The sequence below is a fragment of the uncultured Tateyamaria sp. genome, assembly GCF_947503385.1.
GTDB lineage: Bacteria > Pseudomonadota > Alphaproteobacteria > Rhodobacterales > Rhodobacteraceae > Tateyamaria.
The window spans coordinates 391955-447034 of sequence record NZ_CANNDO010000003.1 but is presented as its reverse complement, the minus strand read 5'-3'; the positions used below and the strand labels follow the sequence as shown (position 1 = coordinate 447034).

The following is a 55080-nucleotide window of genomic DNA, read 5'->3' as shown; positions in this document are numbered from 1 at the left end:
TGTGATCGGCGCATTTGGCCACGCCGAAGACACGCAGGCCGGGCCCGCTCAGGCTGTCAAACAAATTCCTGTTCAGACGGACGGGTGAGATAAACGCGTCTTGCGTCCCGGTCAGGATCAAAACCGGGGCCGTGATCGAGGTGGCGTCATAACTCAGGTCCAGCCGGAAGAAGTCCAAGGCTTGTTGCGTCGGCGTTCCGTGCACGGCAAGGGCTGTCGCGCGGCGACCTTCGGCGGATCGGGTGTGAGCGTTGATGCTCCCCACGGCCCCTTGTGACGATCCGAGAAAGGCAAATGTTTGAGGCAAGATACGCCCGAACAAGGGGTGATCCGGCGTTCTGGACCAGAGCTTTGAGTCCTCCAGCAGGGCGATGGCGCGGTCACCGGACCCCATTTGCCGGTCGTCGCTGCCGATGACTGCCAGACCCCAAGACGCAAGATGCCGCGCGATGGCGTCATACGTGGTGATGGTCTCGCCCGTACCGTTCTGCCAGATGACGAGGGGCACCGGCCCGTCTGGGTTGACCGGAATATATGCGACGCCTCCCGGTCGCCCGAATGTTGCGGGTGTCCGAAGGCGCGACACCGGATAGGGTCCGGCGACGCTATAGCGATGTTCGATCCGCCGTGCGACATCAAACCCGTGGCGCACTGGCATCGCACAGGCGGCTATCAGCGCGCATGTGACAAACACGATCAAGCGAAAGCCGGACGCGCGATCCGGGATATCAGAAGATGTCATAAAAAACCTGCGTTGCGTGGATGGCGTCCGCGTGACTTCGCGCAATGCTGCGCGCGTGTCGTCCGATCCTATGGGCACGGAACGGATGGGACTTGGCCCCCGCGGTGGTGATGGCGGCAGTTGTCCGTGCCGGTACGCTGGTACGACGGGCCAGCGCAATGTCCGTACCCAGTGCTGGTCCGGCAGGACCGGACCCGGCGTGGCAATGGATCGGAAATGGGTATGGCACACACACGGATTGAACCACGTCGCAGGTGGGTCCCTTCGGCGCATCTTTTGATGGCGGCCTTTATCTGGTTCACGCCGGTATCTGCAACGCCCGCAGCCGCGCAAAGCGCGTGGCGGTCAGACCTGCCCGGCTTTGTCGATGGGTTGGTAACAACCGGCCTTGATCAGGACGCTGTCGCCGGTGCCGCTGTTGTGGTGGTGTCCAGTGACGCGGTAATCTTGTCACGCGGGTATCGCCTTGGTGATGTGCGGACGGGGCGGTTGATGGATCCGGAACGTGACAGTGTTCCGCTCGCGTCGGTGACCAAGATCTTTACAGCGCTGGCCATCCTCCAATTGGTGGAAGATGGGCGTATCGCGTTGGATGCGCCGATACATCAGTACATGCCCGGTCTGAGGTTGCATCAGCGTTTCGGGGACATTTCTGTCGCACATCTGCTGGGACACAGTGCCGGTCTGGAGGAACGGCACGCGGGCTATTTCCGACCCTTGCCGGCGTTGCCCAAAATCGCGCAGTTGTCCGCCATCCTGCCGCGCCAGATACGCCCGCCCCAAGAGGTCATCGCCTACTCTAACGCCAGCTACGTTCTGCTGGGCCAGATTGTGGCGCAGGTTACGGGCCGCCCGTTCGCGGCGCATTTGACCGAGGCAATCCTCGCCCCGCTGGGTGTGGATGATCCGCGTTTCATGCACGCCCCGCCGGAACATCGGGGCACCAGCCCGTTTCATGTCTGGCAAGCGGGGCGTTACATGGCCATTGATCCGGCACCCACTCCAGAGGTCCACACGGCGTCGGGCGGGCTGGCCCTGACGGCGCGGGATGTGGGCCACGTCATGCAGGCCCTGTTGCGGCAAAAAACAGCGGGCCGGTCAGAGGGCCTGTCGGCCTCGGCGATTGCGGCGATGCGGGAGCCTGCCGTGCCGGAGCGGGCGGAATTTGCCGCCCGAACGCTTGGCTATTGGACCGACACATGGGCCGGGCATACGGTTTTCCATCATGGTGGTACGCATTTCGGATTTCACACCAATATGGTGCTGGTTCCGTCTCTGGACCTTGGGTTTTTTGTTGTGGCCAATGGGCCATCCGGTGCGGCACTGATGGGACTGCCACGCAGAGCCCTGCGCGAAATCATCGCGCCGGACAACATCCAGCGCCGCCCGCGCGCAGCATGTGATGCCACCTGTCAGGAGGCATATGCAGGGCATTTCATCGCGACCCGGCGCAACGATACGGGACTGGACCGGTTGCGCGTGTCCGCAACGCCGATAGTCAGGGTCCACCCCTCGGGCGACGAAGGACTTTTGGTTGATAGGCTTGGCTACTCGCGGCTGTTCGCGGCCACCGGAGAAGACCAGTTTGAGACGCCAGAAGGGGACATGCGCCTTGGGTTTCGGCGCAACGCCAAAGGGGCTGTCGTGGGCGGCGACCTTGGCGATGGTTTTCACAGCTTTGACCGGCTGACATTCTGGCGATCAGAACACTCCCTGCACACAGGTCTCGTGGCGGTGTTGTTCGGCGTTTTGGTAAGTGCGGGGGCTGCCGGTGTCGCTTGGCGCAGGTCTGGCCGACCGATCAGTGTGCCGCTTGTTCTGTCGCTGGGCTGGATGTCCTTGGCTGCGGGTAGCGTCGTCCTGATTCAACGGGCACTGGACAGTCGTGATGTGTCTTCATGGGCTGGGGCAAACGCTGGTCTTTGGACCGTGACAGCGTTCTACGCCGGCGCGTGTGCTTTGTTGGTTTGGGCCGTGGTTTGGCTGGTCAGACAGAGCAGAGCCGCAAAGACGCGCCGCGGCGAACGGGTGCTGGTTTGGGCGGCGGTCCCGTGCATTGCATGGGCGTTGCTGACCGCATGGGTGTGGAATGTTCCGACCGCCGCGCTCACGTGGTGACGTGACGGGTTAATGCAGACCGACGCGGTTCAGGAAACGCTCAATGCTGTGGCGGAGTTGAACCGGGTTGTCCGTGTGCAGCATATGCCCTCCGGGCAACCGTTCCAGTTCTGCACCGGCGATACGGTCCGCCATTAGGGTGGCACCGTGGTGGGTGGCGGTGTTCTTCTGTCCGACGATCACCAGTGTCGGCACGCTGATCTGCGGCAGTCTTGGCCGTCCGTCATACTGGGCGGCGGCCTCCAACACAGCGGTGAGGCGCGCGCGGTCTGTCGCTGCCATCTGCCGTCGGAGTTCTGTCCGGGTTTCAGCGCTGTGTCCAAGGCCCGACAGCCACGCCAGAGCGCGTTGCGGGACGATACGGACCAATCCGGTCGCGATGCGTGCGGACAATCGTCCCGACAGACGGTCCCGCACGGTCGGGACCGCTTCGATCAGGATCAGCGCGCTGATGCGGTTCTGCAACCGCGCTGCCAATTCCAATGCGACCATGCCCCCAAGCGAATGTCCGATCAGCACCGTACCCGGTTGCACACGGCCTTGCACAGCGTCAGCATAGGTTTCGACGCGCGGCGGATACGCCATGTCAGCCAGACCATGGCCGGGCAGGTCCGGTGTCTGCGCACGCGGATACGACGCGGTGATCGGCCCCCACGTATCGCCTGCCAATCCCGCGCCGTGCAGCCACATCGTGTCACGCGCCCTCAGCGCAGATGCCGAATGGTCGCGCCTGTCGTTGGGAAAATCTGAATGTGACATTGCAACGTGGTCCTTTCCGCGTATTTGACGCTTTGCCGGGTCAGGTTTCCAGATTTCCGCCAGCCCGTCGTCCGCATGGGCCCTGCATGTGTCTGACCCCAACCGCGCGGACAGGCGGTATGGATCGGCACGACGCGCGAACTGACGATCAGAATGCACTGTTTTCCGCGAGACCATCGCTGCCGGTCATTTGTGACGGCACGCGGCTGCGGGTGTCAGGACATCCGGTAGCCGACATTGCGCAGGGTTACGATGCGCGCACCCTCGCTTCCGATCTTGCGACGCAACCGACCAACATAGACATCGACCACATTGGTCAGCGGATCTGCATTCAAACCCCAAACCGCATTCAGGATGCGTTCGCGCGACAAAACGCGACCCGAGTTGGTCAGAAACAGCAACAGCAGATCACGCTCTTTCTTTGACAGTTCAACTTCGGACCCGTGCACATTGACCTGCAAAGATGCACGATCAAATGTCAGCGCGCCACTGGAGATAACCGTATCATTCGTATGCGAAAGGTAGTTGGTGGCCCGGCGATGCAGCGCCTCGATCCGGGCCACCAATTCGTCGAAATCAAACGGTTTGGGCAGGTAGTCATCCGCACCAACCTTGAGGCCCTCGACCCGTTCTTCTGGCGTGTCGAGCGCGGTGAGCATCAGGATTGGCGTCTTTGTATTGCGGGCGCGCAGTTTGCGGCACACGTCCTTGCCCTGAATGCCGGGCAGCATCAGGTCCAGCAGGATCACGTCATAGCCATTACACGCCGCCTGTTCGAGCGCATCCTCTCCGTTGGAGACGTGATCGACGGACCAACCGTCAGCGGCAAGGCCCCGGCGGATGAAGTCGGCGACACGTGTTTCGTCCTCGACAAGCAGGATGTTCATGGCAGGCCTCGTGTTTTGTGTTGGGCCTCGGGTGCGGGCAATTGGGTTTGATACATCAGCGCGCCCCGTCGGCAGCAGGTGGTGGTGCCTTGGGCAATGTGATCACAACCCCAAGGCCACCGGCATCACGGTCGTGCAGGTCGACCGCACCGTTGTGCGCCTCGACAATGGACTTGACGACCGGAAGGCCAAGGCCGCTGCCCTCGCTGCCCTGACCGGAGGTGTTCGAACCACGAAAGAACCTGTCGAATGCCTGCGCTTTCTCCGCCGCGCTTAACCCCGGGCCGTCATCCTCAACCGCGATGATCTGTGCGTGGGCCGTGTCGCGGAGCGTCACCGAGATGGTTGGCCCACCGTACCGTCGTGCATTTTGCAGCAAGGCGAGGACCGATTGGCGCAATCGCACCTCATCGACGTGGGCGGGCACAGGAATGTCAGGGGTATCAATGTGGACCTCGCGCGGGAACATGGCGTTGGCATCGTGAATGACCTTGCGCAAGTCCGTTTCCTTGCGGTCGAGCCGCAATTGCCCGGCCTCGACCCGCGCGACAGTCAGCATATCGTCCACGATCTGATTGGTGTGTTTCGCGGATTCGCGGATGCGCGCCATGGAATCCGATACCTCGTTGCTGAGCGTGGTGGATGTGCGCAGGGTGACATCGGCCTCACCCAGAATAATGGCCAATGGGGTGCGGAGTTCGTGGCTGATGTCGGCCATAAGCTGCTTGCGGTTCTCCTCGCCGTTTTCAAGCTTGCGGATGAGCTGTTGCAACTCAGCGGTGCGCGTGGCCACGGTTTCTTCCAGCTGTTTGCGTTGCTCTGCGCGGCTGGCTTCGCGGGCGGCCAAACCGTCTGCCATCTGATTCAGAATGCCGCCAAGATCGCGGAATTCGCGACTGCCACCCAGATAAACGGGTTCTGTGTACTGCGCCTGCCGCAACTGATCGATGCCGCGTTTGAGGCGGATGATCGGATTGCGGATTTGGGCGTTGAACGACAATAGCCCAATGATCAGCGTCACGACGGTGATCACCAGAATGATGTAGACCAGCCGTTCGTTCCAATCGCGGAATGCGGCGGCGGCGGACACCACCTCTTCGACTTCCTCAAGCTCGCCAGCGAGTGCGGCAGCGATTTTGCGATCAAGTTTGTCGTCAATATCGCCGTCCAGCAAAGCGGCCAGTCGCTCGATCTGGATGAACGTGTCAATCGGGTCCCCGGACGCGGACAATGTCGCAATGGCATCGTTGACCGCGCGGATGTCCTGTTCGATTGCGTCCAGCAGCTCGAATTCCTCGATCTCTTCTGCGCCGACCATCGCGACCTCACGGTCAATCACGTCGCGGATGTTCAGCAGGTTCTGTTCAATGGCTTCGCGCAGCGCCCGTTCCCTTTCGCCGCGGTCGCGGTCTCCGATCAGCAAGGCGTCGCCATGTTGTTTGAACAGCCGGTACAAATCCGCCTCAAGGCGCAGATGCAGCCCATAGGATTCCTGTGCAAGCATTATGCGTTCGTCCCACCAGCGTGTCTTGTCCAGACTGTAGAGCATCAGACCGGCCAATCCTCCGACCAGCGCGATGAGGATGCCGGCATAGACACCAAACAGGGTGGTAGAGCGCATGTCAGTCGACCCTATGCTTGTCCGGCGGCGTGGGTGCGGTGCCGGTCTCTGCTATGATAACCGTTGCCGCGGCTTGCGACATCAGCGTTTGCATCAACAGGTCTTGATCCGGTTCAACCGCCCACCGCAAGGATGCTATGACAATGACGTTCGCCTGCCCAAGAACAGCGCGTGCAAGGTCCAGCCGCAAGGTTTGCGCATGACTGAGGCCCCTGCCGTTTTCCGCGATGCGCTGGTCAAGGCCGCGCGGCGCGCAGAGCAGGTCATGCAATCCGAACGCTGTCAGCGTGGCGATGATGGCATCGTCGCTGGGCCTTTTTGCGCAGGTCAGGGTGGCGGAGCGGCGCAGGCTGCCTTGCAAGGCGACATGCGCGTCGCCGATATGGGCCACCTTTGGCCGGGACGTCCGCGTGTCGAACTGCACCTCCAACCCGTGCTCAGGATCAAGGCCAGAGATGCAGCGCGCCACATGTGCAGCGCGCGGGTGACGCAATGTAGCAATGGTGCCGCCACTGGCCGTGAAATGCGCCGAGGCGCCGCCGCACGTTCCGCGCAACGTGACAGTGGGCGCGCGGCCTGCGCGCCGTGCGCGTCTTTTCACTGTGGGTTCGCCGAACAGGCGCAACAGCTTCACGCGGGCAATCCGCCACGCACAGAAGCTGTCCCAAGAGGCGCCCAAATCCTGCAAGGGCAGGGCGACCAGAGCGAGGACTGACAGGCAGGCAGCGACGGTCGCGGGTGCTGCACCACCCCCGAGGCTCGCCTGCCACAGCACGGTCAGCCCCGACAAGGCCATCCCCACCTGCAAAATCGCCTGCAATCCCGCCGTGCGCCCCCTCCGGGCGACAGCCGCGCGGCGCAGGGACGCGCCGTGAGTGTCAAGCGCGCGCAGCTCTTTGGATGTGCGTCCCATAAGGTCGAGATCGGGGGCAATCGCGATCCGTTCAATCATGCCGATTGCGATGCTGGCGCGCCGCGCCCTCAGGCGGCGGTGGCGCTGTTCCAGATGCCAAGCCATGCCAGTCATCGCGATGATGGTCAGACCAAGTGGGATCAGCGCAGCCGTGGCGAGACGGGTATCAAGTGCGACAAGGATTGCCACGGCAGCGGGCAGAATGACGAGCGCTGTTAGAACATCCGGCAAACCACGACCAAACCACAGGCGCGCGGCCGACAAATCGCCCACAAACCGCAGCGACAACGCGCCGAGGCGGCGCTGCGCGTGGCGCCCGGTGGGAAGGCGCGCGATGTGACCATAAAGCGCGCGGCGCAAGGTGATGGCATAGCTCTGACCCAGGGCTTCGGCCCGGCGGCGTGCCAGAAACAGGCACAGCGCAACGATGACACCGGCCCCGGCCAGCGCGCAGACTGTCCGAAGGGTCAGAGCGGCGCCATTGTGCAGCGCCGCAAAGGCATCGCGGGTGGCAAAGGCGGCGACGGCCAGCGCTGTCGCCTGCAAGATGCCAAGGGATATGATCAGGACCGCGTCTATGACGCGGTCCTGCGTGGCCACATGGGGGAGTGTGGTCATGCGGCCACGTCCTTTGGTGCCTGACGCATCAACGGTGCGACATAATGTTGAATGACATCAGGCGACCAAAGCTCTTCGCGCGACAGGATCGGCAGGTGCGATACCGAGGCCGCCTCTGCCGTGGCGAGGGGCGAACAGCTGACCATGCCGGAGATGGCAAACGGGCTCAGCATCATTTGTTGCAGCACCATCACCCCACCCAGCGCGCTGAGCGCATCAGGTGCAGCGAACAGGATTCCGTCCAGTCTGTCGCGAATGCGCGAGGATTTGAGAATGGCTTGGGTTTCTTGTTGAAAGACACCGTCGGCGATTTCGACCACCACGACCTCCGCGCCGCGCGCCGCTGCGGTGGCCACCAGCGTGTCAAAGCCCGCCTCGATCCGGTCCAGCGGCATCCGGAATGTCGTGGCCATGCCTGCATCCGTAAAATCCAGAGCAGGCGCGCCGCCGTCCTCAAAGCTGTTGAAGTCCCCAAAGGCACCCGTGCCCGTCGCCTTGACCCCCGCCACGGCATAACCCGCACGCATAAGACCATGCCCCAGACTGGAGGCAGCAGTCGTTTTGCCCGAATTCATGGATGCGCCAAAGACGCCGATGACCGTAACATCTTCGTTCGGTGTGAGGCTGGGCAAGGCATAGTCGGCAATGTTTATGGGTGTACCGCCCGTTCCTGTCAGCAGGCCCAGTGGTCTGAGGCGGGTGGGCGCGTCCATCGCCACATGCGCGGCATCGACGCGCCCCGCAACGCCGCCACCTGCGACAAGGTCAATCAGGTCATCATCGATGATCGCAGTGGCAAGGAATTGATCCGGCGCATAACGATCCCCAAGGCAAAGAACGACCAGATCGCCGGGATAACTCAGCGCGGCACGGCGTTCGGCCAGCTGAATTTTCTTGTGATGTCCGATCTCGGCGATTTCACACAGGACCAGATTGCCCGCCTTGGCCCGCGCCAGATGCGTACACACGCCGCGGACGTCGTTCCGATTGACCCGACGGGTGGTAAACGCCCATTTGGCGATATCGCAATGGGCGGGTGTGATTTGAGAATACAGTGTCATGTTGCGCTCCGTGTTTGGCGTTTCATGGCACTTGATCTATCGGCGCCGCATGAGCGGGATCGCAAAATCGGATGAAGGCGAACGCTGTATTTGGATGAACGCCATATGAACGTGTGAGAGGGCTTCGCGGGCGCGAGACGGATGTCAGTCATCGTCACCCCCATCATCATCGCCGCTATCGTCGCCGCCGCCTTCGTCACCGCCATTATCGTCATCACGGTCGTCGTCGTCGCGGTTGTCTCGCGCATTCCGATCGCTGCGGTCATCCTCGGGATCGCGGCGCAGTTCGCCAACGGTCAGGACCCCGTCGCCATTGTGGTCAGACCGGTTCAGCAGACGAGCGGCCCCCGCCGCGCCAAAGGCGGTTGTCAATTCTGCACGGTTCAATCTGCGATCGGAATCGGTATCGACAGAGCGAAAGCTGGCGCTTTGTGCCAACGCCTGTAACGGGCTCACGGTCAGGACCGGCACAACACACAAAACGGCCCGCAAAATGCGCGCGTGGTCTGTCGCTCCGTGTCGCCTGTTTCCTGTCATCCCCACGCCTGCTCGTCTCATGTGACACCGGCACCAACGCGATGTTGTAGATGCGGGACATGACACGGGTCTGTTGGAAAGATGAACGGCAGATGAACGTGACCGGTCGATGAGGTCTCACGCGCCTGTTCAGTTTGGCAAAAACCGTCAAGGCAAGGTGTCGCAGTTGCCGTGCGCTGGAAGAGACATTCAAGAACAGCCCTGACGACAGCCAGTTTATCTACGACAAACACCGGGCGCGAGACGTGGCTGGCAGGGTACGACAAACGGCAAGCGGTTCAGCGGTATCGAGCGTCCGCAGCGACAGGGCGGGGCAAAACGGTGCTGTTAAACGAGCGCGGCGAGTTTCAGGCGCTGGATCTTGCCGGACGGGCCCTTGGGCAATTCGTTCAGAAAATGGATACAGTCCGGGGATTTAAATTTGCCAAGCCGTTGCTCGCACAGTGCGATCAACGCCGCTTCGGACAGCTGTGATCCGGGCTTGACGCTCACTGCGGCCTCGACCGTTTCACCGTAGCTCTTGCATGGGCGGGCAAAGGCCGCCGCTTCGATAATGTCGGGTTCGGAGTACAGCACTTCGTCGATCTCGCGCGGGGCGATGTTTTCGCCGCCTTTGATGATCAGCTCTTTTAGGCGACCGGTGACAAAAACGTATCCGTCTTTGTCGATATGGCCGAGGTCGCCGGTGCGCAGCCAATCCCCGGCAAATGTCTTGGCCGTCGCCTCAGGATTGTGCAGGTATTCCAGCATCACATTTGGGCCGCGAATGGCAATTTCGCCTTCTTGCATCGGGGCGGCGGGCGCTAACTCCGGTGTCAGGATACACACGGCGTTGCCGTAGCCGATACCGGGCGATCCGATCTTGCGCACGCCCGGGGGCAGGGGGTTGGACAGGATTTGCGCAGCCGTCTCCGTCAGGCCCATGGTTTCGATAATCGGAACCTTGAACCGCTCTTCGAACGCTGATTGCGTTTCAACGGCAAGGGCCGATGACGCGGAGCGGCCAAAGCGCAGGCGGGCACAGACCTCGGCGCTGGGGTTCGTCGGATTGTGCAGCAAATGGCTGATGATTGTGGGCACAACAGAGAACCAAGTGACTTCTGCCACGGCGGCCTGATCCCAAAAGCTGCTGGCCGAAAACCGTGCCGTCATCGCCAGAGACCCGCCAGACACAAGAGCGCCCATCAGCGTCACGCAGAGACCGTTGATGTGGTAGATCGGCAGGACACAAAACCCACGGTCGGACGGCGACAATTCATGCGCGATGGCTGTCGTCCAGCCCCCAGCCAACAGGCTTGCGTGACTGTGCACGACGCCCTTGGGCTGCCCTGTGGTTCCTGATGTGTACATCAGCAGCGCATGTTGGGTGGCATCGAATGCGGGAATGTCGCGCCGCGCCTCCAGCATGGCGGGCGCGATGATCCGCAACCCGACCGGGGCGATGCGCGTGATCGTTTCACGCTGGCTGTCATGCACAAAGGCAAAGCGTGCACCGCTGTGATCCAGCGCATAGGCGATGGCGTCCGGCCCGGCGGCAAGGTTGATCATTGTGGCGCGGAACCCGCCATAAAGCGCCGCATATAGCGCCAGCACCCCGGCGCGCCCGTTTGGATGGACGATGGCGACGCTGTCGCCGGGGGCGACACCAAGGCCGACAAGGCCCTCGGCCATGCGGCGCGCATCATCGCGCAGGTCGCGCCAAGTGAGGCGGTCGCCGGTTTCGGGGAACACGATGGCCGTTTCGTCGGTTGCCGCACGGGCGTCCAGCCAGTCCTTGACCGTGCCTTGGGGTGGCGCCGCCGTGTCAAAGATCATTTGCCGGCCTCGCCCCAATAGTCGCCAAAAATGTCTTCGACCGCAGGTTCATTGGCAGGGATTTCACGCACGATTTTGGTGGTCTGCATGAAGTGGCGCCAATGCACATTCGTGTCGATGGAATTGCCCCCCCAAGACCCGCAGCCCATCGACAGCGAAAATGGCATACCGTTGGTGAACGATCCGCCGGTGGCGAATGTGTGGGCCTGATTCACGATCACGCGGCTGGTGGGGATGGCTTGGGCCAGCGTCAGCGCCCGGTCATCCGTCTGGGTGTGAAGACCCACGGAGTGTCCTGCACCCTGATGCAACTGGATGTCGCGTGTCAGGCGGATGGCGTCGTCAAAATCGCGGGCGCGGTAGACGGTCAGCACCCGGCTCAGCTTTTCCCCGGACAAAGGATGATCGGGGCCGATGCCGGTTGTCTCGACCGCAAGATATTCAGTGTCCGCAGGCACGTCGTCCGTCAGGCCGAGCGCGGCAATCATCTTGTCCGCGTCCTGCGCGATGGCTTGCGGGTTCAGGTGGCCTTTGACCCACAGTTTCGACGTTACCTTGGTCTCGTCCGTGATCAGAGCGCCGCCGGTCTTGGCCATTTCGGCGGCAAAGGCGTCATAGATTGCATCCACGACGACCACCGCATTCTCGGACGAACATGACGTCGCATTGTCGAAGGTTTTGGAGGCTTTGATTTTTTCTGCGGCTGCGGTCAGGTCGGCGGTCTCGTCCACGATCACGGCGACATTGCCCGCGCCCACGGCCACGGCAGGGGTGCCAGAGGTATAAGCCCGTTTGACGTTGTTCTGGCTGCCTGTCACGACGATTAAGTTTGCGATTTCAAGCAACCGCTGCGTCTTTTCCTTGGATCCGCGCCCGGGGATCATCTGGACCAGATCGCGGTCAATCCCCAGCTTGTCGAATTCGGCATGGATGTAGCCCAGCAGCGCCTCGCAGGTGGGCACGCCCTTGGGCGATGGCGACACGACGATGGCGTTGCCGCATTTGAGCGCGTTGATAATGTTGTTGGCGGGTGTCGCGCCGGGATTGGTCGATGGTACAACCGCGCCGATCACGCCGATGGGGCGGGCGATTTCGGTGATGCCGGTGACGGGGTCATCGCTGATAATGCCGAACGTCGCCGCGTGCTGGATGTCGCGCATCAGACCCAGCGTCTTGCGATGGTTCTTGGTGATCTTGTCGGGCACGTTGCCAAGGCCTGTCGTTTCCACCGCCAATTCGGCCAGATGGCGGTTTCGGCCCGGTTCCATGATGGCCCACGCCGCTGCCTGTGCTGCATGATCGTAGGCCTGCTGTGATCCGCCGCTCTCAAAGGCGCGCTGCGCGGTACGGGCACGTGCAACGATGGCTTCGACATCTGCGATGGGATCGGCGGTGTTCATGGGGTGTGTCCTGTTTGAGGTGCGCAGCGCCCGTGTTGCAGGCGCTGCGCGATGGGGTCAGAGGCCAGCGAGCAGCTCTTTGAGCGTTTCTTCGCGTGCGGCCCACATTGCGAGCACTTCGTCACGTGTCATAATGTGCATGGGCGAGCCACCGGCTTCCATGCGGCTCTTGACGCGCTTGTTCTCGAACATGGCCGGCACGGTGGCGGCCAGCTTGTCGATGATGGGCTGCGGTGTGCCCTTGGGCACCATCACACCGCGGAAGTTCACCGAGGCATTGTCGATGTCATAGCCCTGTTCCTTGAGCGTGGGGACATCCGGCAGGAACGCGTTGCGCTCCAGATCAAACACGCCGAGGATTTTGACGTTGCCTGCGGCCTGCGCGCGGAACGCGTCGGACAGATTGTTGACTCCGCCCAGCACTTCGCCAGCAATCACGGCGCGCATTGCGCCCGCGCCACCAGCATTGTTGGGGATGTAGGCCATTTTCACGCCCGCCGCCTTTTCCAGCTGCAGCGCTGCGATGTGGTGCCCCACAAACAGGCCCGCGCCGGAGAAGGTGAGGCCGCCTGGGTTTTCCTTGGCATAGCTGACCACGTCGTCCATCGAATTGAAATCGCTGTCTGCACCCACCACGAACACGGCCGGATCTGCACCCCAGTTCGCGATTGGTTCAAAACTTTCGGCGGAGTAGGACACGCCGCCTTCAATCGACTGGGCGATGAAATGCGGGATGTTATAGGCACCCAGCGTGTAGCCATCGGATTCGGCTTCGGATGCAAACCAGTTCCAGCCGACGCGTCCACCGGCACCGGGACGGTTGACGATGGCAATGGGCATCCCCAGCGCGTCTTCGTTTCCGGCGGTCATCGTCACGATGCGCGCCTGAAAGTCAGTGGCGCCACCCGCGCCATAGCTGACCATCAGCATGATGGGCCGTTCCGGATATTCGCCATGGCCGTCCGCATATGCGGTGCCCGTCAATGTGGCCAAGGCCAGTGCGGCCCCTGCAATCCAAGTTTTCATAGTATCCTCCCTAGGGTTTGTTCTGCCGCTGTAGCGGTTCAGAAAAAGATCTCTCGCGGTGTGAAGACATTCAGCAATTGCGCAAAGAGACCGTACATGACCGCCATGAAACCGGCGGTGATTGCGATGCGTTTGAGCCAGCTTTTCAGCTGTGTGTGCGGTGCCGGATCGTATAGCGACAGCAGGACGAAAAAGGCGACTGTGGTCGCGGTGTAAAAGCCCACGCCCTTGGCCGCCCAGTAAATATAGATGATGGCGACGATTAGGCCGGGCAGCATGTTGCGCATGGCTTGCGCGCTGATGCCGTTGCCGACCTTGGTCCGGCCCAGCATGGCCTTGATGAACGTCCACACCGCCAGCACGGCAAAGACGGACGAGATCAGGCGCGGAAACACAAAGGCGGCGGCCGGTTCTTGGGTAAAGCTGATATAGGCGATGCTCAGGCCAACGCCTGCGATCAGGCCCGAGGCGATGATATGCTGGTTGCGGGGCAGGTCGGTCATGACAGCGCCTCCTCTTTGGCCACGGCGTCATCCTTGGTGGTGTAGCGGCGCGACATGATCTCCATCCAGACCGAATAGCTGATCGACGCGACCACAATCGCGATCAGCAGCCAGTTGAGCCAGCCGGTAAAGAAATACGTGCCTGTGCCAACGGTCGCGTTGGCGATCATCGACCCTTGGATAAAGTTCGCTTCGGCAATGGGGCCAAGGATGAGGCCCAAAACGAGCGGTGCCGCCGAAAAGCCGAACCGTTCGAGGAAATACATCGCCACGCCCAACGTTGCCATGACGTAGACGTCGCCCATCGAATTCTGGACCGAGTAGCTGCCGAACACCGCCAGCCCCAGCACAATGGCGGCCATCACGGCGTGCGGGACGCGCGCGACGCTGGCGGCCAGACCGGCAATATAGAGGCCAAAGACGCACATCAGCAGTTGCCCGATCAGCATCGAGTCGATGAAGGTCCACGCCACCTGCGGATAGTTCAGGAAGAGGTCCGGACCCGGAAAAATCCCGTGGATCAGCAGCCCCCCAAGCAGCACCGCCGCCGTGGGAGAGCCGGGAATGGAAAGTGTCAGCAGCGGCACGAGCGACGGGCCGACCATGGCGTTGTTGGCGCTTTCGGCGGCGATGACGCCTTCGCTGTGGCCGGTGCCGAATTTCTCGCTTTCTTTGCTGAATTTCTTGGACTGATCATAGGCGACCAGCCCGGCGATCTGCCCGCCCACACCCGGGATCAGGCCAATGATCGACCCGGTGATGGTGCCAATGGCCAGCGCGGTTTTGCGGCGGAACACCTCAAGGACGGCAAGCCGGATCGGGTGGCGCTGCACGGTGATGATCTCGGCATCGTCGCTCGACCGGCCCTTGGTGAACATCGTGATCACCTGCGGGATGGCGAACAGACCGATCAGGGCCGGAATAACGTTGATCCCGCCGCTGACTGCCGGATGAAAGATGAACCGCTGCGCGCCCATAATGTCGTCAAAGCCAATCGTGGCGAGCCAGAGACCGATACAGCCCGACAACAGGCCTTTGACCACTGAGCTGGAATCGAGTGTGCCAATCACTGTCACACCCAGAATGGCCAGCCAGAACAGGTGCGAGGGGCCAAACGCCAGCGCCCACTGCGCCAGAACCGGTGTCAAAAAGATCAGCAGGAACACACCAAACAACCCACCCACCGCAGAGGCGAGGAACGACAGCTGCAACGCCTTTGCGCCTTCGCCCTTGGTTGCCATCGTATGCCCGTCAAGCGTGGTGGCGATGTTGGCTGGCGCGCCGGGGATCTTGAGCAGAATGGCACTGACCGCGCCGCCTGCCACTGTCGAAGTGTAGGCCGCACCCAGCAGGATCAGCCCCTGCTGCGGCTCTAGCTGGAAGGTGAACGGGATCAAGAGGGCCACAGCCATGGTCGGCGACAGGCCCGGCGTCGCACCAAGGATGAGGCCGCCAATCGTTCCAAGCAACAGCAACCCGAAATTGATCGGGGTGAACACGTCGCCCATGTAGAACAGGAACTCCATTTGCCCAAACGCCTCCCAAGCTCAGGGTTGACCAACAACGCTAAGCGATGAAAATAGTTTTGCAAATGTTTTCATAATTCGATAGGTGGTGGCGTTGAAGTGTCTGTAAACAAGACTAAAAAAGCGGATATCGTCACCGTGGCAAAGGCTGCTCGTGTGTCGGCATCGACGGTTTCGCGTTACTTCAATCACCCCGAATTGCTGAAACCCGCGACCCGCAAGAAGATCGATTCCGCTGTGCGCCGCACCGGCTATATCCGCAACCGCGCGGCGCAGACGATCCACGGCATCCGCTCGGGCACGATCGGTGTGCTGATCCCGACACTGGACCACGCGATCTTTGCCGAAGTGGTGCAGGCCTTTTCTGAAACGGTGGAGGCGCAGGGGTTTACGATCCTTCTGGCCTCGCATGGCTACGATTTGCAGCGCGAATACGCCATTTTGCGCAAGTTTCTCGAACATCGGGTGGATGGGGTGGTTTTGACCGGGCTCGATCACGATGAGGCGGTGTTCCAGCTGTTGGACAGTCAGGACATCCCTTGCGTGCTGATGTGGAATTATGCGGCGCAATCGCGGTTCCCGGCCATTGGGGCGGACAATGAACTGGCGGGCCAAATGATTGCCGCGCACGTGCTGGCGCTGGGCCACAGGCGCATTGCGTGCATGTTCCCGCCGACGTTCGGGAATGACCGCGCGCTGGCACGGCGTGACGTTGTGTTGGACACGTTGCAAGGGGCCGGTGTTGAAGTCCCGGACCACTGGATGTTGCAAACGGTCTACAGCATTTCGGAATCGAAGCGCGACGCGCAGCAGTTGCTATCGCAGGCAAATCCGCCCACAGCGCTGATATGCGGGAACGATATCCTTGCCACCGGCGCCTTGTATGGGGCCAAAGCGTCCGGTTTGTCCGTGCCGGAGGACGTTTCTATTGTCGGGATCGGAGATTTCAAAGGCTCGTCGGACATCGAACCTGCGCTGACCACGGTCCGCCTGCCGGCCAAGCGGATCGGGCAGGAGGCGGGCAAGGAACTGGCCATGGCGATTGTCGATCCATCTGCGCGCGGTGGCGCCAGCCTGCATTGCGCACCGGAATTGATCACGCGGCAGTCAAGCGCGGCTCCGGCGCGGTGATGCGGTCGCGTGGCGCGCCAGGCAGGCGGCTTGGGCTTGCGCCCGCCCGGCACTTGTGCTGGCTTACTTGGGCAGCAGCACCTTGTTCACAACGTGGATCACACCGTTGGATTGGTTCACATCGGCAATCGTGATTTTCGCGGCGTTGCCGTTTTCGTCAAAGACAAACACCTGATTGCCGCGCACCTGCGCAGACAGCGCGTCACCGGACAGGGTTTCGAGGTGGACGAAACCATCGCTGCTTTTGGCGGCCTGCGACTTCAGCGCCTGTGCGGACAGATCACCGGCCACAACATGCGCTGTAAGGATCTTGGTCAGCATATCCTTGTTGGCGGGCTCCAGCAGCGTTTCGACCGTGCCTGCGGGCAGCGCGGCAAAGGCGTCGTTGACAGGCGCGAACACGGTAAAGGGGCCATCGCCCATCAATGCGTCGACCAAACCAGCAGCTTTGACAGCGGCGACCAGCGTTGTGTGATCAGCGGAATTCACAGCGTTTTCAATGATGTTTTTGTCGCTGAACATCGGTGCGCCGCCCACGTCTGGGTTGGCGGCAAAGGTTGCGGTGGTGCCGAGCACGAGGGCGAGAAGCGTGGCGGCAGTCTTGCGGGGGGTGAACATGAAAATTCCTTTCGCTTGGTTGGGATGTCCCGACGGGGACAGCGAACAAGACGGAACCCGACTGCAAAAAGTTTCGCGTCCGATCGCGACCCTGCCCGTGTGACGTTGGGCTGAAACTCTTGCCGGGTTGCGGTCGTAATGCCTCACACGCAACAGGAGAGGTGCGCTTATGTCACGCAACACACCACCCGGCCCGCTGGTGCGTCGCCACACGCGGGTGACGCGGGTCACACATTGGATCTGGGCGCTGAGCCTGTTTTTTCTGCTGCTCACGGGGCTGCAAATCTTTAACGCGCATCCCGTGCTGTATTGGGGCGACCAGTCCGGTTTCGGGTTTGACAATACAGTGCTGCGGATCGGTGCGGTGGATGACCGGGGCGTCGTTGAACTGTTCGGCTGGCGCGCGGGCGGCATGGGCGTGCTGGGCTATTCAGGAGGCGCGGTGCGTGCGTTTCCGCCGTGGGCCACCATTCCCAGCGGCACCGATCTGGCCACGGGTCGGGTGATCCATTTTTTCTTTGCATGGGTGTTTGTGGTGACCCTCTTGGTATGGGCAGTGGGCGCGCTCTTGTCCGGGCATCTTGTGCGCGATCTGGTTATGGATCGGCATCATTGGCGTGGTCTGGCGCGCGACGTGCGAGACCATGTGCGGGGGCGATTTCGTCATGCCGCGCGCTATGGGCCGTTGCAGCGGCTTAGCTATGGTCTGGTTCTGTTCGTGCTCTTTCCCATGATGATCCTGACGGGATTGGCCATGTCGCCGGGTGTCAACGCGGCGTTGCCATGGCTGTCCGAGGGTCTGGGCGGCAGGCAGTCTGCGCGCACGTTGCACTTTGTCCTTGCGGCAGGCCTGTTGGGCTTTTTCGTGGTGCATATGGTGATGGTCGTTCTTGCCGGTCCACTGAACGAAATGCGGGCCATTGTTACCGGCTGGTACCGTGCCGATGCACAGGAGGCAGGCGATGTCTGATCATGTGGTGTCGCGCAGGCGGCTTTTGCGGACGGGGCTGGGCACGATTGCCGCGTCCACCGTGGCTGGTTGCAAAGTACTGGATGGGCTGAGCGCACCCGACCACCGTCTGCGTCATTTCATGGAACGGGCGAATGACCTGACCATGGCGATGCAACGCGGTGTTCTGGACCGAGATGCGCTGGCACAGGAGTTTGCGCCCGTCGACATCCGCCAACCCCAGCGGCCCAATGGCGTCACCGATCCGCAGGATGCGGACTATGTGGCGCACCGCAATGCGCGGTTTGCCAATTACCGGCTTGAGGTCGGCGGGTTGGTGCATCGTCCGCTTTCCTTGTCGCTGGCCGACTTGCGGCAGATGCCAACACGGCGGCAAATCACCCGCCACGACTGCGTCGAAGGGTGGAGCTGCATTGCCGAATGGGCGGGTGTGCCGCTGTGGCATGTATTGGACCGGGCCATGGTCCACACGTCGGCGCGGTATGTGCTGTTCCACTGTTTTGACACGATCGAACGCAGCCTGTCCGGTGCCATTCGCTACTATGAGACGATTGACTTGGTTGATGCGCGCCATCCGCAAACTCTTCTTGCGTGGGGCATGAACGGCGCGCCGCTGCCCGTGCCCAACGGGGCCCCGTTGCGGGTCCGTGTGGAACGGCAACTGGGATACAAAATGGCCAAATACGTCCGCGCAATTGAATTGGTGGACGACTTTTCCGGCATTGGACGCGGGCGCGGCGGATACTGGGAGGACCGCGGGTATGAATGGTATGCGGGCATCTGATTGCGGTGACGCAAGGGAAGCTGCAACTGACAAGGGTCGGCGTCCGTATTGCCGGTTACACCCGGAACTCTGTACAAAGAACAACTTGATACGCTGATGAAAACGCTGCTCCGACGCGCGCGTGCCAGACTGTGGCGCGCCAAACGCCCGGTTTCCGAGGTCGAGGCCGCAGCCCCGCTTGTGCATCTGTTGACAGAGGCAGAGCCAAGCGCCGACCTCTTTGCCCAGATCGAAGCGCGGCTTGACGGCGCGGACCGCCCACGCCCTGGTGTTCGAATGCGCGTGGTTGTGACTGCTTTCGGGGCCGGGTTATGCGCCGGGGCTTTGGTTTTCTTGTTGATGCAATCGCGCCAGCAGATCGTTGCGCGCCCCAACACGGATGCTGCGTGGATGGGGTTGGGATCGGTGACGTTGCACGGTGCAGGTTTACGGGCGTTCGTGCGCACCAAATGCAGTGGCCACACGCATTTCCTGATCACAATGCACGCCCAATCCATCGGCGCGCAGGCCGAACCGGTGCGCACCGAAATCCCGCTTATGGACGAAAACGAAAAAATCCGAATGGAGTGCATCTTTTGATCGGTGGGCGCCGTAGTGCTATGAAACAGCATACGGAAAGGACCGAAAGTGGGTGTTACCAAACTGGTGCCCAGGTCTCAGCAACATGGGGGCGCGAGGGCAAAGATGGGGGCGGCGGAACAGTCCCGTTTGATTGCCGATTTGCTGGTGCAGTGCGCAGCCGGGGACCGGGCGGCGTTCAGACGGTTCTACGAAGTCAGTTCGCGATATGTGTTCGGCGTCGTGCTGGGCATCCTGCGCGACCGTGAGGTTGCCAGCGAGGTCGCACAGGAAACCTATGTGCGCATCTGGAGAAGGGCGGGGCATTTTCAGGCCGATTGCGGCAATCCCCTGTCGTGGATCGGGTCTATCGCCCGCAATTGCGCCATTGATCGGTTGCGGTCGGAACGGGCGCGTGGATTTGTCCAGTTTTCGGACGAAGTGCCGGATATCAGTGGCAATCCTGATCCTGCGGGATCTGCGCTCGATACGATTGTGATCCGTCGGTTGCTGGAGGATTTGCGCCCGGAATACAGGCAGGCGCTGCTGCTGTGCTATTTTCAGGGCTACACCTATATTGAACTGGCAGGCGTTATGGATGTGCCGGTCGGAACCGCCAAAAGTTGGGTACGCCGCGGCATCGCGGCATTGAAGGAAGCGATGATATGAAGAAGACCGACGCGAGACATTCCGCCGAGGTGTTGAACGCGATGCTGGGCGGGCTGGAGCCGACCCTGCCGGGCACCCGTCCCGATCTGGCGGATGAGGCGACGGTATTCGCAGAGCATCTGTCGCCCCTGCTGGCCCGCCTGCCCGAAGCGGCACCACCCGATGGATTGTTTGACGCGATCGAGGCTGAACTTGACGCGCAGGACGCGGCCCCGTTTCAAAGCGTGCGGGCCGAGGATGGTGTGTGGGAACAGCGCACTGAAAAGGTCTGGAAAAAGGTGCTGGCACACGAAGAGCAGACAGGCCGTTCGATGTATCTGCTGCGCTGTTTGCCCGGTGCGTCGATCAAACCGCATATCCACGCGCGCGCCGAACATCTGTTCATCCTTGAGGGTGAGTTGTGGATCGATGGCAAACTCTACTCGGCCGGGGACGCGCAGGTGGCCATGCCCGGTTCCGTGCATCCCGAGATCACGATGCCTGCGGGCTGTCTGGTGTTGGTCAGCGCCTAGGCGCTGATCCGCACCACCCAGATCGCCCAGAACGCGCCGGACAGCCACGGGCCAAAGGCAAGCCTGCGCTGGCGTGTGAGCAGCGCAAAGACCAGCGCGCTGATTGCGGCGATGGCCACCAGCAAAGGCAAATCCCTAAGGCCGAGCCACGCGCCAGCGGCGGCCAACAGCTTGGCGTCGCCAAGGCCAAGGCCATCCCGCCCCGTATGGCGAAAGAACACGGCACCCAGCGCGGCAAAGGTGACATAACCCACGCCCGCCCCAACCAGTGCCGGTGCAGGCGTGACCACCGGAGAGACCAAGCTGAGGGCCAGCCCCGACGCGAGCAGCCCAAGGCTTGCCGCATCCGGGATCTGGAACCGCCGGATATCTACCACGCAAATCCATCCCAACAGCCCTGCCAGCAAGGCAGATGCCAGCACGTCAAATCGGATCATCTGTTCCAGAACTGCCAACATACCGGCCCCATAACGTCGATACAGAACAGTACGGTCGGGCAGGCAGAGATGTTTCAGCCGCTGAAACTTTTTCGCGCCCGCCTTCGTCTTGTTGGGTGCAGCACCTGAAGTCCCACCACCGCGCATCCGCGCCAGGGCTGAGTTCCGCTGTCGGACGGCTTCGCCCGCAAGAACGCACGTTTTTGCGACCGGGAAAGTCGTGCGCAAATTCGATCTGAGAGGACATGACATGAAGACCAAAAAGGCATTGGCCCTAAGCACGGCGCTGGTGGCCGTTCTAGCGGCCACAACGGGGCCCATTGCGGCGTCATCGCACCGCGAAGCGCCCGCCATTACTGAACATCCCAAAGTGGACGGAACCGATTTTTATATGTTCCGCAGCTACGAGCCCGGTCGCGAAGGCTATGTGACGTTGCTGGCCAACTATCAACCTTTGCAGGTGAACTACGGCGGGCCAAGCTATTACACGATGGATGCGGATGGCATCTATGAAATCCATATCGACAATGACGGCGATGCCATCGAAGATCTGACCTTTCAGTTCGATTTTGAGAACCAGTTGGCCAATAATGGCGCAGGCATCGGTTTGGATATTGGCGGTGTAAACGTCGCCATTCCGCTGAAATATGCAGGTCCCATCCTGCCAGGTGACCAGTCGCTTTTGAACGAAAGCGAAAGCTACGAACTGACCCTGATCGAAGGCGACCGCCGCAGCGGGACGCGCAGTGCGATCACACGCGCCGGGTCGGGTCAGACCACCTTTACCAAACCGCTGGACCACGTGGGGCTGAAAACGCTCCCTGACTATGATGGCTACGCCAATCAGTTCATCTACGATTTCGACATGGCGGGCTGTGATATGCCGGGTCGCGTGTTTGTGGGGCAACGTGCCGACGCCTTTGCGCTGAACCTTGGCGAGGTGTTCGATTTGATCAACTTTGTCCCCATCGAAGGCGACAGCGCGCCCGGAGCCGGAGACGGCGCGGGTTTTGACGGCGGCATTACGCAAAGCCGGGTGAACGATGATGTGTTTGGCAAGGTCAACGTGTCCACTCTGGCGCTTGAGCTGCCGATTTCGTGCATCACCACGGGCGATGATCCTGTCATCGGGGCATGGACGTCATCGAGCCTTGCACAGGGCGAGCTGGAGAATCCGTCGCCGAGTTATGAGGACACAAGCCGTGTCGGCGGTGCGCTGGTGCAGCAATCGCGCCTATCCACGCCGCTCGTCAACGAAGTGGTGATCGGGATCACAGACAAGGACCGCTTCAACGGCTCGGAACCCATTGATGACGCTGGTTTCGCCACTTACGTCACCAACCCGACCTTTCCGCGTCTGGTCGAGCTGCTCTTTGGTCCCGATTTGGGGCTTGAGAACAACATCGCACCGACGAACCTGCCCCGGACAGACCTCGTGGCTGCTTTCCTGACCGGTTTGCCCGGATTGAACCAACCAGCCAATGTGACGGCGTCGGAAATGATGCGCCTGAACACGGCCGTGCCTGCCACACCACGGGACGCGCAGAACACGTTTGGTGTCGTTGCCGAGGACCTCGCAGGCTTTCCAAACGGGCGTCGTCCGGGCGATGATGTGATCGACATCATCCTGCGCGTGGCCCTTGGGGCGTTGTGTCATCCTGTTCCGCTGGGTGCGGAATTGGGTGTCGACGGCGCCGAGGAAAACACCGCCAGCGATCTGGTCAATCTCGGGTTCTGCACGCCGGATCAGGCCCCAATTGGCAATGTTGCCCTGACCGATGGCGCGCCGCTTTCGGCCTCGGACCTGCAAAACGCGTTCCCCTACCTCAATTCGCCGATCCCCGGGTCGCCAAACGGCACCGTGACGTCGGTGAACTGATGGGCACGCAGGAAAGGAGTACGACATGACACCCAAGCACTTGCGCCTCGTCCTTGTGGGCGCCGGATTGGCCTTTGTGGCCGCCTGTGGCGGCGGCGGTTCGTCCGTCAGTGGCATCGCGACCCTCGGGTCAACGTTCCAGCAGGCCTTTGCCCAAGGGCCAAACGACGCGGCCATCGATGTGGCGAACGCCGATCTGGTCCTGCAACTGACACAGGATCCGTTCGAACTCTGAGCGTTCGGGACATCGGCAGAAACAGAACGCCGCCGGGGAAACCGGGCGGCGTTTTTTCATGGCTGTGCGATGCTTCGGACCGCACCGGTTTCGGTATCGCGATAAAGCCTGCGATGCAGAACGGCGCGTGCTGGACCAACGCTGGCAACCGATTTGACGTCAAAGGCATCGGATGTGAAACCCGCGCGCGCAGGCAACGCTACGCCAAGTGCGGCCAAATCGCTCTGATCCAGAAACCCCCGTGCGACCCGGCGGGCAACAAGGCCGCGTGCAGCGTTCGGATTTGCGAACATGGCCGCCATCAGGGGTTCGGTCACAGTGTTGAGGTTCAGCGGAGCTCTGACATCCGTTGCCGTGACATGCGGGGCGAGGCGGTCCAGGTCGCTGCGCGCAAGGCCGAATTGCAACAATGTGTCAGGATGCCGGAGCGGTCCATGTTGCGTGACGCTTTGGGTAATTTGGCTGGCCAGCACCTCGGGCAAGTCCAGCGCAGACAGGAGTGCCACAAACACGCGCTGTTCGGCGATGGCACCGGGGTGCAGCGCATTGAGGTCGAACCGTCCGCGCACGTCACTTACGGACACTTCGAATGCGCCAAAGTCCAGTGCGATGCGGTCCTGCACCGACAGGGCCCAGTCTTCGCCCAGATGGTCGGTGTCGGGCGCGCGGGCAAAGTCGCGACGCAGCGCCACAGCGACGGAAGTCGCGCCGCTTTGCGCCAGCGCGCGCGCCTGCGCCAATGAAGCGGAGCGGTCCAGCCTGTCCAGCGCCACGTCCTGATCGCGCAGCATTACATGCACGAGGCCTGTACCAATGGCGAGGATCGCGAGCACGTTGAGCAGGCTCACCCCCGCTTCCCGATCCCGTTTCATCGGGCGGGTCCACGGGGCAGGGGCAGATGCCACCAGATATCCGCGTCCGTGAGGGTAAGGACGACAAGGCCTGCCTGTTGCATCGAGAAAGTGGCCGGTTCGTCAAGGATGCGTTGATCAAGAACCACGCGATCCGGCGCGGCAATACTGCGGATCAATCCGGTCTCGTGTGTGCGCCACGTCACCACCCGCTTGCCGGAGGTCAAGACCAGCGTATCGGTCAGCATGGCAGAATGCGCGCCCTCGACGTCCCGTGCCATCAGCGCAAAGGCGCGGCTCTGTAGATCAATGCGCTGAAGGCGTCCGGCAAGACCCGCCTCGCTGCGCGTGACGCTGTCCAACAGGATAAACCCTGCCAGTCCGATCAGCGAAGAGATCGTCAGCGCCACAAGCATCTCGATCAGTGTGACACCGGCTTGCGCGGGTCGCAGCGGTGTCATGCCACTGGCAGCACATCGCCACCGTCGATGCGCAGAATGGCCAGTCTGCGCACGCATCTGCGGTCCCGTTCGAACCGCGTGTCGCCCAGCAAGCCCTCGTAGGGTGTGCGGTGGCTCAGGTGCGAGGTGCCGCCTGCCGCATGGGCCAACCCGACGGCATCGACGGCAAGCGCGGCAATCACGCCCATCTCTTCCTCCAGTTGGGCACGGAAAAAGGCCGAAAGACGATTGAACCGCACTGGGTCCGGGCCCGTGAAACAGGCCTTGTCCAACCGGTTCAATTGCGGTTGATCAAGCCCGGACCATTGCAGCGAGCCGATGGTGGTCACGCCCGTCTGCACCGCCGCTTCGGCCTGTTTCAGCGCGGTCGCGCTGGTGCCGGGCACATACAGGATGTCCGGCAGCGTGCCTCCGCCTGTGCGTTGCAGTGCCTCGGCCAGTTGACCGGGCCGTGTCGCAGCAGGAACGACCGGCAGAGCTGTCACACGGGCATTGCGCGCCCCGGCGGTGACGGCATCCACGGCGCGCTGACCCAGCGCGCCGTTTGTCTGCAACACGGCCATGCGCCGCGCGCCGCTGTCCTTGGCAAAGCGCAACACCGTGTCCACGGATTGCGCTGGTGTGACGCCAAACACCCATGCGCCGGATGCGGCAAGCGTGGCGTCGTTGGACAGTGACAGAACCGGCGCCGTGCCAGCCGCCTGCACGACAGCTGGTGTCTGGTCGCGAAACAGGGGGCCCACGATGATATTTGCCCCTTGGGCCACGGCATTGCGGGTGGCGCGGGCTGCCATATCTGCGGTATCTCCCGCATCGACAATCTGGGTCTGGCCCGCCAATCCGGCAAGGTCCTCGACCAGCCATACCGCCTTGGCCATCTGCTGGCCCAATGCGGCCCGGTTCCCGCTGAGGGGAAGCAAAAGCACCACCCGCGCCGCATCGTCCAATTTGCGCTGACGGCTGAGAGGTCCGGATTGCGCGGTACATCCTGCAGCAATCGGAAGGGCGCCGAGCATGGCCAGGCACCTGCGGCGGTTCGGATCAATGACATGTGACATGAGTGCGGTCCTCGGGCTTTTCAGTGCGGAACGGTCATCCGACCAGCGCGTTTAGGTTCACGATCGGCAACAGGATCGCGAGGACCAGAAGCATGACGATCCCCCCCATCCCCAGCAGCACGAGCGGCTCAACCAGCCCCACAAGTGTTTTGACCCGCGCTTGCAAGGTCTGAGACTGGTCGTTTGCAAACCGGCCCAGCATGTCGGGCAACGCGCCACCGGCCTCACCGCTGGCGATCATAGTGATCATCATCGGCGGGAAACCGTCCTTGCGCGCAAGCGCACGGGACAGGGGCAGCCCGTCGCGCACATCGCGCGCCACGTCGACCAACATGTCGCGGGCGATCAGGTTTCCCACGGTTGCCGTGGCAGATGTCAAAGCGTCGGCCAATGGCACGCCGCTTTGCGTCAGCGTGGCCAGCGTTCCCGAAAACTGCACAATCGTCATTTGTCGGGCAAGCCCGCTGCGCCACAGCACGTCATGCCATGTCCGTTGCACAGCGGGCTGCCGCGTCGCGGCTCCGACCCCCAAAGCCAGAGCCGCAACCGCCAATATCAGCAGGGTCGCATTGCCGATCAAAAAGTCGCTCAGCCCGATCATGAGTTTCGTGAGTGGTGGCAGATCGGCGCCGCGCGCGGCAAAAACCCGGACGATATCGGGTAGGAGAAAGACCAAAAGCCCGATGACGACAGCAATTGAAACAAGGATCAGGATGGCCGGATAGATCAGTGCCAGCACAACGGTCTGACGGTTGCGCAGACGGCCTTCGGCGTGGTCTGCGAGGTGGGTCAGCACGGCGCCCTGTCGGCCTGCGCGTTCTCCGGCCTGCACGGATGTAAGGTAAAACCGGTCGAATCCGCCGCCCAAGGCGCGCATTGCAGCGCTCATACTGCTGCCATCGAGGATCGACTGACGCATTTGGCGGCATGTTGCAGCCAGCCTTGGGCTGGATTGATCGGCAAGCGTGGACAGTGCTGCTTCGATCTGCACACCGCTGCTCAGCAGGGTCGCCATCTGGCGGGTGAACACGGCAAGGTCGGCTGGCGACATCACGCGTGATCTATGGCGCAATACGGGCGCGAAGCGACCCAGAGACCACGGCACCACGGGCGCAACAAATACCGGTAGCAACCCTTGGTCACGCAACAGGGCGCGGGCCGCCTCTATGCCTGTGGCGTCGATCCGGCCCGCATGGGCCTTGCCGCCCGCATCGACCGCGCTGTAGCGAAACCGGGTCATGCGGCCTCGTCCTGGCCTGTGTCAAAGACAACGCGCGCCACTTCTTGGGGGGTGGTGAGACCATCGTGTATCTTTTGGACCCCATCGGCGATCAGGCCCGGCGCCGGGCGGTTCAGGATGCGGGACAGGTCCGCCTCGGACGCGCCGTCGGTGATCGCGCGCTCAAGCTCCGGCGTGATCTCGATCAGATCATAAAGCGCCACCCGACCATGAAAGCCGGTGTGACTGCATTCAACGCAGCCCAGCCCGGCAAGAGCTGTTGCGCCCGCGTGCATCTGGCCCGACAACAATGCCTCTTCGGCTTGCGTGACGGGGTGCAGGGCGGCACAGGCCGGACAGATGCGCCGCACAAGCCGCTGTGCGATCAATCCGCGCAGCATCGGCGCCAGCAGAAACCGCTCTACGCCCAAATCAATCAGCCGTGCGATTGCACCAATGGCCGAATTGGTGTGCAGCGTCGACATTACCAAGTGCCCTGTCATGGCACTTTCGACGGCGACACGCGCGGTTTCGCCGTCTCGGATTTCGCCCACCATAATGACATTCGGGTCTTGCCGCAGAAGGGCGCGCAAACCGCGTGCAAAGGTCAGATCGGTCGCGGCGTTGACCTGCATCTGCGCGATCCCCGGCAACGCGTATTCAATCGGGTCCTCGATGGTCATGATGTTGCGCTGTTGGTCGTTGAGCGCATCCAGCCCGGCATAAAGCGTGGTTGTCTTGCCTGACCCGGTTGGACCCGTCACAAGGATCAGCCCATCGGGCCGGTCCAGCAGACGTTCAAAGGCATTTTGCATGTCGTCCGACATCCCCAACCCGGTCACGCCTGTTCTGGTCTGGCCACGGTCCAGCAGACGCATCACGACCCGCTCGCCATGCTGCGTCGGAATTGTAGAAATGCGGGCGTCCAGATGGAACTCGGCCACGCGCAGGGACACACGCCCATCCTGCGGCAACCGCTTTTCCGCGATGTCCAGACGGCCCATAACCTTGATCCGGCTGACCAATTGCGGCGCCAGCGCGCGATTGGAGGCCAGCGCTTCGCGCAGGACGCCGTCGACACGGAACCGGACGACCAGCCGGGCTTCCTCGACCTCGATATGCACATCCGATGCGCGGGCGCGGATCGCCTCCAAGAGGATGGCATTGATCAAGCGGACAACGGGCGCATCCTCGCGTTGGTCGAGCAGATCGTCCACGGCAGCAGCGGTGTCGGCCAGCGCCGCAAGGTCTGTGCCGTATTGTCCTGACGCCTGCTCCGCCGCGCCAGCGGCTGCATGGGCGCTGTCACGGTAAATGTCTTCCATCGCGTCCGCGAGGAACGCGCCCGACACCGCCTGAAACGTCAAAGGCTGTCCGGCGACCCGCTGTGCCTCGGCCAGCGCCGATAGCCGGGTGGCTGGCACGAACTGGCAGTGGTCATCGTGCAGAACGATATCGTGGGCGCGGGCAAAGGCGTAGGGCAGGCGGGTCACGGCGCGTCCTCCATCACGATCCGGGCGGTTACGATGCCGGGCTCGGGTCGGCGACCGATCTCTGCCGACCGCACCCGCACACCTGAGCGGCTGGTGAGCGTGTCCAGCCAGCCGATCAGAGCCGTGAATGGCACCGCGTCCAACGATACGGACAGCAAACTGCCTTGCGGGTCGAGACGCCGGATATCGATGTCGGCGGATCTGGCGGACGCCGTTACGCGTTGGCGCAGGGGTGCAGTCGTGTCTGGCGTCTGGCGGTGCACACCCTCGGGCAACCGGTCCAGCACAGCCCACAGCACGTCGATCTTGCGCAGTTGCGCAAAACTGTCCTCTCGCGAGGACACGGCGGGCGCGACAATCACGCTCCAAAGCGTGATACAGCCGATCCCGACGGTCGCCGCGATAATCAGGTGTCGTTCGCGCGCTTTCAGTTTCTGCATCATCTCGCCTCCGACAGGACAACTTGCATTTCGGCACCTGCGGCTCCGCTCGAAGCTGCCCCGCTCACGACGGTCAGGCCGTCGGCGCGCAGGGCGTCTTCGGCCCGTTGCAATGCGCCCAGGTCCGGCGCGCTGATCAGAATGGTCATCGTCCGCGCGTCGCCGTCAAACCTGAGGTTTCGGAAATCAACACCCCGCCCGGTCAGGGCGGTGCCAGTGCGCGCCAGCAGCGTCAGAAAGGGATCGGGCGCGTCCGCCACAGACGCGCCCCGCACCAGATCAGCGGTCAGAATCGATGCGGGCAAGCTCAGGTCCAGAGTCGCACCGCGGTTGGCTGATTGCGAGATGATTTCTGCTGTGCGCGCCGTTGCCAACCGCTCCAGCGCGCGCGCATCGACAAAAACAACAGCGGCATGAGCCGCCCCGGCAAGCGCGCTCAGCGCAAGGGCAAACCCAAAGCGTCCACGCCATGCCTTGCGACGGCCAGCCCTGTCGCGGCGCAAGTCCAGTTCGAATATCGACGGGTCAACCGGGGGCAAAACATCGTGCGTCAGCGCAGCCTGTGTTCCGGGCGGCAGCGTACCATGGCATAGTTCGAGCGGGGGGCGGTCAAACCCGCGCCACACGTCGGCAAAGCCGTCTTTGGCCAGAACACATCCGCTGCCATCATCCGTTCTGACGTAGACGGCGTGCGCCCCGCACCACACCGACCAGTGCCCGTGCTTGTGTGGCAGCGGCACTGCGCAAAGGTCCGGAACGATGGGGCGGGCGGATTTCGCCCACATGTCCACGTTGTCTGCGCTGACTGCGGCACATAGTCGGACCGTTCCGTGCAGAGCCGGACCCACCGCCACATGGGTGCCCTCAAGTCCAGAGGCGAGGTTCGGCTCCATCGCGAAAAGGGCCGCAGCGCGGCGTTTGCGGTCGGATGTCAGTGGCAAATCGACGGCAGAAAGATGGACGGCAGCCCCTGGATAGACATCTGGGGAAGGAAGGCCGGAGGCCGCCGCGGCACGTGTCAAACGCGCGTTCAGGTCTGGATCGACCGCCCAGACGTCCGCGTGCGACGGCAGGGGGGAAAGCGCCGTGGAACACGCGTCTGGGCGATCGATATCGTGAATGCTAACTTGTTGATTTAGCATAATTTTTTACCTTTACGGCGCGAATTTTCGTGCCTATGTACCCAGCAATACGAGCCTCAAAAGGAAATAGTTTCATGCTTTGGAATTCTTCGGATCCTGCGCACCCATCCCCCCGCCGCGACCGGCAGGCGGGTGTGACGTTGATTGAAATGATGGTTGTTCTGGTGATGATTTCTGTCGTTGCGGCGCTGATTGTACCCAACGTGATTGGACGCCCGGACGAGGCGCGCGTGTCTGTTGCGACAACCGACATGCGGTCGATCGCGGGCGCGTTGCAGCTTTACCGGCTGGACAACGGGAGCTATCCGACGACGACCCAAGGGCTGATCGCATTGGCAGAGCGACCGCAAAGTCCGCCATTGCCCCGGACATGGCCCGTGGATGGCTACCTGAGCACTTTGCCACTGGATCCATGGGGGACGCCCTATATCTACCGGGCCGAGGGGGGACGGTTCGAACTTGTTTCGCTTGGCGCGGATGCAGCGCCTGGCGGCGACGGGGTGAACGCCGACATTCCCTATCGCAAGACGCGTGTGCAGGCGGGGTTGTGACCCGCCACCGACGCAGTGACGCCGGTGTCACGCTGGTCGAGATGCTGGTTGTGCTGGCGCTGTTTGGTGTTGTGGCGGGTACTGTGCTTATCGCATTTCCCGGTGACCGGCGTGGCACCTCGACCGAAACGGCGGCACGGTTGCTTGGCGCGCATATCGACCGCGCGGTCGATCTGGCGCTGACAACGGGGCAGGGTTTTGGCGTTGCACAGAATGGGCGTACATTGTCGTTTGTGCAGCGCGGACCCGATATGCGGTGGACACCACATTCTGACAAACAATTGGCTACGGTGAAACTTTCCACCGGAACGACCCGTATCTCCTTTGATACGAATGAGGTTTATGCAGTGTCCGCCGATCTGATCCCGGAAAAGAGCCTGCCGCTGGTTGTGCAATACGGCACGCGCACAGTTGTGTTTGATGGCGCCCGTGTGCATCTGGAAAACACGCCATGAACGCGCGCGCAGGTGGTCAGGCCGGCTTTAGCCTTATCGAGACGCTTGTGGCGATGACGGTGCTGGCCGTGTCGGCAACGGCCATCTTGTCCGCAACAGAAACACATACACGTACCGTGACCGCCGTGAGCGACCGCACGGTCGCCCATTTGGTGGCGCAGAACGGATGGGTCGAACTGGCCGCGACGGGCGACATGGCGACGATTGTGCGCATGGGGACCGTAGATTGGGCGCTGCGCGCTGATCAGTCGGCCACCAAAGAGCCAGCGCTTGCCCGCGTGGACATCCGCGTTGCGCGTGCATCGGAGCCAGAGGTCATTCTGGCCCGTTTGACCGGCTTTCTCGACACCGGAGAGCAGGTGGTGCGATGACCCGGTCAGAGGCTTTGATCCGTCTGGGCTGTGTGGCAGTTGCCATGGCGTCGGTCGTTTGGACGGCGCTGCCGACAGCGCGTCACATGGCAGGTGTCATTGTGTTCGACGCGCCACCGCCAGTTGACTTGCCGATCTCCGAACAGGTCAGCCCCGTCGATCTGACCGGCCTTTTGAAGCTGGCGCCGTTTGGGCGCGCGGCCGCGCAAGACCAGCCGCGACAAGCTCCGTCAAACCGTCCCGAGATCGTGTTGCGGGGTATCTTTGCCGCACGGGAGGGTGCGTCAACGGCCTTGCTGGATGTCGCGGGCGCGCAAGGGCTTTACCGGGAAAGGATGCGGGTCGCGGACCTTTATGATGTGACACGTATCGCACCTGACCGGGTTGAGCTGATGGACGGGGAAACCGTAATCACGCTGCGGTTTGACGTCACCGAGACCGAGGCTCAAAGCGCAGTTGCCGCAGTTCATGCGACGCCGTCACTTGCGGAGCGTTTGCAGGGTGGGTTCGTTGTGGCGGCAAAATACGAAAAACCGGGTCCGCCTGAAACGACGTCCGATTACATCGACTATTGGCGCCACCGCATCCGCAAAAATCCGCAGGCCGTGCTGGACGAGATCGGATTGAAACCGTCCGATGCCGGGTACGTGATTGCCGACAAACATGATGTGGGCGTCCGATTGGCGGGCTTGCGGTCCGGGGATCTGGTGCGTGCGGTCAATGGCGAGCCCGTCGGTGATCCGGATGCGGACCGACGCTTTTACGACAAGATTGCCGCCGCCGGTCAGGCCCGGATCGAGGTTGAGCGTGATGGCCGCATCCTTTCTTTTTCTTTCCCACTGAGGTGACAGATGTTCAGACGCCTAACACTCCTGTTGCTATTGGTGGTTCATGCGCCTGTGCTGATGGCGCAATCGCCGGACCCCGCGTACACCATCAACCTGCGTCAGACCGACATCACTATACTGACCGAACAAATTGCAGACATCACAGGGCGCACGCTGATCCTGCATCCAGAGTTACGCGGTGAGATCACCGTGGTATCGGCCAAGCCGCTGGACCGCGACGGGGCGTGGGAATTGTTCCAGTCTATCCTGAGGTCGCGCGGGTTTCACGCGGTGCCCAGTGGCGCGATCTGGGAAATCGTCCCGCTGGAGGCCGCCCGCGCGGCGGCGCGTGTTGACCTTGGCGGCTCAGATGCAGGCAGTCAGGATTTCGTCACGCGGATGATCATGCTCGACAACCTGCCGGCAGGCGAAGCGGTGCGGGTGCTGCGACCTCTGGTGCCCGGATCGGCCTCCATCGAGGCATTGGAAGTGCCCAACGCAGTGTTGATCACCGATACCGCAGAAGGGGCCGCGCGCATCACCAGCATCGCCCGCAACCTTGATCAGGACAAGGCGCGCAGTTCGCGTGTTCTCCAGTTCCGCAACACGCAGGCAGCCGTTGTGGGTGCTGCGATTGTCGATGTTCTGGGGGCAAATCCGACGGGTGCGCGCCTGTCTGTTGACCCCGGCTCAAACACGCTTGTCATTCGCGGGACAGCGGATGAGTTGGACGAGATCGAAATGCTCGCAACCGCGATGGATGTGCCGCCCGTGTCCAACCCCCAAGTGGCGCTGAGCACGCGGGTTTTTCCCCTGCGCTATGGCGAGGCGGAGCAGTTGGCAGGCATTCTAGTCACCGCCTTGTCCGGTGCCGGAGCGGAGGCGACCAATGCCGTGGCCGAAGAGTTGCAGCAATCCGGGCTGAATGCTGCGGCACCGGTGTCTGACGTCCCGGACGTCACCGTCGCTGCGGACGAGGCGCAGAACGCAATTGTCGCGCGCGGCACCGAAGCGCAATTGAACGAGGTGGCCGCCCTGTTGCAGCAATTGGACCGGAAACGCGCCCAAGTGCTGATCGAGGCAGCGATTGTCGAGGTGTCAGGCGAGGCCGCGCAACGGATCAGCGCGCAATTGGGGTTGGGCGAACTGGCGCCACCCGGTGGGCTGGCGGCCACGTCGTTCAGCAATGGCGGGGCGGCACTGGGCACGTTGCTCGCCGCTCTTGGAACCCCAAACGCGGCTCTGGCCACAGCCGGAGGCAGCGCAACACTTGGTGTGGGCGATTTTGGTATCCTGTTGCAGGCGTTGAACCAGTCTACGGACGCAAACCTGCTGTCCACCCCTTCGCTGATGGCGTTGGACAATCAACCAGCCTCTATTGTGGTGGGCCAAAACGTGCCCTTTCGCACTGGCACCTTTGCCACTGACGGCAACACTGTGCAGCCCTTCACAACAATCGAACGGCGCGATGTGGGGCTGACGATGAACGTGCTGCCGCGCATCAATGATGGCGACACGGTGCGACTGGACATCAGTCAGGAGGTGTCATCGCTGGTTAACGCCAACGTAGAAGGTGCAGCGGACCTGATCACCAACCGCCGATCCATCGACACAAGTGTGCTGGCACAAAGTGGCTCGACCATCGTGCTTGGCGGGCTGATCACGCGCGACGACCTCAAGAGCCTGCAAAAGGTGCCCGGCGCGGGCGACATTCCGATCCTTGGCAACCTGTTCAAATCGCGCAGCCGCAGCAGCACACGCCGCACGTTGTTTGTCTTTCTCAAGCCCACGGTGCTGCGGTCGGATCAAAGCCTGAAGCGGACCTATCAAAAACGGCTCGATGCGCTGGCGACGGCGCGCAGTGAAATGGGGGGCGGATCAGACCGGAATGCCGTCACGCGGGCGCAAAAACCGGTACGGTTGGAACTTGGCGGGGTGTATTGAACAATGCCTAGTATCGTGGCTGCCGGAGCAGCCGAAACACAGGACGAACTTGACGGTCTGATCGTGCGTGTGGCGCTTGCCGACAGGCGCGCCTTTGATCGGCTCTATGCGCTGACCTCGGGGCGGCTCTTTGCTGTTGCGTTGCGCATGATGAAAAACCGATCCGAGGCGGAGGATGTGCTACAGGACGCCTATGTGCGTATCTGGCAGCGGGCCAGCAGTTTTCGCCCCGGTGAAGGCCGGTCAATGTCATGGCTGATCACGATCACCCGCAATCTGGCCATTGACCGGATGCGCGTGCGCACCGCTCCGGTGGCGCCGATTGAAATGGCGCAGGACGTGCCCGACGATGGCCCCACGCCGGAATCGGCACTGGCACAAAGCGAAAGTCGCGCCAAAATCGACGCCTGCCTCGAAGAGTTGGAGGCGCAACGGGCCGAAGCGGTGCGCGCCGCCTATATCGAAGGGTGGTCCTATCAGGAACTGGCGGATCGGTTCGATACGCCGCTGAACACGATCCGAACCTGGCTGCGGCGCAGTTTGATGCGTCTGCGCACCTGTCTGGAGCAAGCCCCGAAATGACCGAAGACAGCATGACACATGACGAAGAAGATGCGGCACTTGCAGCGGAATATGTCGTTGGTCTGATAGCGGCAGATGAACGCGCGTCTGTCGAGGCGCGGATGCGTCAAGATCGCGACTTTGCCGCTCGTGTCGCGGCGTGGGAGGCGTATTTTGCCGGATTGAATGATGATTATGGAACGGCGCAGCCTGCACCCGGGATCAAGGTTGCCATAGATCGCAGGTTGTTTGGCACGGCAGATCGCAAGCGGCTGCGCTGGCTGCCTGCGGGTCTTGTCGCTGCGGCCTTGGCAATCCTTGTGATGGTCGTGTCTTTGCCGCTGCTTGTGCCCGAAGGGCCGCGCTTGACTGCCGAGCTTGCCAGCGGCGACAGCGATTACCGCTTTGCGGTGCAGATCGGCGAGGATCAGGGCGAGATCGACATCGCGCTTACCGCTGGGGTGGCCGTTGGTGATGCCACGTTTGAGCTTTGGGTGATACCGTCTGACGGGGTGCCACGGTCGCTCGGGACCTTTGCCCAAACGGCTCAGTTGCAACAAAACGGTGCTCTATCCCTGCAAGACGGTTCTGTACTGGCCGTCAGCCTTGAACCTTTGGGCGGCTCACCAACAGGCGCGCCCACTGGTCCGGTGCTCGCTGTCGGGACATTGAGTGATGTCTAGGTTTTTGTGCGTGATGTTGTGCGGCATGGCGGCTGGTCCCGTGGCGCAAGCGCACGAGTTTTGGATCGAACCGGATCGGATGACACCATCCGCTGACGCCCCATTGTCGGTTCAGGTGCGCGTAGGTGAACGTTTTCAGGGGGATGTATTTCCGTTTGAACCGCGCGCATATCAACACGCCTATTGGGTTGGACCGGAGGCGGTGCAGGCGCTGCACACCCAACCACTGTCCAAAAGCGACCTGTCCCTGTCCGCGCAGGCACAGGGGCTGCACATTCTGGCGGTTGCGTCATTCGGGCAATCCCTGACCTATCCGACACAGGCAGAATTCATATCCTTCGCACAGGGGATCGGGGCGGGGGACGTTCTGGCGCAGCAACTGCCGCTTGTGGCAGAACCGGATGGCAGCATAGGCGAAACCTATCGCCGGTTTTCCAAGACGCTGGTGCATTTCGGCGAGAAACAGGGCCGCGACAGGCGTTTGGGCCTCCAGTACGAATGGGTCAAATCGGACGGGCGGTTCACGCTGTTGGCACATGGTGCGGTCGCGCCGCATCACCCCGCGGACCTGTTTTGCGAGGGCCGCGACGGGGTGGTGACGGAACACCGCTTGCAAACAGACACAGACGGCCAAGTTGCACCTGATACGGCCAATGCAAAACGGTGTCTGATCAATGCCGTGTTTCTGAGCGCACCGGATGCGCGTGGTCATTGGGCCAGTGATTGGGTGTCCCTGTTCTGGGCACCCTGAGCGCGTCTGAAAACCGACCTCAAAGCGGCAAGATTATGCCACATGCCTGCATTTTAACGGTTTATGGCATCTACCCTCATTGTGGACGCAACAGCAGATGCTGTGCCAAGATATCGGAACATTCGGGCTGCCTGTTTTTATACCGACACGCCCAATTCATGGGCGCATCGGGGCGGAGCGCGCCCCTTCTGCAGGTCGCACTGCGGTCGCCGCTTTCCTTCACAGACGGAGGGGGCGTCTGATTTGTTAATGAATATGAACCGCCTTCAGGGGAGAAGACTTTCATGCACAAATTCATCCTAGGTGCTGCCATCGCAGCCCTGCCTGCCACTGCCATGGCTCAAGATCTGACACCGGTGACATTCGGCACCAATTGGCTGGCACAAGCGGAACATGGTGGCTTTTATCAATCCGTGGCCGACGGCACCTATGCCGCGTGCGGTCTGGATGTGACCATCGTTTCGGGTGGTCCACAGGTGAACAACCGCGCGCTGTTGCTGGCTGACCGTATTCAGTTCCACATGGGCGGCGACATGCTGCAAGCGTTCAACGCCGTGGCGGAGGATATCCCGGTGGTTGCCGTGGCTGCGATCTTCCAGAAACACCCGCAAGTTATCGTGGCGCATCCTGATGTGACCAGTTGGGAAGAGCTAAAGGACAAGACGCTGCTGATCGGTGACAACGGCTATTCCAGCTATTACCAGTGGATGATCGCGGAACATGGGTTCACCGCCGAACAGCGGCAGCCCTATACGTTTAACCCGGCGCCGTTCATCGCGAACACCGATACCGCAATGCAGGGGTATCTGTCGTCCGAGCCGTATCTGGTGGAAAAGGAAGCAGGGTTCAAACCCAACGTCTTTTTGATCGCCGACAACGGGTATTCGTCTTACGCCACGACAATCGAGGTGATGCAGTCGACCATCGACGAGAAACCGGAACAGGTGGAATGCTTTGTCGATGCGTCGCTGACCGGCTGGTACAACTACCTTTACGGCGACAGCGTGGCCGCAGACGCGCTGATCCTCGAAGCCAATGCGGACATGAGCCAGGACAAGATCAACTTTGCCAAGAATATGATGCGCGATCAGGGCATCGTCGACAGTGGCAAGACGCTTGATCTGGGCATTGGCGCAATGTCGGATGAGGTGATCGGCGATTTCTATCAAAAAATGGTCGATGCGGGCGTGATTGCAGGCGATCTGGATTGGAAGGCGGCCTATACGCTTGATTTCACCAACAAAAAGGTCGGATTCGACATCAAACCCTGATCCATTCACCATGACGGCAGGTGGGGGCGGACCGGGTCCGCCCCCAAACCGGAGGACGTATGGCCCGCATTGCCCCCTTTGCAGAGCGTTCTGAACTGTTGCGCGTGAGCGCGGTGGACAAGGTGTTTCCCGGCAACGTGGCAGCCTTGCGCGCCATGTCACTTGAGGTGCGCGAGGGTGATTTCATTTCGCTGCTTGGCCCGTCAGGCTGTGGCAAGTCCACTGCGCTGCGTCTGATTGCCGGGCTGTCGGATCCAACTGCGGGTCGTATCGAATGGTCCACACCGCGCGCCAAGGGTGATCTGGGCGTTGTGTTTCAGGAGCCCACCCTGATGCCGTGGGCCACGGTTGCACAGAATGTGTATTTGCCGTTCCGGCTGGAAGGCACGCCTTACAGCGCGGCCAAGGACGATATCTTGCAAACGCTCAAATTGGTGGGCTTGGAAAAATTCCAGAACGCCTACCCCCGCGCGCTGTCGGGGGGCATGAAAATGCGGGTGTCGATTGCGCGCGCCATGGTCACCCAGCCCAAGCTGATCCTCATGGACGAACCTTTTGCCGCGCTGGACGAAATCACCCGTTTCAAGCTGAACAATGACCTTTTGGACATGCAGGCGCGGATCGGCTGCACCGTGATATTTGTCACCCATTCGGTGTTCGAAAGCGTGTTCCTGTCGGACCGCATTGTGGTGATGGCGGCGCGTCCCGGACGGGTGATCGAGGAATTACACGTCGATGCGCCACATCCCAGGGACGAGGCGTTTCGCACATCAGCCGATTATGCCGCCCATTGCCGTGCCGCGTCGCAGGCGCTGGAACAGGCGATGGAGGCGGCAGCATGAGTGTCACGGACCTGCCGGGGGCCAAGGCGGGCAAGGCCGCCACTGTCGACGCGGAGGAAGCCCGCCGCGCACGCCGCCGCAGGGTCGAACAGACGGCACGGTATGTACTGCCTCTGCTGGTTATGGTTTTGGCAATCTGGCTGTGGGACCGCATCGTTGTCTGGAACGACATACCCCATTTTATCCTGCCCGGTCCGTCCCGCGTCTGGGCCAGCCTGACAGGGGATTGGAACCTTTTGTGGGACAGTGCGCTGTTGACCGGGCGCATCACACTCATGGCGCTGGCCATAGCCGTTGTGGGCGGGGCGGGGCTCGCCATTCTGTTCAACCAATCGCGTATGGTTGAACTGTCGCTTTATCCATATGCGGTGATCTTGCAGGTGACCCCGGTTGTGTCCATCGCGCCCCTGATCTTTATCTATGTTGAAAGCAAGACGGTCGGGATGCTCATGTGCGCTTGGATTGTCGCGTTCTTTCCGGTGCTCAGTTCCACGACGCTGGGCCTCAATTCGGTGGACCACAACCTGCGCGACCTGTTCCGCATCTATGGTGCCACGCGCTGGCAACGGCTTTGGATGCTGCAACTGCCCTCGGCGTTGCCATATTTCCTTGGTGGTCTCAAGATCGCGGGGGGCCTGTCGCTGATCGGCGCCGTGGTGGCTGAACTGGTCGCGGGGACGGGTGGTGTGGGCACGGGCCTTGCCTTTCGTATCCAAGAGGCGGGTTACCGGCTGAACATCGCGCGTATGTTTGCTGCACTTGCGATTGTGGCCGCTATGGGTGTGTTCATCTTCGCCGCCCTGTCCCTGTTGTCTCACATGCTGCTCCGCAGGTGGCATGAAAGCGCAATCAAGCGGGAGCATTGATGGATTTTCGCGCCCTGCCCAGCGGACCCATAACCCTTGCCAATGTGACCGTGCCAGCCTGCCTGTTGGGGCAGGCGGGTGATCTGATCCGAACGGATGTGCATATTGCCGATGGCACATTAACGGATACACCGGGCACGCGCGTCGAAATGGCCCGCGCGATGGTTCTGCCCTGTTTTGCGGATATGCACGTGCATCTGGACAAGGGGCATATCTGGCCGCGCGCGTCCAACCCGGATGGGTCGTTTATGGGGGCGTTGACAACGGTCCGTGCGGATCATGCCAATTGGTCCGCAGATGATCTGCGCAGCCGAATGGAGTTTGGCCTGAATTGCGCCTACGCGCATGGCACCCGCGCTGTGCGCACGCATCTCGACAGCATACCGCCGCAGCCGCAGATCACGTGGCCCGTTTTTGCCGAGTTGCGCGCGGCTTGGGCCGGTCGGATCGACCTGCAAGGTGTCTGCCTGATCGGTTGCGATAGCTTCTCCGAGGACGGCGATTTTCGCGTCACAGCCGATCTGGTGGCCGCGCATGACGGTGTTCTTGGGATGGTGACATACCCTGTGCCGGACCTGCGCGACCGGCTCGAAGGGTTCTTTCGCCTCGCGGCGGCGCGCGGGCTGGATGCAGATTTTCACGTGGATGAGACGATGGATGCATCCTCTGAAACCCTGCGCCTCATTGCCGAAGTGGCTATGGAGGTTGGGTTCGACGGACGTATCGTCGTGGGCCATTGCTGTTCGCTGTCCACGCAGGACGAGGCGCGCGCGCTGGACACGCTGGATCTCGTGGCACGGGCAGGGTTGCATGTGGTCAGCCTGCCCATGTGCAACCTCTATTTACAGGATCGCGCGCCCGCAGGGGCCCCTTCGACCCCGCGCGGTCGGGGTGTCACACTGGTGCACGAGATGAAGGCACGCGGCATCCCGGTATCCTTTGCCTCGGACAACACGCGCGATCCGTTCTATGCCTATGGCGACCTCGATATGCTCGAAGTGATGCGTCAGGCCACGCGCATCGCGCATCTGGATCACGCGGCAACCGACTGGGCCACCGCATTCACCACCCAACCTGCCGAAACCTGCGGCTTTGCGCGGCAAGGTCTGGCGTCGGGTGACCCCGCCGACCTTGTGATTTTCAACGCGCGCGAATGGACCGAGCTCTATGCCCGGCCGCAATCAGACCGCATCGTGCTGCGCAAAGGGCAGGCCATTGACCGCACGCTGCCCGCCTACGCCACCCTCGATCACCTGTGGGAGACATCATGAACATCGACGCTGCCAAGGCCGCATTGGCCCATCTCGACATCGAAGAGAAAGAGACGAATATCCGCGCCTCAAGCCGCGACTTTTTCTGGTATTCGCCTGTGCTCAAGGACCGGCTGGATCACGTGGTGGCCGATTTCGTTGTGCGTCCGCGCAACGAGGCCGAAGTGATCGAAGTCTTGCGCGCCTGCTACGCCCACGACGTGCCCGTCACGACACGTGGGGCGGGCACAGGTAACTACGGGCAGGCGATGCCGCTGGAAGGCGGCTGTGTCATGCACCTGCGCCACATGGATCAGGTCAAAAAGGTCCATCCGGGCCGCGTGATCGTGGAGCCGGGGTGCCTGCTCAAGGACCTTGACGCGGTGTGTAAAGAACAGTCGGGGCAAGAAATCCGCATGTTTTCCAGCACGTGGGCCACGGCCACCATCGGCGGTTTCATCGCGGGCGGTTCAGGCGGTGTCGGCTCCTGCACATGGGGCAGTCTGCGCGATCTTGGGAATATCATACGTCTGCGTGTGGTCACGATGGAGGAAGAGCCGCGCGTGCTCGAATTCCGTGGCGAGGAACTGGCCCGCGTGTCTCATGCCTATGGCACCAATGGCATCATCACCGAGATCGAGATGCCGCTGGCCCCGGCCTATGACTGGACCGAGATGTTCGTGCGGACCAAGGATTTCATGGCCGCTGCCCGCTTTGCCGAGGAACTGGCCAATCAGGACGGCATTCTGATCAAGCTCGCCACCGTGTTCGAGGCACCTACAGCCAAGGACTATTTCCAGCGGGTGGCGCCGCATGTGGATGCTGATGACCACCTGATCGCGCTGATGGTGGCGCCGCATTCCATGGATGGGTTCGAGACGTTCCTCGGGCGGCAGACCGGGCTCGACCTGATCTATCGCAGCGACAATCACAATTGGGAGCGCGCGCCGGGCAGCGTTTTTGAATACGGCTGGAACCACACGACTTTGCGCGCGCTCAAGGTCGATCCGTCGATCACCTATCTGCAAGTACGCTATGGCTATCCGCAGCACCTCGACCTGATTGCACAGATGCGCGACGCGCTGTCGCCCGAAGTGCTCCAGCACCTCGAAGTGCTCAAGGAGGGGGGCAAGGTCATGTTTGCGGGCCTCAGCCTCGTCAAGTTCACCACCGAGGAACGTTTGGACGAGATCGTGAAAATGCATGAGGACGCGGGCGCCATGATCTTCAACCCGCATCGCTATACATTGGAAGAGGGCGGGCGGCAGACGGTCGATGACCGGCAGTTGACCTTCAAGCGCGAGGCCGACCCCAAAGGTCTGCTGAACCCCGGCAAGATGATTGCATGGGACGATCCGGACTTCGATTTCTCGACCATGTATGCCTACCCCAAGATGCAGGCTGCCGAATGACCCAAGCGCCAACGGTCCCGGCGGAGCCGCAGCACGCGCTTGTGCTTGCGGCGCACCCGGTGCCCGACAGTTTCAATCAGGCCCTGCACGCTGAAACGGTCAAGACGCTTGAGGCGCGGGGCTGGAGTGTCGACGACTGCGACCTCTATGCCGAGGGGTTCAATCCGGTCATGACCGAGGCCGAACGGCGCGGCTATCACGATGCGCCGGACAATATCACCCCGGTCAAGGATTACGTGGACCGTTTGCAAGCGGCAGATGCGCTGGTGATGGTGTTCCCGGTCTGGAATTTTGGCTACCCGGCAATGCTCAAGGGCTTTCTCGACAGGGTGTTTCTGCCCGGCGTGTCCTTCAAACTGGACGATGGCAAGGTCGTCCCGAACCTGACGCGCATACGGCGGCTGGCGGCGGTCACCACCTATGGCGGCACCCGAATGCGCGCAATGCTGTGTGGCGACCCGCCCCGCAAATGTGTGACGCGCGCAGTGTGGCATGTGTGCCGCCCACGTACGACCAAATACCTTGCCCTTTACGATATGAACCGGGCCAGCGACGCAAGACGTCGCCAATTCCTGACCTATGTCGGAGACCAGTTAAGGACGTTCTGATGCGCGCGCTCATCATCTTTTGTCACCCGAAAAAGGACAGCTTCAACGCAGCCGTGCTGGAGACGGTGATTGGACATCTGGACAAGGCCGGGGTCGAGTACCGGATGCGCGACCTGTACCGGTCCAACTTCATGCCGGTGCTCACCGAACATGAGTTGGACTGCTATCTTGACGAAAGCTGCAATGCCGAACCCGTCGCGCAGGATGTGAAGGATGTGCAGTGGGCGGATGTGCTGATCTTTGTCTATCCGACGTGGTGGTACGGGTTGCCTGCCATGCTCAAGGGGTGGCTCGACCGGGTGCTGCTGCCGGGTGTGGCGTTTATCATGCCCAAAGGCGAGGGCGACAATATTCGTCCCGGCCTGACGCATATCAAACGGCTGGGCGTCTTTACGACCTGCGGGGCGTCTTGGTGGCTGACGACACTTGTCGGGTCGCCGGGGCGCAAGATGCTGACGCGCGGCGTGCGGGCCATTTGTGCAAAACGGTGCAGGACCGTCTTTGCCGCGCATTACCTGATGGACAGCTCGACAGATGACACGCGTGCACGGTATCTCAGACAGGTGGCCGCAAAGATGGAGAGGCTGACCGCATGATCCCCGTGCTCGACTGGACGCAGGCGCAAGGTGACCGCGCAGGCTTTACCGCCGATCTGGGGCGTGCGGTGCGGGACACGGGGTTCTTTCTGCTCGTCAACGCGCAAGTGCCCGAGACTTTGCGGGATGACGTGTTTCGGCTGGCCGATGCATTTTTCGGCCAGCCCCGCGCCGAAAAAGCCAAGCTGTCGATCCTCGACACCCCGCATTTTCGCGGTTGGGCCAAGCCGGGGGACGAGTCTCTGGACGAGACGCGCCCCGAGGTCGACACCAAAGAGACGTTCAATATCGGTTACGATCTTGCGCCGGACGATCCGCGGGTGATGGCCAACGCACCGTTTCGCGGCGTGAACCGATGGCCGGACATTCCCGGCTTTGCGGACACGATGCTGGCCTATTACAACGCGTGTCAGGTGCAGGCCTCGGCCTTACTGAGCGTCATGGCCGAGGATTTGGGTCTGTCAGCCGATCACTTTGCCCCGCTGTTCACCGAGCCTTTGTCTGCTATGCGCCTGTTGCACTACCCGCCCGCCACCGGAGCCGGGAATGAAATCGGGGCCGGGGCGCATACGGATTACGGCGCAATCACGCTGTTGATGACGGATGGCGAACCGGGATTGCAGGTGCGCCCGCGCGCCGGAGACTGGACAGATGTGCCACAGGTGCCGGGGGCCTACGTGGTCAATATCGGCGATTGCCTGATGCGCTGGACGAATGACATCTACGTCTCGACCCCGCACCGCGTGTTGCCACCCAAGCGCCAGCGTCGGTCCGTCGCCTTTTTCTGCGAGGCCGACCCCGATGCGCTGGTCGAGGCGCTGCCGGGCACCGGTCCGGCCAAGTATCCGCCGATCCGCGCCGCCGATTACCTCGCCTCGCGGCTCGCGGCGACCTATGCACCAAAGGACACCACATGACTGCGCGTGATTGGGCTGATCTCAAGATGCCGGATTTCGAGGGGCTTGACCCCGACCGCACGATCGCGGTGCTGCCGACAGCGGCCATTGAACAGCACGGACCGCATCTGCCCGTGGGCACGGACACCCTGATCGCCCAAGGGATGCTGGACGCGGTGCGCGGCGTTTGCCCGGATGACCTTGACCTGCTGATCCTGCCCGTTCAGGCGGTGGGCAAGTCAAATGAACATCTCTGGGCGGCGGGCACGTGCACGCTTGGCGCCGAGACGGCCTTGCGCGCCTGGACCGAGATTGGCCTGTCGGTGGCCCGCGCTGGCCTGAAAAAGCTGATGATCGTAAATTCCCATGGCGGCAATCTCGACCTGATTTCGATCCTGTCGCGCGAATTGCGCGTGCAGGCCGGAATGCTGGCCGTGAAGACGCAGTGGGGGTCCTTCGGCGCGCCCGAGGGGTTGTTCAGTGCGCAGGAAAACACTTACGGCATTCATGGCGGGGACAGCGAAACATCACTGATGCTGGCCTTTCGGCCCGAGACAGTGGACATGGCTGCCGCCCGCGATTTTCGGTCAACGGCAGAGACCACTGAAATCTCGCCCATCGGCCCGATCTCTTATGGCTGGTGTGCGGCCGATCTGTCGGACAGCGGTGTGGTGGGCGAGGCGCATCTGGCCAGCGCTGAAAAGGGACACGCGCTGGCGCAGCATCAGGCGCAGGGTTTTATCGCGCTGGCGCAGAAAATGGTGCGGATGCCGGTGCCCGTTGCGCGCACGGCCCGACCCTTTTGACCGGGTTGCCTACACACACAGCAATTGCGCCGGGCGGTGCTGGTCATAGATGCGCTGGATGAATTGACCGGTGGGGCGCTGGCGCAGCGTTTTGTAGATGTCCTGCATGAACACCGGGCACCGGGCTTGGTTTGGCAACATGCCGTGATAGCCCTGCGCGAGGATCATCGGCCCCAACGCCGCCGCCACAGCCAGATCGGCATAGCTCAACCGATCACCCACCAGATAGCTGCGCCCATCACTGAGCATTGCGTCAAAACGGTCCCAGCCTGCGTGGATATCCTTGAGTGAGGTGTCCGCGACGCTCTGGTCCAGCTTCAGACCCTTGTACATCAGCGTTCGGATCACACCGAACGCAAGCAGACAGGTGAGCCGTTCATACCACGGCACCTTGGTCGTGAGCGAAGGCCAGACCACCCATTTGTATTGGAGGAAGTTCCAGTAGGACCAATTCACGACGTCGCCACCCAGCGTCCAATAGGCGTCCTGCACAATGTCATCGACCTGTTTCGCCTTATCCGCGTCATCCGGCAGCAACCGTTTGTCCGCAGGCGCGTCGGGGTCATAGAGCTCAGCGATTTTGCGGCAACCCACCGTCTTGGTCTTGCGATCCGCGTGTACGAGAAGCGGGTAGTCATCCTTGCCTTCGCCCCAACTTTTGAGCGCCAGCACGTGGAAAATCGGCGCGTGGGGCCGTTCTGTGTAGCGTATGCCGTAATGGGCCATCAACCAGCGGCTCAAATCGACACCGGAGGATGGCAGCAGCGTGATGAGGAGGGGATCGTTTGCGATTGTTGTCTCCTTCAGGCGTCGAATTCGAGGTGAAAGTGATCGGGAAACCCGAGGGTGCCGGTGCTGATCTGCCCTGCGGACCCCGGCGCCCGGCGCAGGTTCTTCTGTTTCAGCAACGGTTTGAGGATCGCCGGAATTACGGCCCTGTTGATCATGTCGCCAAAGCAATTGTGCATCCCGTAGCCCCAGATCATGTAGGTCTCCCACGCCCGGTCGGTGCGGAATGTGTTGGGGTCGGGGATGTCGAAACGGTCGAAACAGGCCGAAAAATTGGCTGCAAAGACAATTTGACCCTTGGCAATCTTGACCCGGCGCAGGGTGGATGTGGCGACCTCGGTGTTGTGGGTTGCGCGGCGATAGATCACCGGGTTGAACGGGTTGAACCTGAGCGCTTCCCAACAGTGCTGCGCGAGCAGGTCGTCATCGTCTGCGCGTGCTGCCCTTTGGGCCGAAGCCAGCGCATCGGGGCGGTTCAGCAACTCGTCCAGCGCCAGACAGCTGGCCTTGGAGATCGTGGGGATGGCCCCGATCAGCAGGCCAAGGATGTTGTTGCGGATGCCAAGGTCGCTCATCCCCGGCGTGTCGGAGGATTGCAGCGCGAGGCAGCGGTTCAGAATGTCAGGCGCGTCTGTCGGGTTTGCTTTGCGCTGCGCGATATGGGCATCGAGATAGTCGCGCAGTTCCGCAGCCTGTCCCAGCGCGATGGCGTCCTTTTCCGGATCGGCGCCGAGGTCCTGAAACAGATACCAGAACAGGGTCGTGGTCCATTGCTGCATCTGTTCGCGCGTGGCGCCGCAGCCGAAATACGTGTCGGTCATGTCCCACGGCACTTCGAGGGTCAGGGTCGGCACGATGTCGATCTTGCCGCCGCATCCTGCCACGATCTGATCGGCAAGCGTTTCTGCGCGCGGCTGCACGATTTCGGCGACATCCGTCATGCGCGCTGCCAGCCGCATGGCAGACGTGTCACGGGTGTAGTCCCACCCCGGCTGCATCCCGAGAAAGAAGTTATCGCCTTCGGTCAACTGCCGCATCCGCGGGCCGTAGACCACTTCAAAATCCGCGTTGCGATTGAGCACCTCAATGACGTCCGCACGCCGCGTCACGACGGCGGTGCCGGTGTTGTCATAGCATTTCATCACCACCCGGTTCAGCGACAGGTTTGGCCAAAACCCACGCAGAAGGGCAAAGGCGCGGCGCTGGGTGTTCGCCCTGAGAAAAAAGGGCGCGATCCCGCCAGAGACCAGCGCACCAATGCCACCAAATATCAGATAGCCAAGTGCCAACAGCGCCTCCACCCAAACCGCAAGCCGTTGATAGATCGCGACAAAGATGTTGAGAATTGCAGTGATCATGGAACGCCTCGTTTCCGGTCAGGTCGGGTCGACGATCCCCATCGCCATCATGCGCAAGGACGTCATCGACGGCACAAAGAAATAATCACCCCCGCGGCACTCCACGAATGTCTTGAGCTTGCTCATCACATAAGGTGGCTTGCCGGTTGACGGATCGGACGGGATCGTAAACCGCTTGTGCTCTTGGTGGCTGCCCAGCAGGGGGCAGGTGTTGTTGCCCTGATGAAAATCGAGCCCGTATTGAATCCACTGCTGCTGCACGAACTCGAACTGCCGAAACAGGCTTGCGCCCATGATAATCATGATCACGCCCTGTTCAGTGTCGTCATCCTTGTGAGCGTTGTTTGGCGGGCCATAGGGCAGGCCCCGGCGCAGGATACGCCGGCGTTTGTTCAGCGCACTGGTGGCCTTGGCGTTCTTGGGCTGCTGACCTGTGTCGGTCACACCGCTTTCGTTCAGCGGATCAAGGTAGTCGCGGGTGTTCATGCGCCGCATATGCGCACCACCGGGGCATTTCAGGCCTGCCATATCGTCGGCATAGCGGAAATCACGCGCCTCGGGCGAGGCGATGTATTTGAGGTTTTTCACATAGCCTTCGAACGGGTTCACGCCGTCACCGCGCCAGCCGTGTTCCTCGCCAAAGGCGATCCATTCCGCATGGGTCGGCACCTTGGACAGCGGCACGCCGTCTGACCAACGCCCGCACATCTTTGCGCGGATCGTCTCGACCGCTTCGTCGACGGGGATGTCCATGACGGTGGCGTAACGCTTTGCCTCTTCGTTCACGACGGCATCGAAACTGCCGACATTTTCGTGCAGCTTGCGGAAGGCAAAGAATGTGCCATTGCGCATGAATTCGGGCGGGCGGGCCAATGGCGGCAACTCTTGGCTTTCGTCTGGGTGACCAAGGATGAATTCGCCCGTGGCCAGAGGCTCCCAGCCGTTGCCCATCAGCTTGCCACGCCCAATGACCGCGTCGCCTTCGATCTCGAGCGGCAATTGCCCTTCGAATACCGGATTGCCAATGCCGTCGGTGAAGCCGAAATGCTCCTTGGCAGTTGGGCGCATCACGCCGTCCACCTCGTCGAAAACGGCGCGTGCATCCTGATAGGGTTGATCGCCGTCCTTGCCAACACCGGTCACGTGCGTGACGCCACATTCCTTGGCGGCGTCCAACACCCACTGGGTGCGCGCATCCAGTTCAGCATGGGGGTTGATCTGGACGTCCTGGCTTTGGCTTTGGGCGTTCAGTGTCACAAGGACATGCACGTCATCCTTGCCGAACCCCAGCGTGCCGGGCTTGCGGCTTTTTTGCCAGATGGGGTCCCAATGCTGATCCCAATCATCGCGGATCGCCTCATCCTCGGTGGCGGTCTGGTCGCGGTCACCGAGGATAAAGGCGCGCTGCTTCATCCCTTCGATAAATTCGTCCGGCATAGCCTGAAGCGTGCGCACCGGCAGTTGCAATGCCAGCAGACCGGGAAAGGTCAGCGCGATGTTGGTGGTGCATTTTGGCCGCGACTCCTGATCGGGCCAGCGCGCCGCTGTTGTCACCTTTTGGCGGATCTTGTTGATGAAATGGCGTCCGCCTTCGGGCGCGTTGATGTGGAAAAAGATGTAGCGGGCAAAGGGAAACGAATAACGGCCATAGGCGCGTGTGACATTGCCCTGAATGTCGTTGAGGTTCAGTTTGCGTGTCATGTCGGGCTCGCGTCGTTCACTGTGACATTGTCGGGATCAGCAGATGAAATGACCCCCGGCTTTTGTGTCTTGTGGTGTCGGTTTTGCGGATCATGCTCTTGGGTGAATGCGCCAAAGGCGGCGTGCAATTCATCGGGCGGCAAACCTTGGTTCTTGATATAGAACTCTGCGAATTTCTGCTGGATATACAGCGCCTTCAGCACAGAAGGCAGGTCGTCATACGTGGCCGGGGCCAGCGGTTTTTCTCCGTTAGAGATGGCAAAGCGGATCGCCAGATAAGCCAGCAGCCCCCCCAGCAGCAGCGAGATGATCCATGTGGGCAGGCTGGCCCAGCCAAGGATCGGCACATGGCTGACCCCGAACAGCCACAACAACAGCGTCAGCACACCAAAGGCCAGCGGGGCGAGCACGCCATAAAGCAAAGGTTTGACCGGCAGATTGTGGAACTCGGCGCTTTCCAGTTCGAGGTAGTAGTCGTGGAACGGCATCGTCGTTTCGACGTGGCACCGGTCGAGATAATTGGCGAAATCATCCGCCGAATTGACGGCTTCAAACCCGTAGCAATTGGAATAGACGTCGCGCAACTCTGCCTCCATCGTGTTCCACAATGTGCGGGCATAAGAGGCGCGAACGGCCTTTTGTTGACTGTCGCCGAGCGTGTCAGGCAGTGGGTCGCCGTCATTCACAATGGCGTCCACGTCAGCACAAAACACGAGATAGGGTGCGTTCAGGCGGTCCACCGCTTGCGGTACGATCTGCTTGTTCCCTTGCAGTTGCGCCACCAGCGGATTTTGCGTGATGCGACCGTTGTAGATGGTGTCGTTCAACACAAACATCCGCGCCAGATGGTTGCGCAGGTTGCGGGCAAAGGGGCTGTTATACGCGTCGTCTACGGTGGCGGGCGATTGGTTGGCGGTTGGAAACTTGGCCAGTGCAATCCGGACCCGTTGTTCGTGCGAGGTTTGCGGATCGTCAACCGGAGCGCCCGGTTTGATAGGGGCCATCGTCGTGAGGAAGATATGTCCAGAATCGAGATCAGGCATCTGGCCGCTCCTGACCCAATGCGGCACGTTGACTGGCATAGGTCGTTTGCGCTTCTTCGATGTAGTCGCGTCGGTTGACCTCTGCCCGTTCGGTGTCGAGGCTTGCAACCGGGCCAAAGCCAGGATCGCCCAAACCAATCTGCATCTTTAGCGCGGCTTTTTTGTAGGCGGCGGCGAAATCCTCGGGACTGGCGGAGCGGTGCAATTCATTCAGCTTCAGGACCTGGTCATAGACCAACAGGCTTGTCTTGACGTCCCGCTGCGCCGACCCGGGCGTGGCGTTGTAATAGTAGTCGGTGCTGACCTGATTGAAGGTGATGTAATCCTTGAACGGGGTGATCGGGATCGACTTTGGGTATTTGATCGACGCATACCAAAAAAGGTCCAGACCGCTGGGAATCCCGTCCGAAAACGCGTCGATGTACTGGTCCCATGTCCCGTTGAAATTCGAACAAAACAGGACGTAGTCATTTTTCAACCGTTCCTGCCCTTGACCCAGATTGGGCCAGTCGGCGGGCTTGATGATCACCCAACGGGCAAAGTGGATCAGCGACAGACCCAACAATCCCATCAGGTTGCTTGGCAACCCGCGGGAGGCCATGAACAGCAATCGGTTGATCCACGTGATTTTCGGGTTGCTGGGCGTCACGACATTCATCGCATATGCCTTGCCGGCAATGTTCGACATGAAAACCTCTTTGTGCAAACTGGCGCAGCCAATGGTTCTGCCGCGCGCATCTTTGTAATATCAATGGATCTGAGGTTACCGTGAGTTGTGAAAAATACAACCGTGCGTCGACATCCCAGCGTCGTTGGTGCCTGCGTGAGCCGCCAAAGGCGTGATCTTGCACCGTTAAAAGTCGTTCATGTGACCCATCGTGCGGATGTGTCAGTGTGGGCTGATTGGTCCAGCGCGCCAGCGGCGCGTAAAAAACACCGGAGGACAGGGCATGAAGATTATCGTGGTTGGCGCAAATGGGGATATCGGACAGGCAGCCTGTGCCGAATTGGGGCAGCGCCACGACGTGATCCGCGTCGGGCGCACCAGCGGCGACCTGACGGTTGATATGTCAGACCGGTCGGACATCGACCGGATGTTTGCAAAGGTGGGACCGGTTGATGCGGTTGTTGCAACCGCTGGCGATGTAAAGTTCATGGCTCTGGCCGAGCATACGAGCGACAGTATGCTGTTTGGTTTGCAGCAAAAGGTGATGGGGCAGATCAATCTGGTTTTGGCCGGATTGGACGCCGTGGTGGATGGGGGATCGTTCACGCTGACCAGCGGCGTGCTGGACCGTGACCCGATCCGCTTCGGCGTGGGGGCAGCGACGGCCAACGGCGCATTGGCGGGGTTCGTCACAGGCTCCGCTATCGAAATGCCGCGCGGATTGCGGATCAACGTAGTCAGCCCGGGCCTGTTGGACGTGTCGGTGCCGCGCTACGGGCAATGGTTTCCCGGCCATAATCCAGTGGCATCGGAACGCGTCGGGCGGGCCTATGCCAAAAGCGTCGAAGGTGCGGCGACCTGGCAGGTGATAATTGTGGAGTAAGCGATGCAGAACGATGTGACGGACAAACGCCGGTTGATCGTGCGTGTCGATGATGCTGGCTCTAGCTGGGCGGCCAATATGGGGTGCCTGCGAGCCTGTACCGACGGGATCGCCCGCAGCGTGGAAGTGATGATGCCCTGCACGTGGACGCAACACGCCGCCATGGTGTTCAACGCGCACACCGAGATCGACATCGGCATCCATCTGACGCTGACCAGTGAATGGGACGCCGTCAAATGGCGGCCATTGACACCTGCGCCCAGCCTGACAGACGCGCACGGCCAGTTCCTGCCCCAGTTGCTGGCACGCGACGGTGACAACCGCCCGGCCTTGCAGCACCACCCATGGGACATAGCCGACGTCGAAGCGGAGTTTCGGGCGCAAATCGTCCTAGGCAAGACGATGTTTGCCGAAGCCACCCATGTGAGCGCACATATGATCCGGCACTTCGCGGATTTTGATCCGCGCCTGGGGGTTCTGATTGCCGCTCTGTGCGCCGAATTCGGATTGCGGGATGATCCGTTTGGGCAGGGTGTTCCTCGGTTCGCGGGCTATCCCCCACAGCCCAGAGATGCCGCGCAAAGGACGACGGCATTTGTTGCGCAACTGGCGGGCCTGACGCCCGGCACGCATATCTTCATCGACCACCCGGCGGTGCCGTCCCAAGACCTCGCCGCCTTGGGGCACACCGGCTACGAGGACGTCATGGAAGACCGCATATCCTGCTTGCACGTATTGACCGATGATGCGGTAAAACAGGCGGTGGCAGACCTTGGGATCGACGTGATCAGCTGCGCGGATGCCGCTGCGGATTGATCTGCAAAATCGCGCCGCATCCTGCCCGGCGCGCGCAACACCCTTGCGGGAATCTTTAACCGGTCACATCCTGAAGCCACACTTCAGGGAGTATTTTAGATGCGCGATTTTCTCGTCAGATCATTAAACACAATCATCTGGTTGGTGTTTTCCTTCATGGTGATTGGCACGCTTGTCGGGGCCACGCTCGCCTTTTTCGAGGCGGCTATTCTCGGAGTTATTGTCCTGTTGGCCGGGCTGGTGGCGTCGGTATTTGTGGCGGGCACCTGCTTTTTGGCGACCGGGCTCTACGAGCTTAGCCTTGGCATTTACAACAACACGACCCGCACCGCCAATGCGCTGGAAATTCTGGCCGGTGCGCCGCCAGATGCGTGAGTCCAGCCAAGGCAGGGCAGGGCGGGCGTCACCAAAAGCTTGCGCGATCCAATTTTCGCCAATAGGCTGTATTCCATTATATTTTAGGAAATTTTTATGCATGTTTTACAAGACGATCCGTCTGGGCTAAGTCGTTATATTCGCGATGAAATTACCTTTCCCGGTCTTTTGGAGCGGGGCAAGCGCGGCAACGCTGCCAAACGCGTTCAGGAATGGTTGTGCCTGCATGGCCTCGGAGTTGTTGTCGACAGCGACTATGGCGGTGTGACCGAAGACACGGTCATGCGGTTCCAGTTCAACAATGGCCTGCCGACCTCTGGTATGGTGGACGAAGAGACGTGGAATGCGCTGGTGCAGCCCATGGTGGACACGCTGTTCAACCCAATCATGTCGTCGATGACGCTGGGCGAGGGTATGATTGCCTTTGCCGAACAGCATCTCAACGCGCATCCCCGCGAAGTGGGCGGCGCCAATCGCGGTCCTTGGGTGCGGCTGTATATGGATGGTCACGATGGACCGGCGATGCTGTGGTGCGCGGGCTTTTGCCGCTTTGTGATGCGGCAGGCCAGTCAGGCCTTGATGCACCCACTGCCCCTGGCGGGCAGCACCTCCTGCGATACTCTGGCCGCGCAAGGCCAAGCGGCGGGCATCTTTCTGGCGGAGCGGGACGCAACGCCCGATGCGATCACCCCCGGCTCCATCTTTTTGCGGCGCAGTGACCCGCTGGACTGGACCCATGTGGGCCTTGTCGTGGGGGCAAACGCCACGCTTTACGAAACCATTGAGGGCAATACCAACGACGACGGCGTGCGCGAAGGCTACGAGGTCTGCGCGCGGCGGCGCGGCTATTCGAACTACGATTTTATCATTCTCTGACCACAATTCATTTTCCGATAGGGGGGATTTTCATCATGGCGAAAAAGACAACATTGCAATCGAAAATGGCGGGCCGCGCGGCGCGCGCTGCTGGTCCGGCATTTGTGGGGCACGTGATGTCCCGCGTGGTTGAAGATGACGATGGCGGCAAGCACGAGATCGTGTTTCTGCCGGACAAGAACAATCCTGAACTGCGCGAGGCGGGCAAGCCACAGCACTACTATTTCCTGCCGCAAACCAACCGGCTGGCGCGGCATTCTGACCAGACCTTTATATTCGGGGTACAGCGGTTTTCCGGTATCATGGACCCGTCGAAGAACATTGGCGAAGACGGGTACTCAGAGCTGGCAGGCGGGGTGATGAATTTCACGGCCACCCTTGCGCCGCCACCCGGCGTGATCCAGCAGGCGTTTGATCTGGTCAAGGAAGACCTGCAACTGACGCAGAACAAGCACTATTTCTGGCAGAAGAATACGCCGATCGTGGCCATGCCAGCACCCGTCGCCCTTCGGTCCAACAACACCGTCGTGCATTCGCTGAACTACAAGAATTCGGATGTGGGGGCGGATGGTGAAATCACCGACAACCCGGACGCCTGGGCATTTGAGATCCAAGGCGCAGGCGAGGCGACGCTGAACGTCATGGCCACCAACGCGTTCACCGTGATGATGGGGCGTCGCCCCATCGAACTGGTGTGGAGCGCGGCCAAGTCGGGGACGTCTCCGCTGACGCTCGAAAACCACATCTCCTACGATGTCTGGACGGTTCCCTACAAGCTGACAGTCACTGGCGATTGGGAGCGCATCCGCACACATTTCTCCGCCAGTGGCGGCGTGCAGTGGTCGTGGTTCAACGCCTCGGCCTCGCACGAGGTCAACAAGCTGATTGAAAACGGGGCGGTCACGGTCGATATCGAAGTCGGTGCCGGGGTGGACATGAAGGAGCGCGAAAAGCTCGACATGGCCGCCGACACGATCATCACCACCATCATGACCATGGTCACCGAAAAGCTGACCAAGGCGGGCACCACACTCGAAGATCAAATTGAAGCGGCGTCGCACAAAATTGATCCGGGCGAGAAGACCAAGAAAGGCAAGCTGTTTGGTCTGATCTCCATCATCGAAAAGTTCAAGGTCGGTGTGAGCTTTGCGGTCAAGAACCGCAAAGACGTGTTCGAAGGCACGTTCGAATTCACCAAGACCATAGAAGAACAGGTTGTCCGCTCCGAAGTGATCTCATCGCAGATGGAAGGCGTCTTTGACGAAATCAAGGCTGATGAAGAGGCGCTTGATCGCTACTTTACCGAAGTCTTTCTCGAAGAAGGGTTTCGCAAGTTGCACGTCATCAGTTCGGCCATCGCCAACTGGCCCGAGAACGAGGTGGGCGATCCCATTCATTCGCTCAAGGTGCAGGTCGGTTATCCCGACAGCAATGGCCAGATCAACTGGAAGAACTCAGGTCGCGTGCTCGACGGTCCAACCGATCAGGAGATGTCGACCACCACGCTGCCAGCCATCTGGGTGCCGGGCAACAAGGATGCGCGCTTTGTCTTTGATTTTACCCGCCATGGGGATCGCGGCGACGACAGCGAAAATTTCTGGGTGCGTAAAACGATCAACTTCAAGGAAAGCCCGGATGTGGCGGTGAACGAAGTGGTCGAGGAGTACGAAGAAAGCGTGCCCACCATCGACATCCGTGCTGAAAGCGCGGGACAATTGCTGGTGGGGCCGATTGCGCTGGATATGACGATCCCCGAAGAGGACAAGCAGATCGACGTTTTGGTGCGCGTGCGCACAGCGCGGTTCGGCGAAAAAGTCTATCGTTTCAACGGATCGACCCTCACCGCGAACCGGTTTTACAAGGTCTGGTATGCCTCGCCCGATGACGTGGAGGACTACC

At 61.3% G+C, this 55080-nt stretch carries 57 protein-coding genes (2 of these 57 only partly in view); 32 read left to right on the top strand and 25 right to left on the bottom strand.

The features are described from left to right. On the bottom strand, positions 1-742 hold the 5' portion of the coding sequence (locus Q1A85_RS13270) for a hypothetical protein (protein WP_299689888.1). Its footprint begins 155 nt before the window's first position; only the first 742 of its 897 coding nucleotides appear in the window; the start codon lies at positions 740-742; the stop codon falls past the left edge of the window. A gap of 222 nt (positions 743-964) precedes the next feature. Between Q1A85_RS13270 and Q1A85_RS13265 the strand changes: the two genes are divergently transcribed. After that, entirely contained in the window at positions 965-2860 is a 1896-nt protein-coding gene (locus Q1A85_RS13265; protein ID WP_299689885.1) for a serine hydrolase domain-containing protein, read from the top strand. Positions 2861-2869: 9 nt separating this feature from the next. On the opposite strand, the gene Q1A85_RS13260 is transcribed toward Q1A85_RS13265, so the two are convergent. The 5 genes from Q1A85_RS13260 to Q1A85_RS13240 form a co-directional block, all read right to left on the bottom strand. Then, positions 2870-3619, bottom strand: coding sequence for an alpha/beta fold hydrolase (locus Q1A85_RS13260; RefSeq protein ID WP_299689882.1), 750 nt, complete (start codon positions 3617-3619; stop codon positions 2870-2872). A gap of 215 nt (positions 3620-3834) precedes the next feature. Then, entirely contained in the window at positions 3835-4506 is a 672-nt protein-coding gene (locus Q1A85_RS13255) for a response regulator transcription factor (protein WP_299689879.1), read from the bottom strand. Between the two features lie 55 nt (positions 4507-4561). Then, positions 4562-6127 carry a HAMP domain-containing sensor histidine kinase gene (locus Q1A85_RS13250; RefSeq protein WP_299689876.1) on the bottom strand — a complete coding sequence of 522 codons (1566 nt, stop codon included), beginning with the start codon at positions 6125-6127 and terminating at the stop codon, positions 4562-4564. A gap of 1 nt (position 6128) precedes the next feature. Beyond that, positions 6129-7658, bottom strand: coding sequence for an ABC transporter transmembrane domain-containing protein (locus Q1A85_RS13245; protein WP_299689873.1), 1530 nt, complete (start codon positions 7656-7658; stop codon positions 6129-6131). Then, positions 7655-8719, bottom strand: coding sequence for a hypothetical protein (locus Q1A85_RS13240; RefSeq protein WP_299689870.1), 1065 nt, complete (start codon positions 8717-8719; stop codon positions 7655-7657). The genes Q1A85_RS13245 and Q1A85_RS13240 overlap by 4 nt, the downstream gene beginning before the upstream one ends. 141 nt (positions 8720-8860) lie before the next feature. Here Q1A85_RS13240 and Q1A85_RS13235 point away from each other — a divergent pair, with 141 nt between their 5' ends. Further along, positions 8861-9166: a hypothetical protein gene (locus tag Q1A85_RS13235; protein ID WP_299689867.1), complete on the top strand. Its 306-nt coding sequence runs from the start codon at positions 8861-8863 to the stop codon at positions 9164-9166. Between the two features lie 417 nt (positions 9167-9583). On the opposite strand, the gene Q1A85_RS13230 is transcribed toward Q1A85_RS13235, so the two are convergent. Genes Q1A85_RS13230 through Q1A85_RS13210 form a run of 5 tightly spaced genes read right to left on the bottom strand, consistent with a single transcriptional unit; the run spans position 9584 to position 15526 of the window. Beyond that, on the bottom strand, positions 9584-11071 hold the full coding sequence (locus Q1A85_RS13230; protein WP_299689865.1) for an AMP-binding protein: 1488 nt from the start codon (positions 11069-11071) through the stop codon (positions 9584-9586). After that, positions 11068-12471: an aldehyde dehydrogenase family protein gene (locus tag Q1A85_RS13225; protein ID WP_299689862.1), complete on the bottom strand. Its 1404-nt coding sequence runs from the start codon at positions 12469-12471 to the stop codon at positions 11068-11070. Before Q1A85_RS13225 ends, Q1A85_RS13230 begins: the two co-directional genes overlap by 4 nt. Positions 12472-12528: 57 nt before the next feature. Continuing rightward, positions 12529-13497 carry a tripartite tricarboxylate transporter substrate binding protein gene (locus tag Q1A85_RS13220; RefSeq protein ID WP_299689859.1) on the bottom strand — a complete coding sequence of 323 codons (969 nt, stop codon included), beginning with the start codon at positions 13495-13497 and terminating at the stop codon, positions 12529-12531. Between the two features lie 38 nt (positions 13498-13535). Continuing rightward, positions 13536-14000, bottom strand: coding sequence for a tripartite tricarboxylate transporter TctB family protein (locus Q1A85_RS13215; RefSeq protein ID WP_299689856.1), 465 nt, complete (start codon positions 13998-14000; stop codon positions 13536-13538). Continuing rightward, positions 13997-15526 (bottom strand): tripartite tricarboxylate transporter permease, encoded by a 1530-nt coding sequence (locus Q1A85_RS13210; protein WP_299689853.1) that lies wholly within the window; start codon positions 15524-15526, stop codon positions 13997-13999. The genes Q1A85_RS13215 and Q1A85_RS13210 overlap by 4 nt, the downstream gene beginning before the upstream one ends. Positions 15527-15664: 138 nt before the next feature. Between Q1A85_RS13210 and Q1A85_RS13205 the strand changes: the two genes are divergently transcribed. After that, positions 15665-16657 carry a substrate-binding domain-containing protein gene (locus Q1A85_RS13205; RefSeq protein ID WP_299689850.1) on the top strand — a complete coding sequence of 331 codons (993 nt, stop codon included), beginning with the start codon at positions 15665-15667 and terminating at the stop codon, positions 16655-16657. Between the two features lie 63 nt (positions 16658-16720). On the opposite strand, the gene Q1A85_RS13200 is transcribed toward Q1A85_RS13205, so the two are convergent. After that, entirely contained in the window at positions 16721-17275 is a 555-nt protein-coding gene (locus Q1A85_RS13200) for a fasciclin domain-containing protein (RefSeq protein ID WP_299689847.1), read from the bottom strand. A gap of 169 nt (positions 17276-17444) precedes the next feature. On the opposite strand from Q1A85_RS13200, the gene Q1A85_RS13195 reads away from it, so the two are divergent. The 5 genes from Q1A85_RS13195 (at position 17445) to Q1A85_RS13175 (ending at position 20768) form a co-directional block, all read left to right on the top strand. Further along, positions 17445-18245 (top strand): cytochrome b/b6 domain-containing protein, encoded by an 801-nt coding sequence (locus Q1A85_RS13195; RefSeq protein WP_299689844.1) that lies wholly within the window; start codon positions 17445-17447, stop codon positions 18243-18245. Continuing rightward, a complete protein-coding gene (locus Q1A85_RS13190; RefSeq protein WP_299689841.1) occupies positions 18238-19029 on the top strand; it encodes a molybdopterin-binding protein in 792 nt (263 codons plus the stop codon). The genes Q1A85_RS13195 and Q1A85_RS13190 overlap by 8 nt, the downstream gene beginning before the upstream one ends. 96 nt (positions 19030-19125) lie before the next feature. Beyond that, positions 19126-19608 (top strand): hypothetical protein, encoded by a 483-nt coding sequence (locus Q1A85_RS13185; protein WP_299689838.1) that lies wholly within the window; start codon positions 19126-19128, stop codon positions 19606-19608. Between the two features lie 105 nt (positions 19609-19713). Continuing rightward, on the top strand, positions 19714-20256 hold the full coding sequence (locus tag Q1A85_RS13180; protein ID WP_299689835.1) for an RNA polymerase sigma factor: 543 nt from the start codon (positions 19714-19716) through the stop codon (positions 20254-20256). Then, entirely contained in the window at positions 20253-20768 is a 516-nt protein-coding gene (locus Q1A85_RS13175) for a cupin domain-containing protein (protein WP_299689832.1), read from the top strand. The genes Q1A85_RS13180 and Q1A85_RS13175 overlap by 4 nt, the downstream gene beginning before the upstream one ends. On the opposite strand, the gene Q1A85_RS13170 is transcribed toward Q1A85_RS13175, so the two are convergent. Continuing rightward, positions 20765-21226, bottom strand: a complete 462-nt coding sequence (locus Q1A85_RS13170; protein WP_299689829.1) for an A24 family peptidase — start codon at positions 21224-21226, stop codon at positions 20765-20767. The two genes, Q1A85_RS13175 and Q1A85_RS13170, sit on opposite strands and share 4 nt — an antisense overlap. Positions 21227-21455: 229 nt before the next feature. Here Q1A85_RS13170 and Q1A85_RS13165 point away from each other — a divergent pair, with 229 nt between their 5' ends. Next, a complete protein-coding gene (locus Q1A85_RS13165) occupies positions 21456-23084 on the top strand; it encodes a DUF4331 domain-containing protein (RefSeq protein ID WP_299689826.1) in 1629 nt (542 codons plus the stop codon). A 25-nt stretch (positions 23085-23109) separates the two neighbouring features. Continuing rightward, positions 23110-23319: a hypothetical protein gene (locus Q1A85_RS13160; RefSeq protein ID WP_299689823.1), complete on the top strand. Its 210-nt coding sequence runs from the start codon at positions 23110-23112 to the stop codon at positions 23317-23319. Between the two features lie 56 nt (positions 23320-23375). Here Q1A85_RS13160 and Q1A85_RS13155 read toward each other — a convergent pair whose 3' ends face one another. From Q1A85_RS13155 to gspL, 7 genes are all read right to left on the bottom strand, one after another. After that, positions 23376-24191 (bottom strand): type II secretion system protein GspK, encoded by an 816-nt coding sequence (locus tag Q1A85_RS13155; RefSeq protein WP_299689819.1) that lies wholly within the window; start codon positions 24189-24191, stop codon positions 23376-23378. Beyond that, the gene (locus Q1A85_RS13150; protein ID WP_299689816.1) at positions 24188-24631 is read right to left on the bottom strand and encodes a prepilin-type N-terminal cleavage/methylation domain-containing protein; all 444 of its coding nucleotides are present in this window, start codon (positions 24629-24631) and stop codon (positions 24188-24190) included. The genes Q1A85_RS13155 and Q1A85_RS13150 overlap by 4 nt, the downstream gene beginning before the upstream one ends. Continuing rightward, complete coding sequence (locus tag Q1A85_RS13145; protein ID WP_299689813.1) at positions 24628-25647, bottom strand: penicillin-binding protein activator; 1020 nt, start codon at positions 25645-25647, stop codon at positions 24628-24630. Before Q1A85_RS13145 ends, Q1A85_RS13150 begins: the two co-directional genes overlap by 4 nt. Positions 25648-25723: 76 nt before the next feature. After that, positions 25724-26929, bottom strand: a complete 1206-nt coding sequence (locus tag Q1A85_RS13140) for a type II secretion system F family protein (RefSeq protein WP_299689810.1) — start codon at positions 26927-26929, stop codon at positions 25724-25726. After that, the gene (locus tag Q1A85_RS13135; protein WP_299689807.1) at positions 26926-28401 is read right to left on the bottom strand and encodes an ATPase, T2SS/T4P/T4SS family; all 1476 of its coding nucleotides are present in this window, start codon (positions 28399-28401) and stop codon (positions 26926-26928) included. Before Q1A85_RS13135 ends, Q1A85_RS13140 begins: the two co-directional genes overlap by 4 nt. Further along, complete coding sequence (locus tag Q1A85_RS13130) at positions 28398-28841, bottom strand: type II secretion system protein M (protein WP_299689804.1); 444 nt, start codon at positions 28839-28841, stop codon at positions 28398-28400. Before Q1A85_RS13130 ends, Q1A85_RS13135 begins: the two co-directional genes overlap by 4 nt. Beyond that, positions 28841-29983: a type II secretion system protein GspL gene (gene gspL, locus Q1A85_RS13125; RefSeq protein WP_299689801.1), complete on the bottom strand. Its 1143-nt coding sequence runs from the start codon at positions 29981-29983 to the stop codon at positions 28841-28843. Before gspL ends, Q1A85_RS13130 begins: the two co-directional genes overlap by 1 nt. A 74-nt stretch (positions 29984-30057) precedes the next feature. On the opposite strand from gspL, the gene gspG reads away from it, so the two are divergent. From gspG to Q1A85_RS13040, 17 genes are all read left to right on the top strand, one after another. Next, on the top strand, positions 30058-30534 hold the full coding sequence (gspG, locus tag Q1A85_RS13120; protein WP_299689798.1) for a type II secretion system major pseudopilin GspG: 477 nt from the start codon (positions 30058-30060) through the stop codon (positions 30532-30534). Next, positions 30531-30989, top strand: a complete 459-nt coding sequence (locus tag Q1A85_RS13115) for a prepilin-type N-terminal cleavage/methylation domain-containing protein (protein WP_299689795.1) — start codon at positions 30531-30533, stop codon at positions 30987-30989. Before gspG ends, Q1A85_RS13115 begins: the two co-directional genes overlap by 4 nt. Further along, a complete protein-coding gene (gene gspI, locus Q1A85_RS13110) occupies positions 30986-31360 on the top strand; it encodes a type II secretion system minor pseudopilin GspI (RefSeq protein WP_299689792.1) in 375 nt (124 codons plus the stop codon). The genes Q1A85_RS13115 and gspI overlap by 4 nt, the downstream gene beginning before the upstream one ends. Next, positions 31357-32208: a type II secretion system protein N gene (locus Q1A85_RS13105; protein WP_299689789.1), complete on the top strand. Its 852-nt coding sequence runs from the start codon at positions 31357-31359 to the stop codon at positions 32206-32208. The genes gspI and Q1A85_RS13105 overlap by 4 nt, the downstream gene beginning before the upstream one ends. Before the next feature lie 3 nt (positions 32209-32211). Beyond that, positions 32212-34131, top strand: coding sequence for a type II secretion system secretin GspD (gene gspD / locus Q1A85_RS13100; RefSeq protein WP_299689786.1), 1920 nt, complete (start codon positions 32212-32214; stop codon positions 34129-34131). Between the two features lie 3 nt (positions 34132-34134). Next, positions 34135-34713: a sigma-70 family RNA polymerase sigma factor gene (locus Q1A85_RS13095; protein WP_299689783.1), complete on the top strand. Its 579-nt coding sequence runs from the start codon at positions 34135-34137 to the stop codon at positions 34711-34713. Further along, complete coding sequence (locus tag Q1A85_RS13090; protein ID WP_299689780.1) at positions 34710-35375, top strand: anti-sigma factor; 666 nt, start codon at positions 34710-34712, stop codon at positions 35373-35375. Before Q1A85_RS13095 ends, Q1A85_RS13090 begins: the two co-directional genes overlap by 4 nt. Further along, positions 35368-36126: a DUF4198 domain-containing protein gene (locus Q1A85_RS13085; RefSeq protein WP_299689777.1), complete on the top strand. Its 759-nt coding sequence runs from the start codon at positions 35368-35370 to the stop codon at positions 36124-36126. The genes Q1A85_RS13090 and Q1A85_RS13085 overlap by 8 nt, the downstream gene beginning before the upstream one ends. Positions 36127-36410: 284 nt before the next feature. Continuing rightward, the gene (locus Q1A85_RS13080) at positions 36411-37397 is read left to right on the top strand and encodes an ABC transporter substrate-binding protein (RefSeq protein WP_299689774.1); all 987 of its coding nucleotides are present in this window, start codon (positions 36411-36413) and stop codon (positions 37395-37397) included. A gap of 59 nt (positions 37398-37456) precedes the next feature. Continuing rightward, positions 37457-38239 (top strand): ABC transporter ATP-binding protein, encoded by a 783-nt coding sequence (locus Q1A85_RS13075; RefSeq protein WP_299689771.1) that lies wholly within the window; start codon positions 37457-37459, stop codon positions 38237-38239. Then, the gene (locus Q1A85_RS13070; protein ID WP_299689768.1) at positions 38236-39105 is read left to right on the top strand and encodes an ABC transporter permease; all 870 of its coding nucleotides are present in this window, start codon (positions 38236-38238) and stop codon (positions 39103-39105) included. Before Q1A85_RS13075 ends, Q1A85_RS13070 begins: the two co-directional genes overlap by 4 nt. Continuing rightward, positions 39105-40376 (top strand): cytosine deaminase, encoded by a 1272-nt coding sequence (locus Q1A85_RS13065; RefSeq protein ID WP_299689765.1) that lies wholly within the window; start codon positions 39105-39107, stop codon positions 40374-40376. The genes Q1A85_RS13070 and Q1A85_RS13065 overlap by 1 nt, the downstream gene beginning before the upstream one ends. Beyond that, entirely contained in the window at positions 40373-41767 is a 1395-nt protein-coding gene (locus Q1A85_RS13060) for an FAD-binding oxidoreductase (RefSeq protein WP_299689762.1), read from the top strand. Before Q1A85_RS13065 ends, Q1A85_RS13060 begins: the two co-directional genes overlap by 4 nt. After that, the gene (locus Q1A85_RS13055) at positions 41764-42375 is read left to right on the top strand and encodes an NAD(P)H-dependent oxidoreductase (protein ID WP_299689759.1); all 612 of its coding nucleotides are present in this window, start codon (positions 41764-41766) and stop codon (positions 42373-42375) included. The genes Q1A85_RS13060 and Q1A85_RS13055 overlap by 4 nt, the downstream gene beginning before the upstream one ends. After that, on the top strand, positions 42375-42971 hold the full coding sequence (locus tag Q1A85_RS13050; protein WP_299689757.1) for an NAD(P)H-dependent oxidoreductase: 597 nt from the start codon (positions 42375-42377) through the stop codon (positions 42969-42971). Before Q1A85_RS13055 ends, Q1A85_RS13050 begins: the two co-directional genes overlap by 1 nt. After that, entirely contained in the window at positions 42968-43888 is a 921-nt protein-coding gene (locus Q1A85_RS13045) for a 2-oxoglutarate and iron-dependent oxygenase domain-containing protein (RefSeq protein ID WP_299689754.1), read from the top strand. Before Q1A85_RS13050 ends, Q1A85_RS13045 begins: the two co-directional genes overlap by 4 nt. Further along, positions 43885-44673, top strand: coding sequence for a creatininase family protein (locus tag Q1A85_RS13040; protein ID WP_299689751.1), 789 nt, complete (start codon positions 43885-43887; stop codon positions 44671-44673). Before Q1A85_RS13045 ends, Q1A85_RS13040 begins: the two co-directional genes overlap by 4 nt. A gap of 9 nt (positions 44674-44682) precedes the next feature. On the opposite strand, the gene Q1A85_RS13035 is transcribed toward Q1A85_RS13040, so the two are convergent. From Q1A85_RS13035 to Q1A85_RS13015, 5 genes are all read right to left on the bottom strand, one after another. Beyond that, on the bottom strand, positions 44683-45414 hold the full coding sequence (locus Q1A85_RS13035; protein WP_299689748.1) for a glutathione S-transferase C-terminal domain-containing protein: 732 nt from the start codon (positions 45412-45414) through the stop codon (positions 44683-44685). 62 nt (positions 45415-45476) lie between these two features. After that, positions 45477-46820, bottom strand: coding sequence for a cytochrome P450 (locus tag Q1A85_RS13030; protein WP_299689745.1), 1344 nt, complete (start codon positions 46818-46820; stop codon positions 45477-45479). Between the two features lie 18 nt (positions 46821-46838). Continuing rightward, entirely contained in the window at positions 46839-48521 is a 1683-nt protein-coding gene (locus Q1A85_RS13025; RefSeq protein ID WP_299689742.1) for a peroxidase, read from the bottom strand. Further along, positions 48518-49564 carry a hypothetical protein gene (locus Q1A85_RS13020; RefSeq protein WP_299689739.1) on the bottom strand — a complete coding sequence of 349 codons (1047 nt, stop codon included), beginning with the start codon at positions 49562-49564 and terminating at the stop codon, positions 48518-48520. The genes Q1A85_RS13025 and Q1A85_RS13020 overlap by 4 nt, the downstream gene beginning before the upstream one ends. Continuing rightward, the gene (locus Q1A85_RS13015; protein ID WP_299689736.1) at positions 49557-50252 is read right to left on the bottom strand and encodes a hypothetical protein; all 696 of its coding nucleotides are present in this window, start codon (positions 50250-50252) and stop codon (positions 49557-49559) included. Before Q1A85_RS13015 ends, Q1A85_RS13020 begins: the two co-directional genes overlap by 8 nt. 196 nt (positions 50253-50448) lie before the next feature. On the opposite strand from Q1A85_RS13015, the gene Q1A85_RS13010 reads away from it, so the two are divergent. From Q1A85_RS13010 to Q1A85_RS12990, 5 genes are all read left to right on the top strand, one after another. After that, positions 50449-51114 (top strand): short chain dehydrogenase, encoded by a 666-nt coding sequence (locus Q1A85_RS13010; protein ID WP_299689733.1) that lies wholly within the window; start codon positions 50449-50451, stop codon positions 51112-51114. Positions 51115-51117: 3 nt separating this feature from the next. Then, on the top strand, positions 51118-51930 hold the full coding sequence (locus Q1A85_RS13005; protein ID WP_299689730.1) for a ChbG/HpnK family deacetylase: 813 nt from the start codon (positions 51118-51120) through the stop codon (positions 51928-51930). Positions 51931-52029: 99 nt separating this feature from the next. After that, positions 52030-52305, top strand: coding sequence for a hypothetical protein (locus Q1A85_RS13000; protein WP_299689727.1), 276 nt, complete (start codon positions 52030-52032; stop codon positions 52303-52305). Positions 52306-52401: 96 nt separating this feature from the next. After that, positions 52402-53181, top strand: coding sequence for a peptidoglycan-binding domain-containing protein (locus tag Q1A85_RS12995; RefSeq protein WP_299689725.1), 780 nt, complete (start codon positions 52402-52404; stop codon positions 53179-53181). A 35-nt stretch (positions 53182-53216) separates the two neighbouring features. Then, positions 53217-55080, top strand: partial view of a hypothetical protein gene (locus tag Q1A85_RS12990; RefSeq protein ID WP_299689723.1) — the 5' portion only. The gene runs 161 nt beyond the window's last position; the window shows 1864 of its 2025 coding nt (coding positions 1-1864); its start codon is at positions 53217-53219; its stop codon lies off the right edge, out of view.

What these genes read in the sequence shown, in the direction of transcription:
- Q1A85_RS13165 (WP_299689826.1), top strand. Translation starts at nt 21,456, where the DNA reads ATGAAGACCAAAAAGGCATTGGCCCTAAGCACGGCGCTGGTGGCCGTT.
- Q1A85_RS13230 (WP_299689865.1), bottom strand. Translation starts at nt 11,071, where the DNA reads ATGATCTTTGACACGGCGGCGCCACCCCAAGGCACGGTCAAGGACTGG.
- Q1A85_RS13045 (WP_299689754.1), top strand. Translation starts at nt 42,968, where the DNA reads ATGATCCCCGTGCTCGACTGGACGCAGGCGCAAGGTGACCGCGCAGGC.
- Q1A85_RS13010 (WP_299689733.1), top strand. Translation starts at nt 50,449, where the DNA reads ATGTGTCAGTGTGGGCTGATTGGTCCAGCGCGCCAGCGGCGCGTAAAA.
- Q1A85_RS13040 (WP_299689751.1), top strand. Translation starts at nt 43,885, where the DNA reads ATGACTGCGCGTGATTGGGCTGATCTCAAGATGCCGGATTTCGAGGGG.
- Q1A85_RS13050 (WP_299689757.1), top strand. Translation starts at nt 42,375, where the DNA reads ATGCGCGCGCTCATCATCTTTTGTCACCCGAAAAAGGACAGCTTCAAC.
- Q1A85_RS13260 (WP_299689882.1), bottom strand. Translation starts at nt 3,619, where the DNA reads ATGTCACATTCAGATTTTCCCAACGACAGGCGCGACCATTCGGCATCT.
- Q1A85_RS13080 (WP_299689774.1), top strand. Translation starts at nt 36,411, where the DNA reads ATGCACAAATTCATCCTAGGTGCTGCCATCGCAGCCCTGCCTGCCACT.
- Q1A85_RS13265 (WP_299689885.1), top strand. Translation starts at nt 965, where the DNA reads ATGGCACACACACGGATTGAACCACGTCGCAGGTGGGTCCCTTCGGCG.
- Q1A85_RS13020 (WP_299689739.1), bottom strand. Translation starts at nt 49,564, where the DNA reads ATGCCTGATCTCGATTCTGGACATATCTTCCTCACGACGATGGCCCCT.
- Q1A85_RS13160 (WP_299689823.1), top strand. Translation starts at nt 23,110, where the DNA reads ATGACACCCAAGCACTTGCGCCTCGTCCTTGTGGGCGCCGGATTGGCC.
- Q1A85_RS13180 (WP_299689835.1), top strand. Translation starts at nt 19,714, where the DNA reads ATGGGGGCGGCGGAACAGTCCCGTTTGATTGCCGATTTGCTGGTGCAG.
- Q1A85_RS13155 (WP_299689819.1), bottom strand. Translation starts at nt 24,191, where the DNA reads ATGAAACGGGATCGGGAAGCGGGGGTGAGCCTGCTCAACGTGCTCGCG.
- Q1A85_RS13240 (WP_299689870.1), bottom strand. Translation starts at nt 8,719, where the DNA reads ATGACACTGTATTCTCAAATCACACCCGCCCATTGCGATATCGCCAAA.
- Q1A85_RS13255 (WP_299689879.1), bottom strand. Translation starts at nt 4,506, where the DNA reads ATGAACATCCTGCTTGTCGAGGACGAAACACGTGTCGCCGACTTCATC.
- Q1A85_RS13085 (WP_299689777.1), top strand. Translation starts at nt 35,368, where the DNA reads ATGTCTAGGTTTTTGTGCGTGATGTTGTGCGGCATGGCGGCTGGTCCC.
- Q1A85_RS13220 (WP_299689859.1), bottom strand. Translation starts at nt 13,497, where the DNA reads ATGAAAACTTGGATTGCAGGGGCCGCACTGGCCTTGGCCACATTGACG.
- Q1A85_RS13210 (WP_299689853.1), bottom strand. Translation starts at nt 15,526, where the DNA reads ATGGAGTTCCTGTTCTACATGGGCGACGTGTTCACCCCGATCAATTTC.
- gspG (WP_299689798.1), top strand. Translation starts at nt 30,058, where the DNA reads ATGCTTTGGAATTCTTCGGATCCTGCGCACCCATCCCCCCGCCGCGAC.
- gspL (WP_299689801.1), bottom strand. Translation starts at nt 29,983, where the DNA reads ATGCTAAATCAACAAGTTAGCATTCACGATATCGATCGCCCAGACGCG.
- Q1A85_RS13095 (WP_299689783.1), top strand. Translation starts at nt 34,135, where the DNA reads ATGCCTAGTATCGTGGCTGCCGGAGCAGCCGAAACACAGGACGAACTT.
- Q1A85_RS13190 (WP_299689841.1), top strand. Translation starts at nt 18,238, where the DNA reads ATGTCTGATCATGTGGTGTCGCGCAGGCGGCTTTTGCGGACGGGGCTG.
- Q1A85_RS13140 (WP_299689810.1), bottom strand. Translation starts at nt 26,929, where the DNA reads ATGACCCGGTTTCGCTACAGCGCGGTCGATGCGGGCGGCAAGGCCCAT.
- Q1A85_RS13090 (WP_299689780.1), top strand. Translation starts at nt 34,710, where the DNA reads ATGACCGAAGACAGCATGACACATGACGAAGAAGATGCGGCACTTGCA.
- Q1A85_RS13215 (WP_299689856.1), bottom strand. Translation starts at nt 14,000, where the DNA reads ATGACCGACCTGCCCCGCAACCAGCATATCATCGCCTCGGGCCTGATC.
- Q1A85_RS13225 (WP_299689862.1), bottom strand. Translation starts at nt 12,471, where the DNA reads ATGAACACCGCCGATCCCATCGCAGATGTCGAAGCCATCGTTGCACGT.
- Q1A85_RS13245 (WP_299689873.1), bottom strand. Translation starts at nt 7,658, where the DNA reads ATGACCACACTCCCCCATGTGGCCACGCAGGACCGCGTCATAGACGCG.
- Q1A85_RS13175 (WP_299689832.1), top strand. Translation starts at nt 20,253, where the DNA reads ATGAAGAAGACCGACGCGAGACATTCCGCCGAGGTGTTGAACGCGATG.
- Q1A85_RS13005 (WP_299689730.1), top strand. Translation starts at nt 51,118, where the DNA reads ATGCAGAACGATGTGACGGACAAACGCCGGTTGATCGTGCGTGTCGAT.
- Q1A85_RS12995 (WP_299689725.1), top strand. Translation starts at nt 52,402, where the DNA reads ATGCATGTTTTACAAGACGATCCGTCTGGGCTAAGTCGTTATATTCGC.
- Q1A85_RS13105 (WP_299689789.1), top strand. Translation starts at nt 31,357, where the DNA reads ATGACCCGGTCAGAGGCTTTGATCCGTCTGGGCTGTGTGGCAGTTGCC.
- gspD (WP_299689786.1), top strand. Translation starts at nt 32,212, where the DNA reads ATGTTCAGACGCCTAACACTCCTGTTGCTATTGGTGGTTCATGCGCCT.
- gspI (WP_299689792.1), top strand. Translation starts at nt 30,986, where the DNA reads ATGAACGCGCGCGCAGGTGGTCAGGCCGGCTTTAGCCTTATCGAGACG.
- Q1A85_RS13170 (WP_299689829.1), bottom strand. Translation starts at nt 21,226, where the DNA reads ATGTTGGCAGTTCTGGAACAGATGATCCGATTTGACGTGCTGGCATCT.
- Q1A85_RS13075 (WP_299689771.1), top strand. Translation starts at nt 37,457, where the DNA reads ATGGCCCGCATTGCCCCCTTTGCAGAGCGTTCTGAACTGTTGCGCGTG.
- Q1A85_RS13060 (WP_299689762.1), top strand. Translation starts at nt 40,373, where the DNA reads ATGAACATCGACGCTGCCAAGGCCGCATTGGCCCATCTCGACATCGAA.
- Q1A85_RS13150 (WP_299689816.1), bottom strand. Translation starts at nt 24,631, where the DNA reads ATGACACCGCTGCGACCCGCGCAAGCCGGTGTCACACTGATCGAGATG.
- Q1A85_RS13195 (WP_299689844.1), top strand. Translation starts at nt 17,445, where the DNA reads ATGTCACGCAACACACCACCCGGCCCGCTGGTGCGTCGCCACACGCGG.
- Q1A85_RS13235 (WP_299689867.1), top strand. Translation starts at nt 8,861, where the DNA reads ATGTCAGTCATCGTCACCCCCATCATCATCGCCGCTATCGTCGCCGCC.
- Q1A85_RS13065 (WP_299689765.1), top strand. Translation starts at nt 39,105, where the DNA reads ATGGATTTTCGCGCCCTGCCCAGCGGACCCATAACCCTTGCCAATGTG.
- Q1A85_RS13250 (WP_299689876.1), bottom strand. Translation starts at nt 6,127, where the DNA reads ATGCGCTCTACCACCCTGTTTGGTGTCTATGCCGGCATCCTCATCGCG.
- Q1A85_RS13130 (WP_299689804.1), bottom strand. Translation starts at nt 28,841, where the DNA reads ATGCAGAAACTGAAAGCGCGCGAACGACACCTGATTATCGCGGCGACC.
- Q1A85_RS13000 (WP_299689727.1), top strand. Translation starts at nt 52,030, where the DNA reads ATGCGCGATTTTCTCGTCAGATCATTAAACACAATCATCTGGTTGGTG.
- Q1A85_RS13200 (WP_299689847.1), bottom strand. Translation starts at nt 17,275, where the DNA reads ATGTTCACCCCCCGCAAGACTGCCGCCACGCTTCTCGCCCTCGTGCTC.
- Q1A85_RS13030 (WP_299689745.1), bottom strand. Translation starts at nt 46,820, where the DNA reads ATGATCACTGCAATTCTCAACATCTTTGTCGCGATCTATCAACGGCTT.
- Q1A85_RS13070 (WP_299689768.1), top strand. Translation starts at nt 38,236, where the DNA reads ATGAGTGTCACGGACCTGCCGGGGGCCAAGGCGGGCAAGGCCGCCACT.
- Q1A85_RS13185 (WP_299689838.1), top strand. Translation starts at nt 19,126, where the DNA reads ATGAAAACGCTGCTCCGACGCGCGCGTGCCAGACTGTGGCGCGCCAAA.
- Q1A85_RS13055 (WP_299689759.1), top strand. Translation starts at nt 41,764, where the DNA reads ATGACCCAAGCGCCAACGGTCCCGGCGGAGCCGCAGCACGCGCTTGTG.
- Q1A85_RS13145 (WP_299689813.1), bottom strand. Translation starts at nt 25,647, where the DNA reads ATGCTCGGCGCCCTTCCGATTGCTGCAGGATGTACCGCGCAATCCGGA.
- Q1A85_RS13015 (WP_299689736.1), bottom strand. Translation starts at nt 50,252, where the DNA reads ATGTCGAACATTGCCGGCAAGGCATATGCGATGAATGTCGTGACGCCC.
- Q1A85_RS13025 (WP_299689742.1), bottom strand. Translation starts at nt 48,521, where the DNA reads ATGACACGCAAACTGAACCTCAACGACATTCAGGGCAATGTCACACGC.